Here is a 57,671-nt window from a genome sequence, read left to right as displayed (position 1 = left end):
AAGTTTTCTGACAAATTTGAAGCGATTTCTGTGAGGGTGCCCACAATAAATGTCACCGCCATGGATTTAACGGTTACTGTTACAACAAACGTGAAAGTTAATGACGTAAATCAAGCATTATTAAATGCGTCTCGTTGTACATTAAAGGGTATAGTGACTTATACCGAAGCACCATTAGTGTCGATTGACTTCAATCATGATCCCCATAGCGCGATTGTTGACGGTACTCAAACCCGCGTAAGTGGTCAGCATTTAATTAAAATGTTGGTGTGGTGCGATAACGAATGGGGATTTGCTAATCGTATGTTAGATACTGCGTTAGCAATGGCGGCAACAGATAACTCTGCTGCAACGCCGCAAAAATAAGTAGTAAGAATTATTGGGTTTGGCAGTGACGCCGAGCCGTGAAATTTATGAACTTTTATTTTAAATAATGTTGAGAGGGCAAAACATGTCTGTAATCAAGATGACTGATCTGGATCTAGCTGGTAAGCGTGTATTTATTCGTGCTGACCTAAACGTGCCAGTAAAAGACGGTAAAGTAACTTCAGATGCACGTATCCTTGCATCTCTACCTACTATTCAGCGTTGCCTAGAAGCTGGCGCTAAAGTAATGGTTACTTCTCACCTAGGTCGTCCAACGGAAGGCGAATACGCAGAAGAATTCTCTCTACAGCCTGTAGTTAACTACTTAAATGACGCACTAGATTGTGACGTTAAACTAGCAAAAGACTACCTAAATGGTCTTGAGCTAAACGCAGGCGAGCTTGTTGTTCTTGAGAACGTACGTTTCAACAAGGGCGAGAAGAAGAACGAAGACGAACTATCTAAGCAATACGCTGCACTTTGTGACGTATTTGTAATGGATGCATTTGGTACGGCTCACCGTGCACAAGCATCTACTTACGGTGTAGGTATGTTTGCTCCTGTAGCATGTGCAGGTCCACTACTTGCTGGCGAACTAGAAGCGCTAGGTAAAGCAATGGATAAGCCAGCACGTCCAATGGTTGCTATCGTTGGTGGTTCTAAAGTATCTACTAAACTAACAGTTCTTGAGTCACTATCTAAGATTGCTGACCAAATCGTTGTTGGTGGTGGTATTGCTAACACATTCATCGCAGCTGAAGGCAACGATGTAGGTAAGTCTCTATACGAAGCTGACCTTATCCCTACAGCTAAAGAGCTAATGGCAAGTACTGACATTCCAGTAGCAACTGACGTTGTATGTGCTAAAGAGTTCTCTGACTCAGCTGAAGCAACAATCAAAGCTGCAACAGACATCGCTGCTGACGACATGGTTCTTGACCTAGGTCCTGATTCAGCTCAAGCACTTGCTGACATCATCATGAACGCAAAAACTATTCTTTGGAATGGTCCAGTTGGCGTATTTGAAATCGAGCAATTTGGTAAAGGTACTGAAGTTGTTGCGAACGCAATCGCAGCATCTGCTGGTTTCTCTGTTGCAGGCGGCGGTGACACACTAGCAGCTATCGACAAGTACGGCATCAAAGATAAAGTATCTTACATCTCTACTGGTGGCGGTGCTTTCCTTGAGTTCGTTGAAGGTAAGAAATTACCAGCAGTTGAAATGCTAGAAGCTCGCGCTAAAGCATAATTTATTTGGCGTGGAAACTAAGTATATTTATAATATTGTCTTAGTTTCCACGTTTAAATGTTTGTGATAGACGTTATATTTCAGTAAAATAGAAGCTTATCGCAAACGTTTGCACAAGAATTTTTCCACAGACAACAAAGTAAATATAGGACTATTGTTATGTCTAAGATCTTCGATTTTGTAAAACCTGGTGTTATTTCTGGCGACGACCTACAGAAAGTTTTTGCTGTAGCAAAAGAAAATAACTTCGCTCTACCTGCTGTTAACTGTATCGGTACTGATTCAGTTAACGCTGTTCTTGAAGCTGCTGCTAAAGCTAAAGCACCAGTTATCGTTCAGTTCTCTAACGGCGGTGCTGCATTCTTCGGCGGTAAAGGTCTTAAGCTTGAAGGTCAAGGCCCTCAAATTCTTGGCGCTATCGCTGGTGCAAAATACGTTCACGCAGTAGCTGAAGCTTACGGTGTTCCAGTTATTCTTCATACTGACCACGCAGCTAAGAAACTACTTCCTTGGATCGACGGTCTACTAGACGCTGGTGAAGAGTTCTTCGCACAAACTGGTAAGCCTCTATTCTCTTCTCACATGATCGACCTTTCTGAAGAGTCGCTAGAAGAGAACATCGAAATCTCTGGTCAATACCTTGCGCGTATGGCTAAGATGAACATGACACTAGAAATCGAACTAGGTTGTACTGGTGGTGAAGAAGACGGCGTTGATAACTCTGATATGGACGCATCTGAGCTTTACACTTCTCCTGAAGATGTTGCATACGCATACGAGAAACTAAACGCTATCAGCCCACGTTTCACTATCGCTGCATCTTTCGGTAACGTACACGGTGTTTACCAAGCGGGTAACGTTGTACTTACTCCAACTATCCTACGTGATTCTCAAGCATACTGTTCAGAGAAGTTTGGCCTACCAGCTAACTCTCTAAACTTCGTATTCCACGGTGGTTCTGGTTCTTCTGAAGCTGAAATCCAAGAGTCTATCGGTTACGGTGTTATTAAAATGAACATCGATACTGATACACAGTGGGCTGCATGGGACGGTATCCGTCGCTACGAAGCTGAAAACCACGATTACCTACAAGGTCAAATCGGCAACCCAACGGGTGAGTCAGCGCCTAACAAGAAATACTACGATCCACGCGTTTGGTTACGTGCAGGTCAAGTATCAATGGTTGAGCGTCTAGAGAAAGCATTCTCTGACCTAAATGCAGTTGACGTTCTTTAATAGAATATCTGCTACATAAAATGTGAAAAAGCTCACTTCGGTGGGCTTTTTTTTTGTATCAGATTAAGCAGTTAGCATGACTTTATCCTAATATATAAATTATATTTTTTTATGATTGTTCGATTTTTTTTACTAGCCATTTGGTAATTAAAAGATTAATAATGCAGTGTTTCTTTGATGTTATAGTTCGCTGTACTGATTATTATACCTATCACAGTGATAGTGAGCGGTGGTTACGTAACATCAAAATTGTTGCTAAGGTGTTATTTTTTACGGTTTACTGTATGATTTACTCATTAAGCGGCACTTTAATATTATTGTTATATTTTTTAGAGAGATACCTTCATGACAGAGAGCGTTACTGACAAGGTTGTTGAGCATATATCTGATAACTCATTGACTAACGGTGTATTACACGCCGGAAACTGGATCACTAAAAACCAAGATCTATTAGTTCAATATGCAGTGAATATCGTGTCTGCAATACTGATTCTATTTATCGGTAATATCATTGTTAAGATGATTGCGGGTACAGTAGCAAAAGTACTGCGTAAAAAAGACATGGACAACGCGGTTGTTGAGTTTGTTCATGGTTTAGTGCGTTACCTATTATTTGTTATCGTATTAATTGCAGCACTGGGTCGTATTGGTGTTCAAACTGCTTCTGTGGTTGCTGTTATTGGTGCGGCAGGTTTGGCAGTTGGTCTTGCACTACAGGGCTCATTATCAAACTTCGCAGCTGGTGTATTGATCGTTGCTTTCCGTCCATTCAAGTCTGGTGACTATGTGGAAGCTGGCGGTGTTGCTGGTTCTGTTGAATCTATTCAGATTTTCTCAACTGAGTTACGTACTCCAGACAACAAGATGGTTGTAGTACCTAACGCTGCTGTTATTGGTAACCCAATCACTAACTACTCTCGTCATGACACTCGTCGTATCGATTTAACGATTGGTGTTTCTTACAACGCTGATCTTCAAAAAACCAAAGAAGTATTAAACCGTGTTGTGATGGCAAATGAGTTAGTACTTAAAGATCCTGCACCAACGATTGGTGTGGTGGCATTAGCTGATTCATCAGTAAACTTCGTGGTTCGCCCATGGGTTAAGACTGCTGATTACTGGGGTGTATACTTCGAACTTAACCAAGCAATTAAAGAAGAGCTTGATAAAGAAGGTATCGAAATCCCATTCCCACAAATGGATGTTCACCTAAATAAAGTTGAGGCGTAATTCGCCTGACTGTTAGTTGTGATCGAAAAAAGAAGCCTGATGGCTTCTTTTTTTATCTATACACTGTGGCTGATCGCAATAATAGCGTGTCTAAAACGATAACCTTGCTGAATCAATACTGCAGTTTAATTAAAAACGGTGTTCATTAAGTTGGGGATTTGTTAGCATTACACCATCATTACTGATGAAAATACTGTATTTATCACTGTGCTAGTGAATAAATCACCATGTTATGCGACTCAGAAAAAGGATCAACAATGAAAAATACATGTTTAGCAATAGTACTTGGTGTTAGTGCGTTTGCTTCAGCGTCTGCAATGGCGGCTGATATTCCATTTCCTCATTTAGAGACAACCGGTCGTGGTGAAGTTGTAGTACAGCCTGATATGGCGGTATTTTCGGTTAATGTAGTTGAAACCAAAAAAACGGCGGTTGATGCTAAGTTAGCAGTTGATCAGGCGGTGACTAAGTTTATTGAGCGTTTAAAAGCTGCTGGTGTGAACAAAAAAGACATTAATAGCGCCAATATTGCCTTGTCAGCACAATATAATTACCCTAAAGATCACAAGCCTGAGTTAGTTGGTTTTAGAGCTAATCGTAATGTTGAGGTGACAGTGCATCAACTGACTAAGCTAAATAGCTATTTAGATGACGCTCTTGGTGATGGTATTAACCAAATTAATAATATTGATTTAAAAGTTGCGAATACGGAAAAGTATCAACAACAAGCACGCCAAAAAGCGATCGAGAATGCGAAGCAAGTTGCCGCCTCACTCGCGCAAGGGTTTGGTAATAAAATCGATGGCGTATGGCAAATTGATTACAATACCAATAACCAGCCAATGCCATACCGCCGTAGTAATGATGCTGTTATGTATAGCAGTATGAGTAAAGGCGCGGTTGATCAAAGCTACACTGACAACAGTATTGTTATTAAAGACAGTGTTAATGTGATCTTTAAATTATCCGAAAAATAATCGCCCCATAAATAGTTATCATCTCGATTAAATAGCCATAAAAAAGGAGAGCATATCGCTCTCCTTGTTGTTATTAGCGGTTATTAAAAGAGGGGATTAGTGCAAAATACGCGCGCGAATAGTGCCATCAATGAGTTTTAGTTGCTGTAAGGCTTCTTTTGAGCGTTCGGTTTCGATATCAATAACTACATAACCCACCTCGGCACCAGTTTGTAAGAACTGAGCCGCGATATTAATACCTTCTGAAGCAAAGATAGTGGTGATTTGATTTAGTATGCCGGGACGGTTGTGGTGAATGTGCAGCAAGCGAGAACAGCCTTGATGCTCAGGCAGTGATACTTCTGGAAAGCCAACCGCCGATAGGGTTGAGCCGTTATCAGAATATTTGACTAATTTACCTGCGACCTCAATCCCAATATTTTCTTGAGCTTCATGGGTTGAACCACCAATGTGTGGCGTTAAAATCACATTATCAAACTGCATTAGCGGTGATTCAAACGGGTCATTGTTGGTTTTAGGCTCAACAGGGAAGACATCAATTGCAGCACCTACAATGTGTTTGCTTTCTAGTGCACTGCAGAGCGCATCAATATCAACCACTGTGCCACGAGCGGCATTAATGAAAATTGCCCCCGGCTTCATGCGCGCAAATTCTTCGACGCCCATTAAATTTGCCGTACCTTTAGTTTCAGGTACATGCAAGCTAACCACATCCGATTTATTGAGTAATTCAGATAATGAACTCACTTGAACCGCATTGCCTAGCGAAAGCTTGGTTTCAATGTCATAGAAACACACTCGCATACCAAGGTTTTCAGCCAAAATCCCCAACTGGGTACCAATATGACCATAACCAATAATGCCTAATGTTTTACCACGCGCTTCAAATGATTGATCTGCCGATTTTAACCATTCGCCACGATGGGCTTTGGCGTTTTTCTCGGGAATGCCGCGTAATAATAATAGAATTTCACCCAGAACCAGTTCAGCAACACTACGAGTATTGGAAAAAGGGGCGTTGAAAACAGGAATACCGCGTCGTATTGCTTCATTGAGATCAACTTGATTGGTGCCAATACAGAAACACCCTACAGCGGTGAGTTTTTTAGCAGCCGCAAAGACCTCGGGGGTTAACTGGGTACGAGAACGAATGCCGATAAAATGGACATCTTTTACCGCTTCTAATAGTTCTTCACCTGCTAAAGAGCCTTTATGGTATTCAATATTGGTGTAACCAGCTTGCTGTAAAACTTCAAGTGTTGACGGATGGAGACCTTCTAACAGAAGGATTTTTATTTTTTCTTTATTGAGTGACACAGTTGCCATAGGTTCTTATCCTTAAAAACGTAGCGACTAATGATGCTAACACTGCGGTTGTTAAACGAGGGTTATTACATATCAGTAGCTAAATGGTTAAACGTTTGCTACATGCTGTTTAATAAAGTATCAAAAATTAACCATTAAGGGTAAGAATATTACAAAAAAGCCAATAAAAAACGGCAGCTAATGATTCGCGAGCGATCAACAGCTGCCGTTTTGTAGTCAAATAACGAATTAATCATTATTTTTCGATGATTTTAGTTCCTTCAGGTGTACCAACAAGTACAACGTCAGCGCCACGATGAGCAAATAAACCCACAGTTACCACACCTGGTAGCGCATTAATGCTGTCTTCCATTGCTTTAGGATCAGTGATCGCCATGTTATAAACATCAAGAATGATATTACCGTTATCTGTTATCACACCTTCGCGGTATACCGGATCACCACCGAGTTTAACTAATTCACGACCAATAAAAGAGCGTGCCATTGGAATGACTTCAACTGGTAATGGGAATTGACCTAGTACATCAACTTGTTTGGTGTTATCAACAATACAGATAAATTTCTCAGCAATCGCCGCGACGATTTTTTCACGAGTTAATGCCGCACCGCCGCCTTTGATCATGTCAAATTGGGCATTGATTTCATCTGCACCATCAACATAAATATCTAGGCTAGCAACGTCGTTAGCATCAAAAACTTTAATTCCAATTTGCTCTAGGCGCTCAGTTGAGGCAACAGAGCTTGAAACTGCGCCTTTGATCTCTTCTTTACGGGTTGCCAAGGCATCGATGAAGTGATTAACAGTTGAACCAGTACCTACACCAACAATACTGTTTTTTGTTACGTACTCAAGTGCTGCCCAACCGGCTGCTTTTTTCATTTCATCTTGTGTCATGCCGTTCTCCTCGTAATGACCTCAATTATGCGAAAGGTGATTATAGCTAACCGAAGTGATTTCGTCAGTCGGATTCTATGGTTAAACAATGCAAACTTAAAACTAAAAATATAACTTTTTGAATAACATACAATTATATTTAGTTTTTTAATCAAAAAAAGCCAATCGTTTGCGTTGGGTGTGTTATGACTCTGTAAACTGATAGTTAGGGGTGATGATCAATGGTAATGGCACATCCCAGTGTTGATTGGGAAGCTGAGCAATATATTGGCAATCATGACCAATACCGATGGGGTAAGGGCCGCGGCGGTGCAGGTGCCACTGGCTTAAAGTACGATCATAATAACCACCGCCCATGCCAAGGCGCTGTCCGAGACCATCAAAAGCCACCAATGGAGTGCAAATCACATCAAGTTGTGCAACCGGCTTAACGCGTCGAATATCCAACTTAGGTTCGCTGATACCGTAGCGATTGGTGATCATTGGTGTGTCGGTATCATAGTGTAAAAACAGTAAATGACCTTTAGTAAACGGATGCAATACCGGTAAATACACCGATTTTCCTTGCTGCCATAGCCATTTGATAAACGGCTGCGGATCAATTTCACCGTCATTAGCGATGTAAACCGCAATGTGCTGGCTATGTTGAATACGATCTAAGGTTTGTAAGCGTAAGGATAATTGTTGTGCTGCGTGGTGTTGTTGTTGAGGCGATAGTTGTTGTCTAGCATGACGAATTTGTTGTCGTAGCTGAGAACGTAATTGCTGGCTGGTAACTGAAAGGGAAATCGTCACGTAATTATCCAATCCATGAACAGTGAGTGTTACTGGATTGTAGAGCGCTAATACGCAGAAAGGAAGTCAAACTAAGGTAAGGGATGCCCCAAGGTGCCGTTGCGAAATAAGGCCCTTGAACCAGATGTTCAAGGTGGACTGGCAACATTAACCGCAGGCTTCTCAGTCAGGCTGAGCATGCACAATAGCTAATAAAAAAGCCAATCCTGGGTATTTGCTTATCGGCTCGGGGACGTTCATTCACTGACGCACACCCCAGGGTCAATTCATTATCAACGCTTTGGCTGATATTGCAATACTTTATCTAAATTTTCTTCTAGTGAATTGATTTTATTGGATATTAATTCAGCATTGCGATTATGTTGTTGGCGTTCTGAATGCAACTCGTTACTGATATTGAGACCAGTAAAGATTAATAATTGTTCTACGGATACGTTAGTACGCGCAGACATATCTTTCAAGCGTTGGTCAAAATCTGTCGCCGCGGCACGTAATGCATCTTCTTGGCCCGTTGGACAATTAACTTTTAATTTTCGGCCCAATACTTGAATTTCTACAGCCTGAGTACTCATAAACCTTCGATTTGCTCCGTGCCAGAATGGGTATTCATTCCGCTTGCGACGTGGTCAATATAGAAAAACCCTATACAAGATGCAAGCGACTATGTCTTGGTTTTGGTTCATTATCTTCTGACTAAACAGATATTAATCAGACTCGGTTCGAAGTTGATTAAGGATTGAACGTTATCACCAGTGTTATCATTTGCCGAACTAGGCTTAAGTGTTAGCATAACACAGTGCTACCATTCGCTCATTGCTATTTATTATACTCGCTAAACCATAACGGTGAGTATTGTTTGGTACAATTTCAGTGAGTGTAACCTTAATCATGAGCATTATTGTTAAGTAATGGTCACAATAATTTATCTTAATATCGCGTCAACTAAAAGGTGATAAGCCATGAGTGAAATAACCCTACCGACATACTCTGCTGTTGAAGCGGCTTTAAAAGAGCAAGGCTTAGCCGCGATGCCTGCTGAATTACATGGTTTACTCAGTGGCATGATTTGTGGTGGTCTTGCTGTTGATGATGAAAGCTGGGCAGGTCCAGTATGTGATTATGCCAACGAAGGCGAGCCACTGACCGATGGCGCTAAAATGATGGTGCGTACTTTATTTACTACCACTGCTGAAGAATTGATTAGCGGTGGGTTTGAGTTCTCACTGTTGATGCCAGATGATGATGAGCCGCTATCTGAGCGTGCCGAGGCATTAACTGAGTGGGTAAATAGTTTTATTTCTGGTTTAGGGCTAATGGATTTACAAAAAAATCAATTGTCTGAAGAAATCACTGAAGCATTGGCTGATTTACAAGAGATCTCACAACTTGGTATTGATGAAGATGAAGATCTTGAAGAGCAAGCGGCATTGTTTGAGCAAGTACTTGAACATGTACGTATGTGCGTGTTGAGTTGCCATTCTGAACTAGGTCAACGACTAGTGAATGACGACGATGCGCAAGAGCAACCAACAGTTCACTAACAATTACTATTGCGAAAGGGACAAAATGTGAAGCAATATGATGTAGTTATTGCCGGCGGCGCAATGGTGGGTGCATGTTTAGCGATTGCACTTGATGAATTAACCCAGCATCAATTACATATCGCGGTAGTTGAGGCGGTAGCAACCGATGATCAGCAACACCCGGGCTATGATGCGCGCAGTATTGCACTATCGCATGGTTCGAGCCGCTTGTTAGACTCGATTCTACTGTGGCCTGCATTGGCAAAGGTTGCGACGGCAATCAAGCACATTCATGTGTCTGATCGTGGTCATGCTGGTATGGTTGAGTTATCCGCTCAGCAACTGGCCGTTGATGCTTTAGGTTATGTGATTGAATTGGCTGCTGCTGGTGAAATTTTTCATCACCAGTTAGTAACGCGTCCACAAATTGATCTGTTTTGTCCCGCAAAAGTTGAGCATATAGAACGTACTCAATCAGAGGCGTTAGTGCGGTTAAGCAATGGTAAACGGTTACGGACTAAATTAGTGGTAGCTGCTGATGGTGCGCTATCCCATTGTTGTGATTTGCTTCATATCGGTCGCAATGAACATGATTTTGAGCAAGTGGCGATCATTGCTAACGTTACTACCTCAGAGCCACATCAAGGCCAAGCATTTGAACGGTTTACTCACCATGGGCCGGTAGCATTATTGCCGATGTCTCAAGGGCGAAGTTCATTGGTATGGTGTGTTGAGCCGCAGCAACAAGCACGGATTATGGCATTATCTGATGCACAATTTTTAGCAGAATTACAAACTGTGTTTGGGTGGCGATTAGGCGCGTTGACTATGGTGGGTGAGCGTCATTGTTACCCATTAATATTACGCCAAGCGCAACGGCTAGTTTCACATCGAACTGCGGTGATTGGTAATGCTGCTCAAACCCTTCATCCTATTGCTGGCCAAGGTTTTAATCTTGGGCTTCGCGATGTGATGACGTTAGCTGAAGAAATAGCAGCAGGCGTTGCACGTGGGGCTGATATTGGTTTACCAACCGTATTGGGCCGTTATCGTGAGCGTCGGTTACCGGACCGACAAGCAACTGTTGCCATGACCGCTGGCTTGGTGGGCTTATTTGCCAATGATAATCCTGCGCTCATTGCTGGGCGTAATCTGGGCTTAATGACTATGAGCCTTTCTAATACACTTCAAGCACCGCTGTTACGCCGTGCGATGGGACAGGTAAAACGATAGCTATGATGCAAAATGTTGATATCGCCATTATCGGTGGTGGCATGGTCGGTTTAACGTTGGCTGCAGCGTTAGCCGATACTGAATTACGAGTGGCTGTGATTGAAGGTAAATTGCCTGATCCTGAGTTAGCTGCGTTACCTGACGTGCGAGTGTCAGCCTTAAGCCGTGCTAGCGAGCGAATATTACGTGGGGTTGGGGCTTGGAATGGTATCTGCGACCGTCGAATGAGTCCTTACAGTAAAATGGAGGTCTGGGAACAAGACAGTTTTGCACATATTGATTTTGATGCAGAGCGTTTAGCCCAACCTAATTTAGGCTATATTGTTGAAAACCGAGTGATTCAGTTAGCGTTACTGGATCAGGTCAGTAAGCAAGCCAATGTGAGCTTATTTGCACCTGATAAATGCCAGAATATCGCCTTTGGTGAAACAGAAGCTTGGATCACATTAGAATCAGGCAAAAACCTCACCGCTAAGTTAGTGGTTGGTGCTGATGGTGCTAATTCATGGTTGCGTCAACATGTTGATATTCCACTGACCCATTGGGATTACGGTCATAGTGCGTTGGTGGCTAATATTCGTTGTGATGAGCCTCACTTGCAGACCGCGCGGCAAATATTCCGTCCTGATGGTCCATTAGCTTTTCTACCATTAGCACAACAAGATCTGTGCTCAATTGTATGGTCATTGCCGCCAGAACAAGCACTGCAACTTTGTGATGTCAGTGACGAGCAATTTAATCAACACTTAACTGCTGCGTTTGATCATCGTTTAGGCTTATGTCGTGTGGAAGGTCAACGCCAAGCCTTTCCACTTAAAATGCGTTACGCTCAAGATTTTGTACGCGAACGGGTGGCACTAGTCGGTGATGCAGCTCATACGATCCACCCATTGGCCGGCCAAGGGGTTAACCTTGGTTTATTGGATGCAGCAGCATTAGCGCAAGAAATTATTGCTTTATGGCAAGCAGATAAAGACATTGGTAAGCAAGCCAACTTGCGCCATTATGAGCGCTGGCGTAAAGCTGAAGCGGCTAAAATGATCACCGCTATGCAAGGTTTTAAGACTCTGTTTGATGGTGCTAATCCAGCCAAAAAACTGGTGCGCGATCTCGGCATGTTATTTGCCAATAAAGCGCCAGGTGTCAAAGATGAGTTTATGCGTCGCGCCTTAGGATTAAGTGGTGAATTGCCTGAATTAGCGCGTTATAAATAAAATCGATTTAGAATGCTTATTGAGTCATAAGTTATTAAACCGTAGCATTTTTTGTTGCGGTTTTTTTGTGTCTAAATGAAGCAAAAAAAATTATTTCACCTACAGTAAAATATAGAGTGATAGTTACCGATTTATAGTGAATTTAAAAAGGATATATGAATGAGCTATGTGCCCTCAGAATTAAAATTTACCCATACTCATGAATGGTTACGTGATGAGGGTGATGGTGTTTATACCGTTGGTATTAGCGATCATGCTCAAACATTATTGGGTGATATGGTGTTTATTGATTTGCCTGATACAGGAGCCGCTGTTGATGCTGGTGAAGAATGCGCTGTGATTGAATCAGTAAAAGCAGCATCAGATATTTATGCGCCGTGTACTGGAACAATTATCGCTATTAATGAAGAACTTGATGCGGCACCTGAGTGGGTAAATAGTGATCCTTACGGTGATGGATGGTTATTTCAAATTCGTATTGATGCAGACCAAGATACCGATGAATGGCTGGATGCTGAAGATTATCTCGATACGATTGCTGATGATGAATAGTGACGACAATTAAAGCCCACTCAATCAAGTGGGCTTTAGGCTGTTTACTGGGCTAATAATTTGGTGTTAATAACTATTGCCGTTGTCGACTACGTTCAGAGTCAATGTCATCTTTAGTAAATTTCACGTAGACGCTTAATTTCGAGGTTAACTTCGTTAACCGTATCATAATGATGCTGTTGCGCCTTAACTGGCACTAACAATATTCCCTTTTCAAAATGATAGCCCCCACGACCATCAATATAAATTCTTCCATTAAATATACGACTAACATGCTTGGCAATTAATTTAGGCAAGTAGCGTTTGAACATCCGCATAATACAGTTTAACTCCGACCGTCCTGGCGATTAACGGCATTAGTATACTAGAAATCAAATGACGTTTTTGTGACATTATCAGCGTAAATTTAACGATATTGTTAAATTGATAACGTATTCAACAGCTATAAACGTAATCTGTAGATTAATATCCTAAATTGCTGGTATTTTATAAATCATTAACCTTGTAGAAAGTTAGCTGTTTTCTGTGACGATAAAGACAAGATTGCCGATTTTTGACTGTGATTGTTTATATGTGGTGTTTTTTTAAACGTAAGGTGGTGCTGGTGGCATTCGTTATGGTGATAGCTTTGAAGGCTATTTCGATACTTTATGCTGCTGAATATTTTTTGAAGATTTAGTGGCAGTGCGATCTTCATTAGATGCTAAAAAATAATTTAGATCGTCATTTATGATCCTAGATCAAGGTATGGTTTTTGGCATATGCCAATAATGAGATAAATAAACCGAGATGATGATCATTATGGCACGTCCCAAAATTGTCAGAAAAATTGCCTGTCGTCCTGCTTATAGTTGCTTTAAACCCAACGGAGTACCAATGAAGCAATTACCACGATTAACCTTAGCGAGTGATGAACTTGAGGCATTAAGGCTAGTGGATATGCAAGGATTACAGCAACTGCAAGCGGCACAACAACTCGGTGTATCACGCCAAACCTTAGGAAATATTATTGCTCGTGGGCGCCATAAAGTTGCTCAAGCATTAGTGATGGGAATGGTATTAGAGTTAGCACCAGACAGCATACAGACTACCGAGGATTAATTTATGTTAATAGCAATTGCATTGACGCCACGAAATCAAATAGCAGGCCATTTTGGTAAAGCAGCCACGTTTGCTATCTATGATCAGCAAGGTCAACTGGTTGAGCGGATTGAAAACAGTGGTAGTCGTGAGTTGGGGTGCAAACATAAAAAAATATTGCAGCGCCAACTGGCAGCATTGAACGTAACTGAAATTGTATTGGGCAATATTGGCACCCGTTCTTTAGCGCGATTATTACAAGCTGGGTTTAGTGTCAGTCGTGTTGCACCACGAACAACATTAGTTGATTTTTTAGCCGGCGGCGTGATCAAAGAAGCGTTACTGACGGCTGATCAAGGGCGCGCTTGTAAACGTGAAAAAGGTGGTTGTGGCTGTGGTTGTGGCACTAAAAAAACAGCACCAGCAGTGGCTAAAGTCGGTATGTTTAGCCCGGTTGCGAATGGCCTTGGTAAAATTGGTGGTTTAAAACTATGACCACGTTTTTATTAACTTTAGGGATCTTTTGGGCCGTTATTGCAGCAATGGCAATTGGATGGTTTGTAAAGCGTCAAACAATCAGTGGCAGCTGTGGCGGTTTAGCCAATGTTGGTGTTAATAAAGAGTGTAATTGTGATGAGCCTTGCGATGAACACAAACTTTATCAAATCCAAGAACCGAGTAGCCACGCGCATTAATAGCATTAATATCACTGAGTAATCATTGGCAGGGCATTGTTGCTCTGCCAGGATAATTAACGGCTAGATCGAAGTTGTTTAACATGAGTGATCACCGTATTGGCAACGATATGGCGTAGCCATTGGTTGCGGGGGTGATTACTGTTGCGATGGAGCCATAATAATCGAATATCAAAATCAGCTATCGCAACAGGCGGTGGGCATTGCGTTAACTGGTCATTAAAAATATCCAGTTGTGCCATCAAGCGCGATACCACACAAACTAAATCGCGACCGCTTAACAAATGCCGAATAGTGAGAAAGTTATGCGATCCGACTGCCACTTGACGTTGAAATCCTTGCTGGTGTAATTGAGTATCAACTTGGGTGGTGAGCTTACCATCAGGGCTTACCAGCGCATGAGGATGAAGGCGATATTGTTCGAGACTGACTTGGTCATTAAGACCTGTTGCCTGTTGATCATAAAGGCAAACATGATCTTCGGTATATAAATACTGATGTTCAATATCCTTGCCCATATCTGTCATTGAACCAATAACCACATCAATGCGATGCTGATTAAAATCAGTGTGATAACTATGACGATCGACATTAAAAAAACTTAGTTGGCATTGTGGCGCTTGGTGGTGAATTGCATCATACAGTGCTGGGGCAAATAATAATTCGGCGTAATCGGTTAAGCCTATCCTAAAAGTGCCACAGAAATCAGCGGGTACAAACACACTTGGTCGCAGTAGTTCGTTAGTAATCAATGCTAAAATGGTATCGACGGTTGAGGCATGCTCTAACGCGGTTTGGGTTGGTAACATTTGGTGGCCATGACGCTCAAACAAAGGGTCATTTAATAAACTACGTAGTCGCGATAAGTTATGGCTCATTGCCGACTGACCAATGGCAAGTTTATTGGCCGCTTTAGTCACGCTGCGGGTTTCCATTAATGCAGAAAAAGCAATTAATAAATTTAGATCAACCCCGCGCCAATTAATATCGTGATGATAATTTGTCATCAACAGTTCCTTTATGTTCAATCAAGCGGCATTGTGATTAATGCCGCTGATGTTATCGCTGATGATTAATTAGAGCTGATCTCGGCAGATATCAGCGAGCATGGGATCGCATAAGATCAATAAATCATCGGTGGCGATCTCAATCCCAGCCATGCGATCACCACTACTGATATTCACTTTTTCTATTGCCGCAATCGCATTATCAAACACGATCACCAATGGCCGCTTTAAGCCGAGCGGAGCAACCGTACCGATAACTAAACCGGTGACTTTTTCAACTTCGGTCGCATCCGCGCAAGTCATGCGCTGGCAACCTAATAATGCGCGTACTTTTTTAGGATCGACCGCTTGTGGACCCGGTACACATGCCAGTACATGAAACCCCGACATGTCTTTGAGCAAGATGGATTTAACCATATGCTGTGGATCAACCCCGCGTTCAGCTGCCGCCTCGGCAATGGTTTTAGCCGGCTTGGTGTGCGGCAGTAAACGGTAATCAACCCCTTCGCTAATCAATAGCTGAGTGACGGACGTATTAATTGAATTATTCTGCATTGACATCGTACGGTAGGTCGAGTTTGTGCCATAGCGCATCTGGCGCAGTTGCGAAACGGAATTGACTATCAGCATCAAGATCATTAGGTAATACCACCAGTGCCAATGCATGATTGTCACTGTAGTGATAACCACAGATCACGGTGCCACCTTTACGCCAATTTTCACCGACACTACGCTCTAATCCATCACCTGGTTGTGGGCATTGTGTTGCTGCGCCAGCAACGATATACATCGCACGTTTATTAATACCACGGTATTTAGCCCGCGCGACGGTTTCTTGGCCGGTATAGCAACCTTTTTTAAAGCTAATACCATCGACCGCTTGTAAGTTTACTGCTTGAGGAATGAATTCAAGTTCGGTGGCACTATCAATACGTGGCATCGCCGCTTGAATGTCATATAAGTTCCACAGTTCGGTGGTTGTTAAAGTTGCTGTTGGTGCCAAGGTGGTAATTACACTGTCAGCTTGTTCTGCGGTGGTGATAATTAACCAACGCGCGTTATCAACTTTTACTGCCGTAGCTGTGTCGTTATAACGTACATCAGCATCGCCACTGAAATGATGATCAATGGTTGCTTGAGCCTGCGCCCCTGCGAGCCCTAAAATAACCGCCGTAGTTTGAGTGATCTCTGTTTTAGAAAAGACCGCATATTTTTTTAGTTCAGGCAGTTGGGTTGCCATCACACTTTGACGTTGTAGTAAGCCGTAACCATTTTGGTAATGGAAAACGCGCAGGATAGTACGTAATTTTCCTTTGGCATCACAGTGACCAGCAAAGGTTGATTTATCGGCTGTTAATGACACTACATCACAGGTTAATTGACCTTGTAAGTAGGATTTACTGTCTGGGCCAACAAGTGTCACCATGCCCCAATCGCTAAGGTTGATCATTGCTAAATCAGGTAAAGAATCGGTGCTAGTTAATGCTAGTGGGGTGAAAGAGTGCTGAGTTGACCAAGTGTTCATAATGGTATCCACAAATGCTGTAATGATGATGCTATGTTATACCAACTGAACAAAATAATTAACCGTGGTAACACGATGGGTTAATTGACTGTTTTTACTGGTCGTCATTATGGTGGGCTAGGTCTCATCTTGAATGATTGCTTGTGTTGGCGCATGGTCGTTATTGAGTACGACTGGTACTATATTTATCATGGAAATACGCCAAGTATTCAATTATCAGTGAGCCAATAGGCAAGCACATAGAGGTTATGTATGTTAGTTGCAGAAGAGAGAGCCCGCGTTAAATGGGCATGTCGTCGTGGCATGTTAGAGTTAGACGTGTTGGTGATGCCATTTTTTGAAGAATGTTTTGATGATCTATCAGAGCAGCAGCAACGTGATTTTATTTCTCTATTAACCTGTGATGATCCTGATTTATTTAAATGGATGATGCAACATGGCCGTAGTGACAATCCTGCTCATGCGATGATGGTCGATAAGATTGTTGCCCACAACAACAGCAAGCTACGTTGATCTAACGCTTCACTTATCCCCGTGCCTGCACACTGCACTGAGTCGATGTTACTTTGGTGCAGTGCTATTAATGTTTGTTGTTCCACCGGTTTTTTGGCCGCTGAGTTATTTTTTTGCCGAAATGTTAGTGTTTGAATGGCAAAGGATATATCACCATTATTTGCGTCAGCAAGGCCCATTACGGCTGTATAGTGATGGCCATCTGCGGTGGTGTGATCAAGCAGGTAAAATTGTAGCGGTGAAAGTGGTCAGCCGTTGGCTAGTGATATTGTCGATAGCACATCAGCGTAATCAATGGCTGATTATCTGCTGTGACAGTTGTGATACTGCAAGTTATCGGCTCTTAAAAATGTCGCTACATTTAGGACTATTAAAGCCTGCAGCCGCAGACAATAACGATGATGCTAACGAGCATTAGTATCATCGTATGGTTGAGTTATTACTTATTTAAGTGCGGTTAGTAATTACTTGGCACTAAAACAGTGGCGGTTGCTTGCTGGTCAAGTTCAGGATAATCAAGGGTATAGTGTAATCCTCGACTTTCTTTTCGTTCCATTGCACAACGTACTATCAGCTCTGCAACTTGTAATAAATTACGCAGTTCCAAAAGATTATTTGAAACACGGAAATGACAGTAATACTCATCAATTTCGTGTTTAAGCAATTCAATGCGATTCATTGCCCGCTCTAAACGTTTAGTTGAACGTACAATACCAACGTAATCCCACATAAATAATCGTAATTCATGCCAGTTATGTTGAATCACCACTTCTTCATCAGAATTAGTTACTTTACTGTCATCCCAAAATGGCAATTGTTGTGGCTGTAAGATGGTCTTAAATTGGTGCTCAATATCTTGTGACGCTGACCATGCATAGACTACGCACTCAAGTAATGAATTAGATGCCATGCGATTGGCTCCATGAAGGCCGGTGTAGCTGACTTCACCAATAGCATATAACCCTTCAATATCGGTTTTACCTGATTTATCTACCACCACGCCGCCACAGGTATAATGTGCAGCAGGAACAATTGGAATCATATCTTGGGTGATATCAATCCCGTAACCTTGCAGTTTTTCAGCAATGGTTGGAAAGTGGCTTTTAACAAAATCGGCTGGCTTATGGCTAATATCAAGATACATACAATCAGCACCTAAGCGCTTCATTTCGTAATCGATCGCACGTGCAACCACATCACGAGGAGCCAGTTCTGCGCGCTCATCAAAATCGAGCATAAAACGGCTGCCGTCAGGACGACGTAAATACGCACCTTCTCCGCGTAGAGCTTCACTTAATAAAAACGTTTGTGCTTTGGGGTGGAATAGACAAGTAGGATGAAATTGATTAAATTCAAGGTTAGCAACACGACAACCTGCACGCCATGCCATCGCAATACCATCGCCCGATGACACATCAGGGTTGGAGGTGTATTGATAGACTTTTGATGCACCTCCAGTGGCTAATACCACAAATTTGGCTGCAAGAGTTTCAACACATTCTTTGTCGCGGTTCCAGACATAAGCCCCTAAAGCACGATTGGTGTCAGCTTGCGGATTGATTTTTTTCTCGGTGATTAAATCAAGCGCATTATGGCGTTCAAGAATGGTGATATTAGGATGATTACGGGCTTGTTCTTGAAGTGAGGTTTGCATCGCCATGCCAGTGGCATCTGCAGCATGAAGAATGCGACGATGACTATGGCCACCTTCTAAGGTCAGATGGTAGCGAGGGTCGTCGTCAGTATAGGATTCTTCACGATCAAAAGGTACACCGCCATCAATTAACCATTGCACGCATTGCTTGGCGTTTTCAGCGATAAACTGCACCACATTCTGGTCACAAAGATGAGCTCCAGCAATTAACGTATCTTCAACATGGGATGCAATACTGTCAGACTCATCAAAAACGGCGGCAATGCCTCCCTGAGCATAATAAGTTGCGCCTTCACTAAGGGGACCTTTACATAAAATAGTCACTTTTCCTAGGTGGGCTAAATGCAGTGCCAGTGATAACCCTGCAGCGCCACTACCAATGACTAAAATGTCGCTATCGTGTTGATGAGGCTGGTTCATAATGATTGCATGTCCATGTGATAATCTTATTTCATGCTATCAAATTTGTTATAAAAAGACATATTTGTTTGGGATTGGTAAACTAAATATTATTAATATACGGTGCATTAGCTATGTTATTGTTAACTGTTAGTGCACTAACCGCTTCATACCATTGTGATTATTTTGCTTTTTTCAGTCACAGATCCTCGTCAGTATGATTATTTCAGGTAAAATGACAGCAGTTATTCTTTCTATCTTGATTTCGTTATCAGTCATAAACAAGCATTAACGAAAGGGTAAATTATTTTATTGGCGGTGGAACTTTGCCATTATCCATCGGTCTTATGTAGTGCTCATGCTTATAAATATTTCATAAATCAGTGTTTTATTTACGGTGAGACTAACGCTTATATTGGCAGGATAATCTAAATAAACCGTTGTGTATCAATACCGAATCGATACCATTATTGGTCTATGTCGTCGTGAGATGAATGCAATATTACTAAACAGTTAGACATGGGAGTAAACGCTCGAATGAGCGAGCAGCAAACTGATCAGGTACTAATTGAGCGAGTACAGCGGGGAGATAAGCAAGCATTCAACCTTTTGGTTATTAAATACCAGAATAAAGTTTGTAACCTTGTTTCACGTTATGTTAGCAATTCTGGTGATGTGCCAGATGTCGCTCAAGAAGCGTTTATTAAAGCTTATCGCGCCTTACCAACATTTCGTGGTGAAAGTGCTTTTTATACATGGCTTTACCGTATCGCTGTTAATACAGCAAAAAATTATTTAGTTGCTCAGGGGCGTCGTCCGCCAGCATCCGATGTTGATGCTGAAGATGCGGAATATTATGAAAATGGAAATGCGCTTAAAGAAATATCGAACCCTGAGAACCAAATGTTGTCTGAAGAACTGAAGCGAGTTGTTTTTAGTACGATTGAATCACTACCTGATGATCTTAAAACAGCGATCTCATTGCGTGAACTGGATGGTCTAAGCTATGAAGAAATCGCTGAAATAATGGGATGTCCTGTAGGTACAGTTCGCTCACGTATATTCCGTGCACGAGAGACAGTTGAAAAACGTATTCGTCCTCTTATGCAACAATAATAATGTTGCACCAAACGGTGGAAAAAATGGCTGATAAAGAAAAAATTTCGGCATTGCTTGATGGCGAAGACTTGGATCAGAGTATTATCAATGCGCTGACCGTTGACAAAAATAGCGAGCAAAGCTGGCATGATTTCAACCTCATTGGTGATGTCATGCGTGGTGATGTGCCGCAATGCAAACAATGGAATATTGCAGAAAATGTCGCGTTAGCGCTAGAAGCTGAACCAGCCCATACCGGGGCTGTGGTTACTAATGTTGAGGCTGTTGTTGAGCCGATTATTATTCAAGAACAACCGACCCCATTTAAAGCGAAGCGGACATTACCCGCTTGGCTATCCCAGTTTGGTCAGGTTGCGATGGCAGCATGTGTATCATTAGCGGTGATTGTTGGTGTTCAACAATATGATGGTAATGGTAGCAACCTTACGACAACAGTTAGTAACAATGATGTGCCGGTATTACAAACGATTCCATTTACAGGTAAAGCTGAACCTGTGAGCTTAAATACTAATATGGTAGATAATAATCAGACGCCGTCTGAATCACAGTTAATGGAACAACGACGTCGAATAAATTCGATGTTACAAGATTATGAATTGCAACTTCGGTTTAACGCCGAAGACGGCAGTATCGATAATTCACGATTACATACTAATAATTCTGTGGCGGATTAATGAAAAAAATTCTGGTCGGTGCACTTGCATTGGTCAGCCTATTATTGCCACTCCAAGCCTCTGCTGAAGCGGTTAAACCTTCAACAGAGGCTTTGTTGCATCAAATGGGCCAAGCCAGTCGAGATCTTAGTTATGAGATGTCTTACATTTGGGTAAAGAAAAATAGCATTGATACCTTGCGTTATCGACATGCACTAGAGAATGGTCAAAGTTATGCGCATTTGTTGTTCCTCAGTGGTCCGCCACAAGAGGTGATTCAACGTGGTGATGAAGTCAGTTATTTTGAGCCTGGACTTGATCCTTTTACGATTAAAAGTAATAAGATGGTCGCGCCAATATTGCCATTAATGAAGGCTAATATAGATAATCTGGCTCATTTTTACGATTTCATTGCCATGGGTCGAGCACGTGAAGCGGGTGTCGCCTGTGATGTTGTTCGTATCGCACCTAAAGATGGCAATCGTTATTCTTACTTATTGTGGATAGATCAAGCGACTCACTTGGTGATGCGCGCTGATTTACTCGATCGCGATGGTGATTTATTAGAGCAATTTCGCGTGGTTTCTTTTGCGGTGAATCCTAAAGTTGCTGAAATGCTGAGTAAGCTTGATCAAGTTAAATTGCCAGCCGTGGTACAATTACCGCAACAACCGCAGAAAAAACTGCAATGGAGTGTTAATTGGTTACCAAATGGCTTTACATTAATTGCAGGTAATCGTCATCGACTGTTACTGACAGAGCGCGCCGTTGAAAGTCGCATGTACAGTGACGGTTTGTTTAGTTTTTCTGTTTATGTTTCAGATGCTGATAATTTTGTCGGTCGTGGGCAATTGGTTCGTCAAGGACGGCGGACATTAATCACTCGCGTCGATGGCAATAAAGAAATTACAGTGGTGGGTGATATTCCACCACAAACAGCACGACAAATTGCAGAAAGCGTAACCTTTGATAAAATTAAACCAGAGGTTACCCCTACGAGTAAATAATCATGATGAGAACATTAGCGACAGTGGTCGCTGTTGATAGTGGCCATATAACGGTAAGTTGTCAGCAACAAACCAGTTGTGGTCATTGTGCTTCACGCGATAGCTGCGGTACGGGAATTGTCAGTAAAGCAATGCCGGGGCGTTCTCATCTGATTACTATCGACACCAATGAAAAAATAACACTTGGACAAGTGGTTGAAATTGGTTTGTCGGAGCGTAGTATGCTCAGTTCAGCGTTGTTGGTTTATATGCTGCCATTACTATTTTTAGTCGGTGGTAGCCTACTTGGTCAGTATCTATTTGTTGATCTAGCGTCCAGTAATCAGCTCGGTGTTATTGTATCAGCCGCGGTTGCTACTACTGTCGGATTACTGATTGCGAGGCATTATGCTAAGCGATTAGATGGGGATGCAGCCTATAAACCAAGCCTTATTCGAGTGCTAGGGTTACCAATTTCAGCAGATAAGCTGATAAATGCCGCATCGAAAGATAGCGAGTAGCGTTTAAATTCGGTAGAATCCGTCAACTTGATCTTAAGATCCCATTCATTTTAATCACGAGCAGTCACGCCATTCATGAAGCACATTCGTAACTTTTCGATTATCGCACATATCGACCATGGTAAGTCGACCTTATCCGACCGTCTAATTCAAGTCTGTGGCGGCCTTTCTGATCGAGAAATGGCTGCGCAGGTTTTAGATTCAATGGATCTTGAACGCGAACGCGGTATCACCATTAAAGCCCAGAGCGTGACGCTCGATTACACGGCTAAAGATGGTGTAACTTATCAATTAAACTTTATCGACACCCCAGGACACGTTGACTTCTCGTATGAAGTATCGCGTTCACTTGCAGCCTGTGAAGGTGCATTGCTGGTGGTTGATGCGGGCCAGGGCGTAGAAGCTCAGACTTTAGCAAACTGTTACACCGCCATGGAAATGGACTTAGAAGTAGTGCCGATTTTAAATAAAATCGACCTGCCTGCAGCCGATCCTGAGCGTGTAGCTGAAGAAATTGAAGACATCGTTGGTATTGATGCTATTGATGCTGTGCGTTGTTCAGCAAAAACGGGTGTTGGTGTTGACGAAGTTTTAGAAAAAATCGTTGAAGCGATTCCAGCACCTGAAGGTGATCCGGATGCGCCACTACAAGCACTGATTATCGACTCATGGTTTGATAACTACTTAGGTGTTGTTTCTTTAGTTCGTATCAAGAATGGTAAACTAAAGAAAAATGACAAGATCAAAGTAATGACCACCGGTCAGATTTGGGGTGTGGACCGTATTGGTATTTTCACACCGAAGCAAATTGACACCACTGAGCTAAATACTGGCGAAGTTGGTTGGGTTGTTTGTGGTATTAAAGATATTTTAGGCGCACCAGTTGGTGATACTTTAACGTTAGCGAAAGGCGGTTGTGAAGCTGCATTACCTGGCTTTAAAAAAGTAAAACCGCAGGTTTATGCAGGTTTGTTCCCAGTGTCATCTGATGATTACGAGAACTTCCGAGATGCATTAGGTAAATTAAGCCTAAACGACGCGTCATTGTTTTATGAGCCAGAAAGCTCGTCTGCACTTGGTTTCGGTTTCCGCTGTGGTTTCTTGGGTATGCTCCATATGGAGATTATTCAAGAACGTCTAGAGCGTGAATATGATCTGAACTTAATTACTACTGCGCCAACGGTAGTCTATGAAGTGAAGAAAAATGACGGTACGATACTTTATGTAGATAGTCCTGCTAAATTACCGGCTGTAAACGATATTGATGTTGTCGGTGAGCCAATTGCGCGTTGTAATATTTTGGTACCAAGCGAATACTTAGGTAACGTAATTACTCTATGTATTGAAAAGCGTGGTATGCAGGTTGATATGGTTTATCACGGTAATCAAGTCGCACTGACGTATGATATTCCGATGTCAGAAGTGGTACTGGATTTCTTTGACCGTTTGAAATCAACCTCGCGTGGCTATGCATCGCTAGATTATAATTTCCAACGTTACCAAGAATCAGACATGGTACGCGTGGATATTCTGCTTAATGGTGAGCGTGTTGACGCCTTAGCAATCATTACTCACAAAGAAAACTCACAGACTCGTGGTCGTGATGTTGTTGAGAAAATGAAAGAATTTATTCCTCGTCAAATGTTTGATATTGCAATTCAAGCAGCTATTGGCGGTCATATCATTGCACGTTCAACCGTGAAGCAATTACGTAAAAACGTAATCGCGAAATGTTATGGTGGCGATATTAGCCGTAAGAAGAAGCTATTACAGAAACAAAAAGACGGTAAGAAACGTATGAAGCAGATTGGTAATGTTGAATTACCACAAGAAGCTTTCTTAGCGATTCTTCATGTGGGCAAAGATAAGTAGTAAGCTTTCTTTGTTTATAACAGTCTAGATATGATTAGAAAGTGCTTATTTAATCTGTTAAATAGCACTTTCTTTTACTTAGGCGTTTTAATTAGAGTCAATCAGCTAACGATTACGATTAGTTGTATTAAACCTAAGGAATAACATGGCAAATACATTTTCAATAATATTGGTCTTAGCGACAATTTTTACCGGTATTATTTGGGCTCTAGATAAGTTTTTATGGGCACCAAAACGACAATTAAAAATTGCAGCTGCAGCAGAAAATGCTGGTGGCCAAGTTGATGCAGAGGTACTTGCACGTGTTGCTCCTCAACCGAGTTGGGTTGAATCAGCAAGTTCAATGTTCCCTGTAATTGCATTGATCATGATATTCCGTTCATTTATTTATGAACCATTTCAAATTCCGTCAAAATCAATGCTACCAACCCTGTATGTTGGTGATTTCATTCTCGTTCAAAAGTTTGCCTATGGACTTCGAGATCCTGTTTTTGACCATAAATTTTTAAACACTGGTGAGCCTAAACGTGGTGATGTGATTGTATTCCGTTACCCGCCAAATCCAAAAATTGATTACATTAAACGTGTAGTAGGTTTACCTGGTGATATGATTCGTTACAGCGCTGACAAAAAATTATGCATTCAGCCTCAAGGCACTTCTGTTTGTAAGCCTGTTAAATTAACTGATATGAAAGACAGCGACTTTACTCAAGGTATGGCGCGTCTAATTGAGTTTAATGAACATCTTGGTGATGTGAATCATCATATTTTGATCAACCCATTGCGACGTGATAACCGTATGGCTTACGTACCTCGCCCAGGGATCGGTGAGTGGGTTGTTCCAAAAGGTGAGTATTTTGTTATGGGTGACAACCGTGACAATAGTGCTGATAGTCGTTACTGGGGGTTTGTACCAGAAGCGAATTTAGTCGGCAAGGCGGTAGCTATTTGGATGAGCTTTGATTTCGATCGCAAGCCTGATAGTTTACTTCCATCTTGGATCCCTACCGGCGTACGTTTTGATCGTATCGGTAGCATTAAATAATCGAGAGAAAATGACAACTCCAGCGAATAGGCTTCAGCGCAAGCTGGGCTACCAATTTAACAATTGTGAGTTGATGACATTAGCACTGACACACCGCAGTGCTAATGGCACCCACAATGAGCGCCTAGAATTTCTAGGCGATTCTATTTTAAGTTTTGTTGTTGCTGATGACTTATATCACCGTTTTCCTACTGTGGATGAAGGTGATATGAGCCGAATGCGTGCAACACTAGTCCGTGGTAAGACATTGGCAGAGCTAGGACGTGAGTTCGAGCTAGGCGACTACTTACTATTAGGTCCAGGTGAACTGAAAAGTGGCGGTTTCCGTCGTGATTCAATTCTGGCTGACTGTGTTGAAGCAATCATTGGCGCGGTTTATCTAGATAGTGATGTTGAGACTGTGCGTCAAGTCGTATTGGCTTGGTATAAATCACGTCTTGATACAATTGAACCTGGCATCAACCAAAAAGATCCTAAAACACGCTTGCAAGAGTGTCTTCAAGGTCGCCGTTTACCATTACCGTCGTATACTGTAATTAAGGTACAAGGTGAAGCTCATAACCAAGAATTCACCGTACAGTGTGATGTTTCAGGTATGGATGAACCTGTTATCGGTAAAGGCGGCAGTCGGCGCAAGGCAGAGCAGGCAGCAGCAGAAATTGCACTTAACCAGTTGGAATCATGACAGATAAACAACATTGTGGCTTTATTGCCATTGTTGGTCGACCGAATGTCGGTAAATCAACCTTGCTTAACCGTTTAGTGGGACAGAAGCTATCTATAACTTCTCGTAAACCACAAACCACGCGCCACCGCATTATGGGGGTAGACACACGTGACGGCTATCAAGCGGTTTATGTGGACACACCTGGATTGCACATTGAAGAAAAGCGTGTGATTAACCGTTTAATGAACCGCGCTGCAAGCAGTTCATTAACTGATGTCGAATTAGTGTTATTTCTTGTTGATGGCACTGTGTGGACTGCTGATGATGAGATGGTACTGAATAAGCTTATTAAAAGTGAGCTACCAACAGTATTGTTGATCAACAAAGTCGACAACATTAAAGAAAAGCATGAGTTATTTCCGCATTTGCAGGAACTAGCGAACAAAATGCCATTTGTTGATGTGGTGCCTATTTCTGCAAAGAAAGGTACTAACGTTGATACCATTGAAAAAATTGTTCGTGAACATTTACCTGAATGTGATTACTACTTCCCTGAAGAGTATGTAACGGATCGTTCACAACGCTTTATGGCGTCAGAAATTATTCGTGAAAAACTAATGCGCTTTACAGGTGAAGAATTACCGTATTCAGTGACAGTTGAAATCGAGCGTTTTGATTTTAACCCTGAAACCAACGGTTTTGATATCAACGGTTTGATTCTGGTTGAACGTAAAGGCCAGAAGAAAATGGTGATCGGTAAAGGCGGCGATAAAATCAAAGTCATTGGCCGTGAAGCCCGTTTAGATATGGAAGACCTATTTGAACGTAAAGTGTATTTAGAACTTTGGGTTAAAGTGAAATCAGGTTGGGCAGATGACGAACGTGCACTGCGCAGCTTAGGTTACATTGACGATCTATAAGGAACATAATGGAGGGCCTACAGCGTTGTTTCGTCCTTCATTATCGCCATTATAGTGAGACGAGCCTGATCCTTGATGTGTTTAGCGAGGATCATGGCCGTCTTACCCTACTTGCAAAAGGAGCGCGTCGTAAGCGTTCTAACCTCAAAGGAACCTTGCAGCCTTTCACGCCATTGTTTATGAAATGGAGTGGTAAAGGGAGCATGCCTGTTCTCACTCATGCTGAGCCGATCAGTATTGGGCTGCCGTTGCGCAGCTATATTTTATATTCCGCGATGTACGTTAATGAAGTGTTAGCGCGAGTATTAGAAAACCATACCCCTTATCCGGTGTTGTTTCTTGATTATTTGAATGTGTTGCGTGAGCTTGCACAAGCTAATAATCCAGAGCCCGCATTGCGTCGTTTTGAACTCGCCTTATTACATCATCTTGGTTACGGTATCGATTTTTTGCATTGTGCCGGCAGTGGGTTTGCGGTCGACGATCATATGACCTATAACTACCGCGAACAATTAGGATTTATTGCCTCAATAAAAATCAGCCAATTGACTTTTCGTGGTAATGAATTGAAAGCCATTGCTGCTCGATGTTTTGAAACCCCTGAACAACTTCGAGCTGCGAAACGCTTTACACGCATAGCCTTAAAGCCGTATCTTGGTTCAAAACCACTAAAAAGTCGGGAATTATTTATTCCTAGAGCAAGGAGCATCGGAAAATGAGTAACATTCTACTGGGTGTCAATATTGATCATATTGCAACATTACGTAATGCCCGTGGCACACGATACCCTGATCCTGTTCATGCTGCAGAAGTCGCAGAGCGTGCAGGTGCAGATGGTATTACGGTGCATTTACGTGAAGATCGTCGCCATATCAATGATCGTGACGTACGAATCTTACGCGAAACATTACAAACACGCATGAATCTAGAAATGGCCGTTACCGATGAAATGGTGGCGATTGCTTTAGAGACTCAACCTGAATATGTATGTTTAGTGCCAGAGAAGCGTGCTGAATTGACGACCGAAGGTGGCTTAGATGTTGCTGGGCAATGTGAAAAAATTACCGCAGCAACCACAGCATTAGCCGCTGTAGGGATTAAAGTGTCATTGTTTATTGATGCCGATAAACGCCAAATTGATGCAGCACTTGCAACTGGTGCACCATTTATTGAATTACATACTGGCCATTATGCCGATGCAACCACTGAAGAACAACAAGCTGCTGAGCTTGAAAAAATAGCAGTTGCTGCGACTTATGCGGCGAGTTTAGGCATTAAAGTTAATGCAGGCCACGGCTTAACCTACCATAATGTTAAAGCTATCGCCGCGTTACCTGAGCTGTATGAACTCAATATTGGTCATTCTATAATGGGACGAGCAATGTTTGATGGCCTTGAAAAAGCGGTTGCTGATATGCGTCTCTTGATGCAGGAAGCGCGTGGCTAATGGCAATTCTAGGTTTAGGGACTGATATTGTTGAAATCGAGCGGATTGAAAAAGTCCTTTCTCGTAGCGGTGATGGTTTTGCTGAACGGGTGTTATCAGCCTCTGAACTTGAACAATATTACCGGTTAAAGTTACGCGCCCGTTTTGTAGCAAAGCGCTTTGCTGTTAAAGAAGCAGCATCTAAAGCCTTGGGTACAGGTATTGCTTGCGGCGTTTCTTTTCAAGATTTTAGTGTCAGTAATGATGAACGTGGTAAGCCGATGGTGACTTTTTCAGGTCAAGCATTAGTGTTGTTAACAGCAATGGGAGGCCAACATGTGCACCTGACGATTGCTGATGAACGGCGTTATGCTGTCGCAACAGTTATTATTGAGCGTTAAGCTAAAGTTAATCGCGGTAATAAAAAAACGCTAGCTGATAAAGCTAGCGTTTTTTATAACTTTTATAACGATGGTGTGGTGCCACTATGTTGTATTAATCAGCAATAGATTAACGGCGGTATTGCTTTGAAGCTTTAACCACATTATCCATTTCATCGATCAACTCAAGCAATTCAGGCTCAATATCTTCCATGATGGCATTGGCTTTTAATTCGCTCTCAATAGTATGGCAGAGATATTTTAGCCGTGGTACGCCACTGTAAGCACAACTACCATGCAATTTATGGATTGATGGCCGCAGTTCAACAGCTTTTCCGTCCAGTGCTTCATTGACCAGTAATTCGACCTCTGGCATGTAATCAAGCAACATCTGTAACATATCTCGCGCCAGATCTTGTTTGCCTGCCGCTTGTTTTAGTGCCAGTGACCAATCAAAACTAATGCTATTATCGATAGCTTGTGGCGCAGCTAACGGGGGTTGATCCGCTTTACTAGCGACGGGAGCGATGAGCGGTGTGCCTGAATGGTGACTTGGCGTGATCCACTTCGCTAGAATCTGTTGCAAAATATGCTCTTCAATTGGCTTGGTGAGGTAATCATCCATACCTGCATCAATTAACCGCTCGCGCTCTCCAGCCATAGCATGAGCCGTAACCGCGATAATTGGCGTGGTATGGTTAAGCTGAGTTTTATGAATTTCTTGGCAAGCAGTCACGCCGTCCATTTCTGGCATTTGAATATCCATAAAGATCAGATCAAACGCTTTTTGATGGGCATACTCAACCGCTTTTTTACCACCCGTTGCGGTAATTACCGTTTCAACACGCTCACCCAGCAAGGCTGAAATTAGTTTTAAGTTAGCAGGGTTATCATCTACAGCCATCACCGTTAATGGTTGCACGGGTTCTTGTGGTGGCGCAAACACCGCTAATTCTGGTTCGTTATTTTCATCATTGTTATCACACAGCGCTTCAAATAATTTTCGTGATGCGATCGGTTTGCCAAGGCAGAGTTCGACTCCGGTATTGGTGAGTTTTTCAGACAGAGCTAGCTCGGTAGTGGGTAAGCACACCAGTACCTTGTCGGCGATTTGTTCGGCTTTGAAGACATGATCAAACAGTACTGCCGATGGTGGCTGCTCACTTGGCGATAAACACAATAATGCAAAGTCATGATGCTCAACGTCATCAGGCATGGTTGAGCGGTAAGTAACATGAACACCGGCGTTAATTAGTCGCTGCTGCACTACTGAAGCTGCCTGCATATTAGGTTCGATCAGTAATAACTTTTTACCTATTAGTGATGAAGTATCAATTAATTGTGATACTGGTAAATCGGTTTTATGCATACGAATGCTAAACCAGAAGGTTGAACCTTGATGGAGACGACTGGTTAAGCTGACTTGGCCACCCATTTGACTGACTAGTTTCTGAGTGATCACCAAGCCTAAACCTGTGCCGCCATAACGACGTGAGATGCTGGCATCAGCCTGACTAAAGGCTTGGAATAATTGTGCTTGTTGGCGCTCTGAAATACCAATACCGGTATCACGCACCATAAATTGCAGTTCAATATTATTGTCATGCTCAGATTTAAGCTCAACTGAGACATCAATATTGCCGGTTTCAGTAAATTTAACAGCATTACCAATTAAGTTGGTGACAACTTGTTGAATACGCAGTGGATCACCAATTAGGCCTGGTGGAATACGGGTATCGATTTTAAGGGTTAATTCTAAGCCTTTTTCATGCGCACTTGGTGCTAATAAGCGCATTACATCATCAAGGGCGTCAGTGAAATCAAATGGAATATTTTCCAATAATAATTTGCCGGCTTCCAGTTTTGAGAAATCCAAAATATCATTGATGATGGTAAGGAGGTTATTGGCTGAATTCTCAATCGTTAACAGATAATCTTGCTGATTGGTATTAAGCTTGGTTTTGAGCATTTGGCGAGTAAAGCCAATCACACCATTGAGAGGGGTACGTAATTCGTGCGACATATTAGCCAAGAATTCAGATTTGACCCGTGCTGCTTCTTGAGCGCGTTTTTTTGCGATATCTAACTCGACGTTTTGAATTTCAAGTTGCTCTAAGGTTTCGCGCAAATCAGACGTCGCCTGATCAATACTTTGCTGCATTTCAATATGGTATTCCGAGAGCGAGATTGCCATCGCATTGATACCGTTTTTAAGGGTATCAAGTTCACCCAATAATTGGCCTTCGATACGAATATCAAGATGTCCGCGGCGAATTCTATCAACCACACTGATCATATGAGAAATTGGGCGAGTAACATCCTGCATTAATCGATATGCAAACAGCGACGATAAACTTAAGCCAAGTAAGAGCACCATTAAGGCGGTAAACACTTCTTGATATTGTTGTAATCGTAATGAGCTTAAATCGAGCTCTATGGCAATATAGCCCAGAGGTTTCCCTAATGAGCTAACACCTGTATTGGTTCCAAATTGGCCTTCGGTCAAAATAGGGGTGCGTAAAATAAGGGTATTATCGTTGAGCTGGGTATCTAACAATCGCGGAATGGGCTTATCATCGGGATACATAAATGAGGCAAAATTGCGATGAAAGTTAGAGGTCGCAAATATTTTATTGTGATCGGTAAATACAGCAATGCTACGAATAATATCGGAATGCTTGCGATGGGTATAACCAATCAAACGTCGAATAGCCTCGCGATTTTTTTCGGTCATACCATATTCTGCCGAAATTGCTAACGGCTCAATGATACTTGTTCCGGTCGAAATCAATTGATGTTCGAGATCTTGATAGCGGTTCATGGTGAAAAAAGCGCTTAATAACAAGCCGATTATCAGTGTAGGTGCTAATGTCAGGGTAAAGACCCTGGCACGAAGTCCATATTTGGTCATGGTTCTCTTAATTACAAGCAAGCGATTCTGTGGGAGAATTAGTACCTATCTATATTCCTTGTTTAATTAAACATAGGACTATGCAACAAATACTCAATGTCTGAACGGTGAGCAAAACACTATGGCACGCTTTTTTAAGCCTCAAAAACGTAAAACTGACACCAAACATAAAGAAATTACTATTAATCGCTTAGATCACCATGGCGCTGGTATTGGTCATCTAAACGGTAAATCTGTCTTTGTCGATGGTTTACTTCCCACTGAAATCGCAGTGGTACAGTTAACGGAAGATAAAAAAATTACGCTCGTGCTAGAGTGATTAAACGCCTTTCAGACAGTAATGCCCGTATTAAACCCCATTGTGCGATCTATGACCAGTGTGGTGGCTGTAATTTGCAGCATTTATCGCATCAAGGCCAAGTGATTGCCAAACAACAAGTGCTGAGTGAGTTAATGGCAAAGTTTGCGGTCATTGATCAAGCAAACTGTATTCAACAACCACCGATTATCAGTCAAGCTTGGCATTATCGTCGTTGTGCACGGGTTGCGGTCCGTGTTGAAAATAATGGTCAGTTACAGTTTGGCTTTCGTAAAAAGCAAAGCAATGACATTGTTGATGTTAGCACGTGCCCAGTATTGGCCCAGCCATTGAATGAGCTGTTACCGCCTTTACGTGAGTTATTACAAAGCCTCAAAGGTCGCCGTTTTGTCGGTCATATTGAATTGACGCATGCAGATAATGGCTGCGTGGTGTTAATTCGCCATCTTGCCCCTTTTAACGCCGACGATAGTGCGTTAATTGAAGCCTTTGCAGTCCAACATAATATCATGCTGTTTTTAGCGCCAGAAACCGATGAACTAATCCACAGTTATGGTGACCAACCTTATTATGAGATTGAGGGACTTAAACTGACCTTTTCACCAAAAGACTTTATTCAGGTAAATGGTGATGTAAATCGCAATATGGTCGCTCAAGCTATCGAATGGCTCGATGTTCAACCTCAAGATAGGGTATTAGATTTATTCTGTGGCTTGGGTAACTTTAGCTTACCGATGGCTCAGGAGGCTAAAGCTGTTGTCGGTGTTGAAGGCATTGATGAAATGGTGTTACGTGCCACAGATAATGCTCAGGCAAATGCGCTACAAAATGCCACTTTTTATCAGGCTAATTTAGAACAAGATGTGACGAAGTTAGTGTGGGCACAAGAGCAATTTGATAAAATTTTATTAGATCCTGCGCGTGCTGGGGCTGCAGGAGTGATGGAACATGTAGTTAAGCTTGCACCAAATAAAGTGGTGTATGTTTCATGCAACCCAGCCACATTGGCGCGTGACAGCCAAGTGCTATTGCAACAAGGTTATCAATTAGAGCGTCTTGGTATGTTGGATATGTTCCCTCATACCGGGCATTTAGAATCAATGGCACTGTTTGTGAAGGTTCAAAAAAAGCAGAAAAAATAGCAACAGCAATTACATTTATTGCCATTAAATAGTAAACAGGATAGAAACATGGTCGCAGTACGTGGAGCACATCTAAAAGAAGACTCGGCATTTGAGCTCGCCTCATGGGTCGAAAGTTTACGTTTGGATGCAAAAACGTTTGGACGTTTAGAAGGAACTTACCTGCGTTGTCAGGAGCTCATTGTTGATCAGGAAAATGGTGCGCTATTGTTATGGCGTGGCCGTGAAATGGTTGAGATTCTGGTAACGCTAAGCATGGATACCGATACCTTAATATCGGCAATGCTATATCCATTAGTTGAAGCGGGTTGTTATAGCCATGAACAAGTAAAAGAAGACTACAACGCCAATATTTTGCACTTGGTGCAAGGTGTTGAGCAAATGTGTGCCATTAGCCAGCTTAAATCGACCGCAGAAGAAGCGGCGCAATCAGCACAAGTTGATAGTATTCGACGAATGTTACTCTCAATGGTTGATGATTTCCGCTGTGTGGTTATCAAGCTTGCCGAGCGTATCTGCAACTTACGTGAAGTTAAAAATGAACCTGATACTGTACGTCGCGTGGCGGCTCAAGAGTGTGCCAATATTTATGCACCGCTAGCCAATAGACTGGGTATTGGACAGTTGAAATGGGAAATTGAAGATTATGCTTTCCGTTATCAACATCCCGAAGTGTACAAACAAATAGCCAAACAGCTTTCAGAGCGCCGTATTGATCGTGAAGATTATATTACTCACTTTGTTGATGATTTATCTGATGCGATGCAAGCATCAAATATTCGTGCTGAAGTACAAGGCCGACCAAAACATATTTACAGTATTTGGCGCAAAATGCAGAAGAAGAGCTTAGAGTTTGATGAGCTTTTTGATGTGCGTGCGGTCCGTATTGTGGCGGAAGAGCTGCAAGACTGTTATGCCGCATTAGGAGTGGTACACACCAAATATCGTCATTTACCAAAAGAATTTGATGACTATGTTGCTAACCCTAAGCCTAACGGTTATCAATCTATCCATACGGTTGTGCTTGGTCCTGAAGGTAAAACCATTGAAATTCAGATTCGTACCAAGCAAATGCATGAAGAATCAGAGCTTGGTGTGGCTGCGCACTGGAAATACAAAGAAGGGCCAGCGGCCTCTGGTGGTGCTCAGTCTGCGTATGATGAAAAAATAAATTGGCTGCGTAAATTATTAGTATGGCAAGAAGAGATGTCAGATTCTGGTGAGATGCTAGATGAGCTTCGTAGCCAAGTGTTTGATGATCGTGTCTATGCCTTTACACCCAAAGGTGATGTAGTTGACTTGCCATCAAATGCGACGCCGCTAGATTTTGCTTACCATATTCACTCAGAAGTGGGACATCGCTGTATTGGTGCTAAAGTTGAAGGCCGAATTGTGCCGTTTACTTACCATTTGCAGATGGGTGATCAAGTTGAAATTATCACTCAAAAAGAACCTAATCCTTCTCGCGATTGGCTCAACCCGAATCAGGGCTTTGTGACCTCAAGTCGTGCTCGCGCAAAAGTAAATGCCTGGTTCCGTAAACAAGATCGCGATAAAAACATTATTGCAGGTAAAGAGATCCTTGAGGCTGAGCTTACGAAAATTAATGCGACCTTAAAAGATGCGCATGCTTATGCGAGTAAACGTTTTAATGTTAATTCGCCTGAAGAGTTATATGCGGGGATTGGCAGCGGTGATTTGCGTATTAACCAGATTATTAATCATATTAATGCGCTAATTAACAAACCAACCGCTGAAGAAGAAGATCAACAACTGCTAGATAAGTTGTCTGAGGCCAGTGATAAAGCCTCTCACAATAGCAAAAAACCACACCGTGATTCGGTGGTGGTCGAAGGGGTTGATAACCTAATGACCCATTTAGCGCGTTGCTGTCAGCCGATCCCTGGTGATGATATTCAAGGCTTTGTCACTCAAGGACGTGGTATTTCCGTTCACCGTCATGATTGTGAGCAACTAGAAGAACTGCGTCACCATGCACCAGAACGTATTATTGATACGGTTTGGGGCGGTGGTTTTGTTGGTAACTATACTATTACGGTGCGAGTAACAGCTTCTGAGCGTAATGGCTTACTTAAAGAACTCACCAACACCTTAATGAATGAAAAAGTTAAAGTTGCTGGCATGAAGAGCCGAGTGGATTATAAAAAGCAAATGTCGATCATGGACTTTGAACTTGAGTTAACCGATTTAGATGTACTAAGTCGCGTATTAAGTCGTATTGAGCAAGTAAAAGATGTTGCTCAAGCTAAACGTTTATACGGCTAACGATGATAGGCAACATCAACTACAGAAATAGGTAGCTTCGGCTACCTATTTTTTTATATAAGGAAGACAATAATGACTAACAACACTGCTGTTGATATCGATAGTTTATTAAAAATCATGGCCAAGTTGCGCGATCCCCAACAAGGTTGTCCGTGGGATCTCAAACAAGATTTTGATTCAATCGTTCCTTATACCATTGAAGAAGCCTATGAAGTGGTAGATGCGATTGAGCAAAAAAACTGGGGCGATGTTAAAGAAGAGCTTGGCGACTTATTATTTCAAGTGGTGTTTTATAGCCAATTAGCCCAAGAACAAGGCTTGTTTAATTTTAATGATGTGGTTGCCGGTATTAGTGACAAATTAACTCGTCGCCATCCACATGTTTTTGGTGAGGCTGAGTTTGCCGATGAAGCAGCAGTAAAACAAAACTGGGAAGCAGAAAAGGCCAAAGAACGCGCCGAAAAGGCACAAGATGAGAGTTTGCTTGCCAATATTCCATTGGCGTTACCGGCACTGACACGAGCCAATAAAATTCAGCAGCGTTGTGCTAGCCAAGGTTTTGATTGGGATACGTTAGGTCCGGTGGTTGAAAAAGTAAAAGAAGAGCTAGACGAAGTGATGGAAGAGGTGATTCAAACGCCTCAACAGCAACATAAGATCGCGGAAGAAATGGGAGATTTACTGTTTTCAGTGGTAAATTTAAGCCGTCATCTTGATGTAAAACCAGAACATGCACTTCAACAAGCAAATAAAAAATTTGAGCGACGTTTTCGCCAAGTTGAAAAAAATGTGCTAGAACAAGGTAAGTCTTTAGGCCAATGTTCACTAACTGAGCTAGATCTAGAGTGGAATAGAGTAAAGCAGTATGAACGCAAAAAATAACTATTCCCATTTAGAATTGTTATGCCATAAAAGTATATGAACTTAGCGGTAAAAAGTAGCGAAATGGGGTGAAAATGACGCGTAAATCACTTCCTTGATTTGAGACAAAAAAAATCTTAGGGGTGTGTGATAGTTTTCACGTTGTGGCGATAAATGGTGTCTGGTATACTAATTTCCCGTCCAGATACACTTTATCCTCTACACCAATCTTCCAGGTTTAACATGACAACGAATTATATTTTTGTTACGGGCGGAGTAGTATCCTCTCTAGGTAAAGGCATTGCTGCAGCATCTTTGGCAGCTATTCTAGAAGCACGTGGTCTTAATGTGACCATGATGAAATTAGACCCTTACATTAACGTTGATCCAGGCACAATGAGCCCTACTCAGCATGGTGAAGTATTCGTTACGGAAGACGGTGCAGAGACTGATCTTGATTTAGGTCACTACGAGCGCTTTATACGCACCAAAATGACTAAGCGTAATAACTTTACTGCTGGTCGCGTATACGCTGATGTTCTACGTAAAGAACGTCGTGGTGATTACCTAGGTGCAACGATTCAGGTTATTCCACATATCACTAACGAAATTAAAGATCGTGTGATAGCTGGTGCTGCGGGTCATGATATCGCGATTGTTGAAGTCGGCGGTACGGTAGGTGATATTGAATCACTACCATTTATGGAAGCTATTCGTCAACTTGCGGTACAACAAGGTCGTGAAAACACCATGTTTATGCACTTGACGCTAGTACCTTACCTTGCTGCTGCTGGTGAAGTGAAAACTAAGCCAACACAACACTCAGTAAAAGAATTACTTTCTATCGGTATTCAACCAGATATTTTGGTTTGCCGTAGTGATCGTGTTATTCCTGCCAACGAGCGCGCAAAGATTGCGTTGTTCTGTAACGTGCAAGAAAAAGCGGTTATCTCAATGAAAGATGTAGATTCAATCTACAAAATCCCACAGCTTATTAAGGCACAAGGCCTTGATGACTTAGTATGTAAGCGTTTTGGCATTACAGCGCCAGAAGCGGATCTTTCTGAGTGGGAACAAGTTATTTATGAAGAAGCTAACCCTACTGCTGAAGTAACTATCGGTATGGTTGGTAAGTACATTGAATTACCTGATGCTTATAAGTCAGTCAACGAAGCACTTAAACATGCTGGTTTGAAAAACCGTATTTCAGTACAAATTAAATACATCGATTCTCAAGATGTTGAGTCTAAAGGTACTGAGGTACTTGCAGGTCTAGACGCAATCTTAGTACCTGGTGGCTTTGGTCATCGTGGTATTGAAGGCAAGATTCTGACGGCTCAATATGCACGTGAAAACAAAATCCCTTATTTAGGTATTTGTTTAGGTATGCAAGTCGCGTTAATTGAATTTGCTCGTAACGTAGCAAACATGGCGGATGCACACTCAACAGAATTTAACGCTGAAACTAAACACCCAGTGGTTGGCTTGATCACTGAGTGGGTTGATGGCGATGGTAACGTAGAAGAGCGTACTGAAAAATCTGATCTTGGCGGTACAATGCGCCTTGGCTCTCAGTTATGTCATCTTCAAGATGGTTCAAAAGCACGTGAATTATACGCACAAGCGTCAATTCATGAGCGCCATCGTCACCGTTACGAAGTTAATAACAACTTGCTGCCTAAGTTAGAGAAAGCAGGTCTGAAAGTATCAGGTCTGTCTGCTGATAAGAAGCTAGTTGAAATTATTGAAATTCCGAACCACCCTTGGTTCGTTGCTGCACAGTTCCACCCAGAATTTACTTCAACACCTCGTGATGGACACCCATTATTTGAAGGTTTTGTAAAAGCTGCGGGTGTACATCACCGCGGTGAATCTGATAAGTAAGGATTACTGATAGCTGTAGCAGTTATCGCTGCAGCTATTTTATTTAGCTTTTAATTTGAAGATAAAGCAGAGGAAACACAATGTCTAAGATCGTTAAAGTTCTAGCTCGTGAAATCATTGACTCACGTGGCAACCCAACAATTGAAGCTGAAGTTCACCTAGAAGGTGGTTTCGTTGGTATGGCTGCTGCACCGTCTGGTGCTTCTACGGGTTCTCGTGAAGCTCTTGAGCTTCGTGATGGCGATAAATCTCGTTTCCTAGGTAAAGGTGTTCTTAAAGCTGTTGCTGCTGCAAACGGTCCAATCGCTGAAGTACTAATGGGTAAAGACGCGACTGATCAAGCTGCAATCGACCAACTAATGATCGACCTTGACGGCACTGAAAACAAATCAAACTTTGGTGCTAACGCAATCCTAGCTGTTTCTCTAGCTAACGCAAAAGCAGCTGCTGCATCTAAAGGCATGCCTTTATACGAGCACATTGCTGAGCTAAACGGTACTGCTGGTCAATTCTCTATGCCTCTACCTATGATGAACATCATCAACGGTGGTGAGCACGCAGATAACACTGTTGATATTCAAGAGTTCATGATTCAGCCAGTAGGTGCTAAGTCACTTCGTGAAGCTGTACGTATGGGTTCTGAAGTATTCCACAGCCTAGCTAAAGTTCTTAAGTCTAAAGGCATGAGCACAGCTGTTGGTGACGAAGGTGGTTTCGCACCAAACCTAGAGTCAAACGAAGCTGCTCTTAAAGCTATTCAAGAAGCTGTTGAAGCTGCAGGTTACGAGCTAGGTACTGATATTACTCTAGCTATGGACTGTGCTGCTTCTGAGTTCTACAACAAAGAACAAGGCATCTACGACCTTAAAGGTGAAGGTAAGCAATTTACTTCAGAAGAGTTTAACTACTTCCTGAAAGATCTTACTGAGAAGTTCCCAGCTATCGTTTCTATCGAAGATGGTCTAGACGAATCAGATTGGGCTGGCTTCAAGCACCAAACTGAACTACTAGGTGACAAGATTCAACTAGTAGGTGACGATCTATTCGTTACAAACACTAAGATCTTCGCTGAAGGTATTGAGAAAGGCATCACTAACTCAATCCTAATCAAGCTTAACCAAATCGGTTCTCTAACTGAAACTCTAGCTGCTATCAAGATGGCTAAAGACGCTGGTTACACTGCTGTTATCTCTCACCGTTCAGGCGAGACAGAAGACGCAACTATCGCTGATCTAGCGGTAGGTACAGCTGCAGGTCAAATCAAGACTGGTTCTATGAGCCGTTCTGACCGTGTTGCTAAGTACAACCAACTTATCCGTATCGAAGAAGCACTAGGTGAGCGTGCTGTTTTCAACGGTCTTAAAGAAGTTAAAGGCCAAGCTTAATTTTTAAGCCTATTATTGAGCTTGCTCAATTAGCCTAAATCAAACCGTCTCTTATGAGGCGGTTTTTTTTAAGTAAAAAATGACAATGCTACAAATATCGCTTAATAAATGATTTTTGGTTGATTTATCAGCAAAAATGACACGCAGCTAGCACTGGAACAACTCAATAGCCATAATAGTGGTCACAATAAGCTGATTATGGGATTATTACCTTGCCATAGCATCTATTCCAATAATTCACTGAGTGGTTGATTGGAATGTATATTGTTGGCATTAACATTTGCGCTGATTTTAAAGGGGAACCATGCGTCTGTTTATCATTATCTTGCTAGTGGTTTTAGCATGGCTGCAGTACGATTTTTGGGATGGTAAAAACGGTATGAATGAATATACCGCAGTAAAAGAAAGTGTTGCCCTTCAACAAGCGGCAAATACTGAATTACAACAACGAAACCAACAAATGTACGCAGAAATTAAAGATCTTCATAGTGGTAAAGAAGCAGTAGAAGAACGTGCGCGTAATGATTTAGGCTTAATCAAGCCCGGTGAAACCTTTGTTCGTATTTTAGGTGATAATAATTAATTGGTCGCGTTTTCTATTGTGAGTAATAAGTCTAATGATGACTGAAGAATTTATTGCCGTAGTACCCGCGGCTGGCGTCGGTAGTCGCATGGCGGCTGATCGTCCCAAGCAATACCTTCATATTGCAGGTAAAACGATTTTAGAACATACCGTGGATCGATTATTGAGCTTAACGGAAATTACGCGGGTCGTGATTGCTATTAGTGCTGATGATCCTTATTTTCAACTGTTACCGTTAGCCACAGATCCGCGCATTATTGTGGTTGATGGTGGTGCTGAACGTGCAGACTCAGTTTTTGCAGGCTTAGCTGCGATTGATAATGATAATGCATGGGTATTAGTGCATGATGCGGCGCGTCCTTGTGTGCGTCAAACTGACCTACGGGCATTGATCACCGCGGCGATCAGCAGTGACTGCGGTGCGATTTTAGCTGCGCCAGTGCGTGATACCATGAAGCGTGGACTCCATCACTCAACGCCGCCTCAGATTAGCCATACGGTCGATCGCGATAACTTATGGCATGCGCTGACACCACAAATGTTTCGTGTCGGGTTATTACGTCAATCGTTAACCTCGGCATTAGCGCAAGGCGCAACGATAACCGATGAAGCCTCAGCATTAGAGTTTTGTGGTCATACGCCACTGCTTGTTACCGGACGCAGCGATAATCTCAAAGTGACCCAGCCAGAAGATTTAGCCTTGGCTGAGTTTTATTTACAACTTTTATTAAAGGAACAACCTTAATGCGTATTGGTCATGGGTTTGATGTGCATAAATTTGGTGGCGCCGGTCCAGTTATTATTGGTGGTGTTGCAGTTCCTTATGAGCAAGGATTAATCGCCCATTCTGATGGTGATGTTGCTTTGCATGCTGTCTGTGATGCGCTATTAGGTGCGATTGGCGCTGGTGATATCGGCCGTCATTTTCCTGATACTGACGCTGAGTGGGCGGGGGCTGATAGTCGCTTCTTGCTGCGTGATGTTTATAGCAAAGTCAAAGCTGCAGGTTATTGTCTTGGTAATGTTGATGTGACGATTATTGCTCAAGCACCTAAGATGGCACCGCATATTGAAGCAATGTGCCAAGCTATCGCTGCAGATCTCGACACCGATATTACCAATGTTAATGTTAAAGCAACCACGTCTGAACGTTTAGGTTTTACTGGACGTAAAGAAGGTATTGCTTGTGAAGCCGTTGTTTTAATTAAAAAGGTATAACCCCACCATGTCGACAAATAACACCTCAGCTAACGTAATGGATTGTTTTAAGTGGTTACATGAACAACCAACTTGCCAAGGAAGCATTAAGGCAAACCCACAAGATTTTATCGTTAACGAGCAGCTAGGTTTTAGCTTTAGTGGCGCTGGTGAGCACTTGATGGTTAAAATTCGCAAAACTGGCGAGAACACTAAATACGTCGTTAATGAATTAGCCAAAGCGTGTGGTGTGAAATCACGTGATGTCAGTTGGGCTGGCCTTAAAGATCGCCATGCAGTAACCGAGCAGTGGATCAGTGTTCATTTGCCGGGTAAAGCCGATCCTGATCTAAGCCAGTTTGAAGCTGAGCATCCAGGGATTGAAGTGCTTGAGATGACTCGCCATGACAAAAAATTACGTCCTGGTGATCTACAAGGTAACTGGTTCCAATTACGCTTAACTGATTTAGATCAACCACAAGCATTAGCTGAGCGTTTAGATCTTGTTAAGCAACAAGGTGTGGCTAACTATTTTGGTGAGCAACGTTTTGGTCATGGTGGTAATAACGTCATTAAAGCACGTGCTTGGGGGAATAATGAGTTCCGCGTGCGTGATAAGAGTAAGCGTAGTTTTTACTTATCTGCTGCACGTTCATGGATGTTTAACCAAGTGTTGTCAGCCCGTATCGAACAAAACCTAGTCCGTGAAATTATGTTAGGTGATAGCCTACAAGCGGCGGGTGATGAGCGTACGTTTATTGCAGAAACAATGACACCTGAATTACAGCAGCAAGTTATGCAAGGTGAAGTGGTAATTACCGGTCCATTATTGGGCGATAATGCCTTACCGACAACAGCAGATGCACAAGCATTTGAACTGGCGATTGTGGAGCAAGAGCCAGCGTTAGTGGCACTCGTTCGTGATAATCGTATGCGTCATGATCGTCGCCCATTATTATTATTGCCGCAGAATATGCAATGGCAGTTTGATGATAACGGTGTGATCCTTTCTTTTGCTTTACCTGCTGGCAGTTTTGCGACTTCGGTTGTGCGTGAGTTGATCATGCCGCTAGAATCAGAAGGTATGAATGATGAGAATACTGATCAGCAATGATGATGGTATTTTTGCTGAGGGAATAAATACGTTAGCCCAAGTCTTAGCTGACTTGGGTGAGGTCATCGTTGTGGCGCCTGATCGTAATCGATCTGGCGCATCCAATTCATTAACGATTGATTATCCACTGCGTATTCGTCAGCAAAGTAATAATAAAGTTGCAGTGCAAGGCACACCGGTTGATTGTGTTCACTTTGCACTGACTGAATGGTTAGATGAGTTGCCTGATATTGTTGTGACTGGCATTAATCATGGTGCCAATCTTGGCGATGATGTGTTGTATTCTGGTACTGTTGCTGCTGCGACGGAGGGCTACTTTTTAGGTGTCCCTGCGATTGCAGTGTCATTAGTGGGCGATAAGCACTTTGATACTGCCGCTCAAGTGGTAAAAGTATTGATTGAAAAAATGATCAACCAGCCATTAGCTACTCAAAAAATAATTAATGTTAATGTTCCCGATGTGCCGTTTGAGCAATTAAAGGGGTGGAAAATAACCCGTTTAGGTGCTCGACATCGTGCTGTCAGTATGATCAAAAAAACTGATCCTCGAGGTAATCCCTTGTATTGGTTAGGTCCTCCTGGTGAAACACAAGATGCGGCAGCAGGAACCGATTTTTTTGCGATTGAACACGGAGAAGTATCGATTACTCCGTTGCAAGTCGACCTGACTGCGCATGATGCCATAGCTGGGTTAGAAAGCTGGATGCATGTTGTGGAGATCCGATAACTATGCGTTATCAGAGACAAGTTGATAATTTAATTGCACTATTAACTCAAAGAGGTATTACTGATCAACGGGTGTTGCGCGCGATTGCAGCGATACCACGTCATTTTTTTGTTGATGAAGCATTTTCTTATCAAGCATATGAGAATAATGCGCTGCCTATCGGTAGTGGGCAGACAATTTCACAACCCTATATTGTTGCTAAAATGACGTCGCTATTAGCACTGACACCGCAATCATCGGTGTTAGAAATTGGTACTGGTTCTGGTTATCAAGCATCAGTGTTAGCACAATTAGTTGATCATGTTTATTCTGTAGAGCGAATTAAAGGCCTGCAATGGCAAGCTAAACGACGCTTTAAGCAGTTAGAATTGTATAATATATCAACCAAACATGGTGATGGATGGCAGGGCTGGGAAAGTAAAGGCCCATTTGATGCTATTATTGTCACCGCCGCGCCAAGTGAGGTTCCCCAGAGCCTAAAAGATCAACTTGCCGATGGCGGTCGCTTGATATTGCCCGTAGGTTATTCTGAACAAGTGTTAAAATTGATTGTTCGCAGTGGCGATCAGTTTATTGAAACGGATATCGAACCAGTTAAATTTGTGCCGTTAGTGGCTGGAGATTTGGCATAAACCATGAGTATTGAACGTATGATAAAAAAAATAATTCAACCTTCTTTGCTAGCAGTAAGCTGTGTAGCTCTACTGTCGGCATGTAGTAGTCATACGCCTGCTCCTGTTTCAAATCTTGCGAAAGATTATTCACAATTACAGCGTGGTAGCTTTCACGGCCGTTATTATACCGTTCAGAAGGGTGATACGTTATATTTTATCTCTTACATGACCGATCGAGATGTAAAAGATATCGTCAAGTTAAACCGCTTACCTCGTCCTTATACTATTTATCCTGGGCAAAAGTTAGCGATTCCAGTTACAGACAGTCACGCAGCGATTGATTCACGTAATGGTAATGTGGTTGTAACCCCTCTGGTTGCGCCAGCGAAAACCCAAACGGTGACCCATACCGTAGCTAAACCTGTTGCTGTTAAACCTGCAGTGCAAAAAACAACCAATAAACCAGTTGCGAAGCCGAAAGCAAAAGAGTACTCTGGAAATTCAAAAGTTAACAAACCTGTAACAACTAAGCCGGTAGTTAAAGCGCCAACCAAGCCTGCTGCTAAACCAACAGTACATGTTTCAAGTTCAGGCTGGGCTTGGCCAGTAAAAGGCAAAATTATTGCAGGGTTCTCTAATGCAGATAATGGCAACAAAGGTATCGATATTACTGCCGCTCGCGGTACACCAATTCGAGCCACAGCCGCAGGTAAAGTGGTATACGCCGGCGATGCATTACGAGGATACGGTAACTTAGTGATCATCAAGCACAGTGAAGATTATCTCAGTGCCTATGCTCATAACGATAAAATATTAGTCAAAGAACAGCAGTCAGTTAAAGCTGGTCAGGAAATCGCTACTATGGGTAGTTCTGGTGCGTCTAGTGTTAGGTTGCACTTTGAGATTCGTTATAAAGGTAAGTCAGTTGATCCAATGCGCTTTCTTCCCAAGTAGCAAGCCATAATAAAAATAGAGAGAAACGTACAAATTAGAGATGACATCATGAAGTTGTAATGTCTTTAACTCGCCATCTGGGAGGCGCTATGAGTAGAAGCAGCACAGCCAAAAAACTTGAATCATTGACATTAGATGACAGCATTGAGCTTAATAGTTTAGTGGTGCCAACTGATAATAATTCTGATACGTCAACATCGAATGACGATGTTGATATCTCCAAATATGAGACCAACGCTAAAGCGCTTGATGCAACACAGCTTTATCTAGGTGAGATTGGATATTCTCCTTTGCTTACTGCTGAAGAAGAAGTGTTGTATGCCCGTCGTGCACTTCGTGGTGATGAAGTGTCACGAAAACGAATGATTGAAAGTAATCTTCGATTAGTGGTCAAAATATCACGTCGCTATAGTAATCGTGGTTTAGCGTTACTTGATCTGGTTGAAGAAGGTAATCTTGGGCTTATTCGTGCGGTTGAGAAATTTGACCCTGAACGCGGCTTTCGTTTTTCAACCTACGCAACGTGGTGGATCCGTCAAACCATTGAACGGGCGATCATGAATCAAACCCGTACCATTCGTTTACCTATTCACGTAGTGAAAGAGCTTAATGTCTATTTACGTACTGCACGTGAACTTGCGCAAAAGCTTGATCATGAGCCAACAGCTGAAGATATCGCATTGCAACTTGAAAAGTCTGTTGATGATGTAAACCGTATGCTGCGCCTTAATGAGCGTGTGAGTTCGGTTGATAATCCTATCGGAGGTGATTCTGATAAAGCGCTATTAGACATTATTCCTGATGAAAAAGGCGGTAGCCCTGAAACTTCGACTCAAGATGATGACATTAAAAATTCGATTGTTCATTGGTTACAAGATCTGAACCCGAAACAGCGTGAAGTATTAGCACGTCGATTTGGATTATTAGGCTATGAAGCATCAACATTAGAAGATGTTGGTCGAGAAATTGGCTTAACTCGTGAGCGTGTTCGCCAGATCCAAGTCGAAGGTCTACGTCGTTTACGCGACATGCTAACCCACCAAGGGTTAAGTATTGAGTCCTTATTTAACCAAGAAGTTTAACCAAGAAGTATCATTAATAATTGCTACGTTGAATATCAATGCGCACGGTCCTTTTCAATCTACTTTTACGTGAGCAAATATTACAGCCAATAAAAAGGACGCTTGAGCGTCCTTTTTTTATGTACTTCAAATGCAGTATCAGTATGTGTTGTTAGCGATTAGTGTACTAACGCTTTAAGGCGATACAGTTCATCCAATGCTTGGCGAGGGGTTAACTCATCAGGGTTAACATTTGCTAGTGCTTCTTCGACTTCACTTGGCTCTGGGATCAAGCTTAGCTGATGCTCCTCTCGTGGCGGTTGTCCTGCAACAATCGGCTGTTGAGCTTGTTGATGACCAAGTGCCTCTAACTGCTTAAGCTTAATTTTAGCACGTTTAATAACTGCTTTTGGCACACCAGCAAGACTTGCAACGGCTAGACCGTATGACTTACTAGCCGCACCATCTTGAACACTATGCATAAAGGCAATATTGTCGCCGTGTTCAACCGCATCAAGATGGACATTTGCCAATCCCGAGAGCAGTGATGGCAGTTCAGTTAATTCAAAGTAGTGGGTCGCAAACAATGTCATTGCGGCAATTTTATCTGCTAGCCATTCAGCACTTGCCCACGCTAGAGATAAACCATCATAGGTACTGGTACCACGGCCAATTTCATCCATTAGCACTAAGCTGTGCTTGGTTGCATTATGGAGAATATTGGCGGTTTCTGTCATTTCGACCATGAAGGTTGAACGTCCAGAAGCAAGATCATCTGACGCGCCAATACGGGTAAATATACGATCCAGTGGACCGATTGTTACCGCCTCAGCCGGTACAAATGAACCTACATGTGCCAATAATGCAATCAACGCAGTTTGACGCATATAGGTTGATTTACCGCCCATGTTAGGACCAGTAATGATCAGCATGCGACGATCTTGGTGCAAAGCGATTGGGTTAGCAATAAACGGTTCACTCAACACTTGCTCAACCACAGGATGACGACCAGCGGTAATATTAATGCCTGTGGTAGTGGTTAATTGTGGACGACAGTAGTTGAGGCTATCAGCACGCTCGGCTAGGTTAGTTAGAACATCTAATTCAGATAATGCACTTGCTGCTAGTTGTAACCGTTCTAAATGCGGCAGCAGCTGATCAAATAACTCATCCCAGAGTTTTTTCTCAAGCGCTAATGCTTTTGATTTTGAATTGAGTACTTTATCTTCGTGTTCTTTTAATTCAGGAATAATATAGCGTTCGGCATTTTTTAGGGTTTGACGACGAATATAGTGATCAGGTACTAAATGACTTTGACCACGACTGACTTGAATAAAGAAACCATGAACCTGATTAAAGCCAACTTTAAGGCTATCAATGTCATGACGTTCACGTTCACGATTTTCAAGATCGGTTAAGTATTGTTTAGCGCCATCAGCTAAATCTCGCCACTCATCGAGTTCAGCATTATATCCCGGTGCGAGTACGCCACCATCACGAATAATCACTGGTGGATTTTCAATAATAGCGTGTTCCAGTAATTGGCACAGATCATCCATTGGCGCAGCATTTTGGGCTAATTCAGCAATTCGATCTTGGGGAATTTCAGCTAATAATTGCGCCAATTCTGGCAAATATTGCATCGCGGTACGCATACGGGCTAAATCGCGCGGACGTGCTGAACGTAACGCTAGTCGTGCAAGAATACGTTCTAGATCGCCCATATGACGTAATACGATGGCGGTATCAACAAACATGCCGCTATCTTTAAAAGCTTCAATGGCATTTAAGCGACCATTAAGTTGATGTTGATCGCGAATTGGCTGGTGAAGCCAACGTTTAAGCAAACGGCTGCCCATTGGGGTTGCGGTGTGATCCAATACCGATGCTAGGGTGTTGTCAAAGCCACCGGCTAGGTTTTGGGTTAATTCTAAATTACGTCGTGTCGCTGCATCTAAAATAACCGCATGATCTTGCGTATCTAAAGTGATCGCTCGAATATGAGGTAGGGCAGTACGTTGAGTATCTTTGACATATTGCATCAAACACCCAGCAGCACATAAACCAAGGTTGGCTTTTTCAACCCCAAACCCGACTAAGTCTCGAGTACCAAATTGTAAGGTTAGTTGCTGGCGCGCAGTTTCAAGTTCAAATTCCCAAATAGGGCGACGACGTTTGCCTTTAAACGGTTCAACTAGATGTAAATAAGTAAAATCTTCAGGGTAGAGCAATTCCGCAGGACTAGTTCGTTGCAGTTCTGCCTGCATTTCTTCTTCAGTCGTAGGTTCAGTTAACATGAAACGACCAGAGGTAATATCAAGCGTTGCGTAGCCAAATTTATTATTGGCGGTATAGATTGCCGCAATTAAATTATCGCGACGTTCATTAAGCAGCGCCTCATCACTAACAGTACCAGGGGTGATGATACGTACAACTTTACGTTCAACAGGGCCTTTGCTGGCAGCGGGATCACCGATCTGTTCACAGATAGCAACAGATACCCCTTGTTGAACTAATTTAGCCAGATATCCTTCAGCGGCATGGTGAGGAATACCTGCCATCGGAATCGGTTCGCCGTTGGTCGCGCCACGCTTTGTCAGAGAGATATCAAGTAGTTGTGAAGCTCGCTTGGCATCATCAAAAAACATCTCATAGAAATCGCCCATGCGGTAAAACAATAAAATATCAGGGTTTTCAGCTTTGATCCGAAGGAACTGCTGCATCATAGGAGTATGTTTTTCTAAGCCTTTTATCGTCACGATATTGCCTACTCTTGCTGGTTCAACGTCGGCCACTTAAGGTAGCTCGACCAATTAAATAATGAAGCTTAAGGATACGTGAATCAGTGGATCGGGCAAAGTAACCATTAGAGTTTTTTTATCATCTTTGCAATGGACGTTAACAGGCGTAAAGTTAATGCAGAACGCTCAATATGTTTAATACCGTAATAGGTAACCCGCTTGGAGGCACCAATGATAAATATTGAACAATTAGCTGCTGAACTTGGTCAGGTATTAACGACCAAAAAATGGGTCGCAACTGCGGCAGAGTCATGTACTGGAGGTGGCGTTTCGTTTGCTATTACCGATATACCAGGAAGCTCAACCTGGTTTAATCGTGCTTTTATTACTTATAGCAATGAAGCTAAGCAACAAATGTTAAGTGTTACCGAGCAAGCACTGATTGAGTTTGGTGCTGTCAGTGAGGCGGTGGTATTTGAAATGGCATGTGGTGCTTTAGCCGCTTCTCGAGCAGATATAAGTGTTGCTATCAGTGGTATTGCTGGCCCTGATGGTGGTACTGAAGAAAAACCCGTTGGTACAGTATGGTTTGCTTGGGCTGATGCGACAGGATGGCAACAAACACGCTGTTGTTTATTTAATGGTTCACGCCAAGAGGTGAGACAACAAGCGATTGCTGAAGCGTTGTCTGGATTGATTGAACGGGTAAAGCAAGTAATAGCACAGTAACATCACTCTTAAAAAATTGTATTTAACAAAAAAATTAAACCAGAACTAGACACTGTATGAATAGACAGTATACTAAGTCTCATACCCAGATCAGTCACTTTATTTTAGCATCCGTTGGAGAGTCAAATGGACGACAACAAGCAGAAGGCTCTTGCCGCAGCGTTAGGCCAGATTGAGAAACAGTTCGGTAAAGGTTCAATCATGAAATTGGGCGATAACCGTACTATGGATATCGAAACCGTTTCAACGGGTTCATTATCACTTGATATTGCATTAGGTGCTGGTGGCTTACCAATGGGACGTATCGTAGAAATCTACGGTCCTGAATCATCAGGTAAAACAACCCTAACCTTAGAAACGATTGCAGCGGCTCAAAAAGCAGGTAAGACGTGTGCATTTATCGATGCAGAACACGCCCTCGATCCAATTTATGCTGAAAAACTAGGTGTTGATATTAATCAGCTTCTTGTTTCTCAACCTGATACTGGTGAGCAAGCATTAGAAATCGTTGATGCACTAGCACGCTCAGGTGCTGTTGACCTAATTGTTGTCGATTCGGTTGCTGCTTTAACACCAAAAGCTGAAATTGAAGGCGAAATGGGTGACTCTCATATGGGTCTGCAAGCGCGTATGCTGTCGCAAGCAATGCGTAAGTTAACCGGTAACCTTAAACAGTCTAACTGTATGTGTATCTTCATCAACCAAATCCGTATGAAAATTGGTGTGATGTTTGGTAACCCAGAAACCACTACTGGTGGTAACGCGTTGAAGTTCTATGCTTCTGTTCGTCTTGATATTCGTCGTACTGGCGCAATTAAAGATGGCGATGAAGTGGTAGGTAACGAAACCCGTATTAAGGTTGTTAAAAATAAAATTGCGGCACCATTTAAGCAAGCTGAAACACAAATTCTTTATGGTCAAGGTTTTAACCGTTTAGGTGAGCTGATTGATCTTGGTGTTAAACACAAGTTTGTCGACAAAGCTGGTGCTTGGTATAGCTACAATGGCGATAAAATTGGTCAAGGTAAGGCTAACTCTACTAAGTACCTTGCTGATCACCCAGAGCTAGCAGCAGAACTAGATAAAAAGTTACGTGATTTACTATTAAGCCCTGCAGTTGAATCAGAAGAAAAAGACAGTGAAACATCTGTTGCCGAAGACGATGATGCTTTTTAATTAAAGGCATTAGCCTTGTTGGCTCAAATAATACATACTTTAACCCAGCCCTTGCGCTGGGTTTTTTTATGGCACTTGTTTTGTAATAATTGCATTAATTAACCATTAACTTTAATTCGTCAACCGAGGTTGTTTTCTGCTTTAATATGCTAACTAAAGGTTTTCGCTTTGTATTTTTTATTCAATTGAGTTATCGATTTCATTAAGTAGGCATATTTATAATGAAAGAGCACGTGTCATGGATACGTTGGGTCGGGCAAATTATTCGACGATTTACCAAGTGGCTTTACACTCTGCGCCATATTTTTGTGGCTTTGTTTGTTTTAGGTAATAGCGGGCTTATTTTTCATACAATCTATGGCTTGCCGATTAACCTATTTACATTATTTAATGTTCGAAACTACGCCCAAATTAACGTCAGTTTTTTAACTAACGCACCTTACTTTATGTTAGGGGTGTTTATCGTTATGAGTTCGGTGGGACTTTTTTTTAGAGCGCGAATTTCATGGATGATCAGTTTTACATTAATGCTGATCAATATCTTTTATACCGCGCATATTCATCCTCAGCAAACCCACAATATTCATTACGGTATCGCGTCATTAATTCTATTATTTATGGTGCGCAAATATTTTTCTAAGAGCAGTGTTGCTGCCGGTAGTATTTTTGCGTTAATTAGTGTGATCACTTTATTATTAACTTCTACTTATGGTGCATTGTATTTTGGGGACGGATTTAATCCTAAAATCACCAGTTTATTGACCGCGTTTTACTATGCGATAGAAACCATGTCGACAGTTGGATATGGCGATATCGTACCGGTTACAGAGCCGGCTCGATTGTTTACTATTTCGGTCATTGTGTCCGGTATTACAGTGTTTGCCACATCGGCAACGTCAGTGTTAGGCCCTGTTGTTCATAGTGGTTTTGAACGACTTGTTAAAGGTAATAGCAAAAAAATGGATCGTACTAATCACTTTATTATTTGTGGCTTATCAAGCCTTGGCATTAATACCATTAAACAGCTCACAGAGCGCAAACAGCCAATTACAATTATTGTTTCACCTCGAATACAGCAAGTGGCAAAAGATCAATTAGAAGGCTTAGATGTGGTTGTTGGTGATTACAGCGATGGCGCTATTTTAACTCAAGCTGGGGTGATGAATGCCAAGGCAGTATTGGCATTGAGTGATGATGATGCTGATAACGCGTTTATTGTATTATCGGCGATTGAATTAGCCAGCTCTGCGCGCACAGTGGCATTGGTTAACGAAAGTAAAAATATTAATAAAGTGAAAAGCGTTAATCCTGACATTGTGATTTCACCGCAGCAGTTTGCGAGTGATATTCTAGCGCGGGTATTAAACGGTGAAAGTATCGATAGCGATTCAATTGTGGCGTCACTACTGCACTCTGTGCAAGGATTGTCAGATAACGAAATTAATAAATAATCGTTAATTTATCGCCATTAGCAGCGTGAGTTCATATGCAATATGAATGGTTTGCCGAGGGAGTGAGCTTGTCGGTAGCAAACTAACGGCGATTATTTGATACATTTTACCACATATCATTTCCCGTAATAGCTACCGTTGTTTTACAATAGCCCCCAAAAAATTTATCTTAGCTTTATTACTAGACGGTGACTGTTGATTGAGCCTTATGTTTAAAGGTCTAAACGGTCACCGAAGAAAATCGCCACAGGGTGTTTTTCTGTCCTTCTATTTCAAGCATTAATTCAGGATTTGCCAATGTACATGAGCACTGATGAGATTCGCCGCGCGTATCTTGCGTTTTTCGAGAGCAAAGGCCACCAGATCGTGGAAAGCTCATCTCTAGTTCCTGCGAATGACCCAACGTTGTTATTCACTAACGCAGGTATGAACCAATTTAAAGATACATTCCTTGGTCTTGAGAAGCGTAACTATACACGTGCGACAAGCGCTCAGCGTTGTGTTCGTGCGGGTGGTAAACATAACGACCTTGAAAATGTAGGTTTTACAGCGCGTCACCATACTTTCTTTGAAATGCTAGGTAACTTCAGCTTTGGCGATTACTTTAAGCATGATGCGATTGGTTATGCTTGGGAGTTTCTAACCAAAGAGCTTAAGCTGCCTGAAGATCGTTTAGTTGTTACTATCTATGAAAGTGATGACGAAGCATTTGAAATCTGGAATAAAGAAATTGGTATTCCAGCTGATCGTATCGTACGTATCGGTGATAACAAAGGCGCACCATTTGCTTCTGATAACTTCTGGCAAATGGGTGACACCGGTCCTTGTGGTCCTTGTACTGAAATTTTCTACGATCACGGCGATCACATCTGGGGTGGCCGTCCTGGCACGCCAGAAGAAGATGGTGACCGCTTCATTGAGATCTGGAATAACGTATTTATGCAGTTCAACCGTCAAGCTGACGGTACAATGGAACCGCTACCTAAGCCATCTGTTGATACGGGTATGGGTATTGAGCGTATTGCTGCAATTATGCAAGGCGTACACTCAAACTATGAAATCGATATCTTCCAAACCCTAATTAAAGAAGCTGCTGCTGTTATTGGTTATGACGATTTGTCTAATCAATCACTACGTGTTGTAGCTGACCATATTCGTTCGTGTGCATTCTTGATTGCTGATGGTGTTATGCCATCAAACGAAGGTCGTGGTTATGTATTACGTCGTATTATTCGTCGTGCAGTACGTCATGGTAACAAGTTAGGCGCACAAGGTGTGTTCTTCTACAAACTTGTGGGTCCATTAGCTGAAATCATGGGCTCTGCAGGTCTTGAGCTTAAAGCACAACAAGAGCTAGTAGAAAAAGTACTTAAGATTGAAGAAGACAACTTCAGCCGCACGCTTGAGCGTGGCCTAACAATTCTTAATGAAGCTCTGGATAACATCGACGGTAACGTACTTGATGGTGAAACAGTATTTAAGCTTTACGATACTTACGGTTTCCCTGCTGACTTAACTAACGATGTTGCGCGTGAGCGTGGTTTCTCAATCGATGAAGATGGTTTTGAAACGGCGATGGAAGCTCAACGTCAACGTGCACGTGATGCAGGTAACTTTGGTGTTGATTACAATGACGCGATCAAAGTTGATGCTGAAACGACGTTCTGTGGTTACAGCGCGACAGATGGTGAAGGTGCTGTTGTTGCACTATACCGTGACGGTAATGCTGTAGATACCATCAATGCTGGCGACAATGCATTAGTTGTATTATCAAATACACCATTTTATGCAGAGTCAGGCGGTCAATGCGGTGATAGCGGCTTATTAACGGCTGAAGGCGTAGTGTTTAACGTTGCAGATACGCAAAAGTTTGGTGCGGCAACTGGCCATAAAGGCCAATTAGTTGAAGGTTCACTAACTGTGGGCCAACAATTAACAGCAGCGGTTGATTCAGAGCGTCGTCAAGCGATTAGCTTAAACCACTCAGCAACGCACTTAATGCATGCTGCGCTACGCACTATTTTGGGTGATCATGTTGCTCAGAAAGGCTCATTAGTAAAAGCTGACGGCCTGCGTTTTGACTTCTCAAATCTAGAAGCAGTTAAGCCTGAGCAGTTACGTGCTGTTGAAGATATGGTAAACGAGCAAATTCGTGCTAACCATAACATTGATACTAACATCATGGACATTGAAGCAGCTAGAGCTAAAGGCGCAATGGCATTGTTTGGTGAGAAGTACGATGACCAAGTTCGTGTGCTAAGCATGGGTGATTTCTCGACTGAGCTTTGTGGTGGTGTTCACGCTAACCGTACTGGTGATATCGGTCTATTTAAGATTGTTTCTGAAAGTGGTATCGCTGCCGGTATTCGTCGTATCGAAGCTGTAACAGGTGCAGGTGCTATTGCAACTATGCATGATGAAGATATGATGCTAGCGAAAACAGCACGTCTAGTGAAATCTGACGTCGCTTCTGTGGTTAGCAAAGTCGATGCGTTAGTGTCTCATAGCAAACAGCTAGAAAAAGAAATTCAACAATTAAAAGACAAGCTAGCTGCGCAAGAAGGCGCAAGTTTGATCAATAAAGCCCAACAAATTAATGGCGTTAAGGTATTAATTGCTCAACTTGATGGTGCTGATAACAAAGCATTACGCGGCATGGTTGATGAATTAAAAAATCAACTAGGCAGTGGTGTGGTGCTATTAGGTAACGTTAGCGAAGGTAAAGTTGGCCTAATTGCTGGTGTTACTAAAGATTTAATTGGCAAAGTAAAAGCAGGTGAACTAGTTAACTTGGTGGCATTACAAGTTGGTGGTAAAGGCGGCGGCCGTCCTGATATGGCACAAGCGGGTGGTACTGACGCAGCAGCATTGCCTGCCGCATTAGACACTGTTGCACCATGGCTTGCTGAAAAACTGTAATTACTGGAGATCTAATGTGGCACTATTAGTGCAAAAATTTGGTGGCACATCGGTCGGCAGTATTGAGCGAATAGAAGCGGTTGCTGAGCGAGTGATAAAAGCTCGCCAGTGTGGCCACCAAGTTGTAGTTGTATTGTCTGCTATGGCCGGTGAAACGAATCGTTTATTAGGCTTAGCTAAGCAGATTGATGCGATACCGACACCTCGAGAGCTGGATGTTTTACTTGCAGCAGGGGAACAGGTATCAATTGCTTTATTAGCTATGGCGTTGAATAAACGCGGCTATAGCGCAGTCTCATTGACGGCAGATCAAGTTGTTATCCATACTGATAATAATTTTAATAATGCCACTATCCATGAGGTTGAAACTCAACATATGACCACATTACTAGGCCAAGACAACATTGTTGTCGTGGCCGGTTTCCAAGGACGTGACATTGATGGTAATGTCACAACCTTAGGCCGTGGTGGGTCTGATACGACTGCGGTTGCTATTGCGAGTGCGCTTAAAGCGGATGAATGCCAGATCTTTACTGATGTTGATGGCGTATACTCAACTGATCCAAGAATTGTACCAAGTGCGATGCGTTTAGATGTGATTCATTTTGATTATATGACTTGCATGGCGCGCTTAGGGGCAAAAGTGCTACAATTACAATCTGTAGAGTATGCATGCCAACATCGCGTTCCATTACGTGTTCTTTCTTCATTTGAAGAAGGAGAGGGGACGTTAGTCAATTTTGATGTGATGAGTAATCAAAACATAATTGGCGTTGCACTTCAAAGGCAGCAGGTTTTAGTTAATATCACACTACCAGCCACTGTTCTAAATGAGCAGTTGGGGTTATATGGTTTGACAGCTTGGAATTTATCAACTAATTCTAGTGATGATATATCACAAATCGTTATTTCTAATGATGATTTAGCGCGTTTAAGACTAGTGTTTGATAGCAAAATGCGCCATATTGGTATGGTCTCTATACTTTCTTTGATAGGAAAGGATATTCAGCAACATTTGGAGTGTATTCAAATGGTACTGCGAGAGGCTGGCATTACAGTGCATACATATCAGGGCGATAAGAAGTGCTTATCTTTATTGATTAATGAAGATGACCATCTTGCAGCTGTTGATTTAATCCATGAAAAATTTGTGGTTGATGGCCAGTGTTTAGGTAATCTATCGCATCTTGCTGTTTCTTGAGCCACGGCTATTTATGAAATTGTGATTTTATTGGATAAAAAACGTTAAATTCTTATAAGACTGAGATTACTCAAGGAGCACTCGAATGCTAATTTTAACACGTCGTGTAGGTGAAACTCTAATGATCGGTGACGAAGTAACCGTTACTGTTCTTGGTGTTAAGGGAAATCAGGTACGTATTGGTGTAAACGCACCTAAAGAAGTATCTGTTCACCGTGAAGAAATTTATATGCGAATTCAAGCTGAAAAAGAATCTGGTACTCCGAGTACTGGTAACTACTAATTCGAAGAGGGCTAGGATATTTATCCTGGCCTTTTTTGTGTCTGTAGCAAAGTAATACCGATTTAGTAAGAATTAGATGTAGTTGGTATTAGTGAGTTTTAAGCGTTGTTATTAAGCCTAAGAAATGAATACTTCATTAGTTACGTTGCATTAATTATCGCATTGCTTACTAAGTGTGCATTCGTGCGGCAAGTGTTGGTTTTTATCAATAAAGTGTTTGACTTATTTTGGTCTAACAGTAATATGTGCCTCCACAAGACGGTGAGGTGGCCGAGAGGCTGAAGGCGCTCCCCTGCTAAGGGAGTATACGGTTTATCCCGTATCGAGGGTTCGAATCCCTCCTTCACCGCCATTATTTTTTAATGGATATTGTGAACGCTTTCTTATTGATTTAATTATCTTAATTTGGGATAATGCAACGGTAGTAAAGCACAGTGCGCGCGTAGCTCAGCTGGATAGAGTACCTGGCTACGAACCAGGCGGTCGGAGGTTCGAATCCTCCCGCGCGCACCATTATTTAAGCAATGAGTCATGTTGGTGTTTAGCTACTAATATAACTTATTACTTGCACCGAATTGTGTGGTGAGGTGGCCGAGAGGCTGAAGGCGCTCCCCTGCTAAGGGAGTATACGGTTTATCCCGTATCGAGGGTTCGAATCCCTCCTTCACCGCCATTCTTTATTGATGGCAACGATGTTGATATCAATATGGTGTTTTCTTTAGCAAGAAACACCCAGTGCGCGCGTAGCTCAGCTGGATAGAGTACCTGGCTACGAACCAGGCGGTCGGAGGTTCGAATCCTCCCGCGCGCACCATTATTTAAGCAATGAGTTGATTATAGTTATTAACTTGTTACTTACACCAATTTGTGTGGTGAGGTGGCCGAGAGGCTGAAGGCGCTCCCCTGCTAAGGGAGTATACGGTTTATCCCGTATCGAGGGTTCGAATCCCTCCTTCACCGCCATTCTTTTGCAAGTTGTTAAAAATTACCGAGAGGTAAGGTTTGACGATTGCATTATTCCTTTTATAGCTAAAAGGAATTGTTTCTGAAAAGATATTGTCTTAAAAGAAACACA

Annotated in this window: 54 protein-coding genes, 5 tRNA genes, 1 other RNA gene and 1 pseudogene (1 of these 61 running past the window's edge); 49 read left to right on the top strand and 12 right to left on the bottom strand. The window is 42.3% G+C overall.

The genetic code is table 11. From position 1 onward, the window contains the following. The 5 genes from epd to BTN98_RS10190 all read left to right on the top strand — a co-directional run. On the top strand, positions 1–366 hold the final stretch of the coding sequence (epd, locus tag BTN98_RS10210) for an erythrose-4-phosphate dehydrogenase (RefSeq protein ID WP_060999870.1). 687 nt of this gene lie to the left of the window's left edge; the window shows 366 of its 1,053 coding nt (coding positions 688–1,053); the start codon falls outside the window, past its left edge; its stop codon occupies positions 364–366. 85 nt (positions 367–451) lie between these two features. Further along, entirely contained in the window at positions 452–1,615 is a 1,164-nt protein-coding gene (locus tag BTN98_RS10205) for a phosphoglycerate kinase (RefSeq protein ID WP_060999867.1), read from the top strand. A 159-nt stretch (positions 1,616–1,774) separates the two neighbouring features. Continuing rightward, positions 1,775–2,851 carry a class II fructose-bisphosphate aldolase gene (gene fbaA / locus BTN98_RS10200; protein WP_060999865.1) on the top strand — a complete coding sequence of 359 codons (1,077 nt, stop codon included), beginning with the start codon at positions 1,775–1,777 and terminating at the stop codon, positions 2,849–2,851. 345 nt (positions 2,852–3,196) lie between these two features. Continuing rightward, positions 3,197–4,081, top strand: a complete 885-nt coding sequence (gene mscS, locus BTN98_RS10195; protein ID WP_060999862.1) for a small-conductance mechanosensitive channel MscS — start codon at positions 3,197–3,199, stop codon at positions 4,079–4,081. Between the two features lie 257 nt (positions 4,082–4,338). Next, a complete protein-coding gene (locus BTN98_RS10190) occupies positions 4,339–5,058 on the top strand; it encodes an oxidative stress defense protein (protein WP_060999860.1) in 720 nt (239 codons plus the stop codon). Between the two features lie 96 nt (positions 5,059–5,154). Here the strand turns inward: BTN98_RS10190 and serA are convergent, their stop codons facing one another. The 5 genes from serA to BTN98_RS10165 all read right to left on the bottom strand — a co-directional run bounded on the left by serA (position 5,155) and on the right by BTN98_RS10165 (position 8,646). Continuing rightward, the gene (serA, locus tag BTN98_RS10185; protein WP_060999859.1) at positions 5,155–6,384 is read right to left on the bottom strand and encodes a phosphoglycerate dehydrogenase; all 1,230 of its coding nucleotides are present in this window, start codon (positions 6,382–6,384) and stop codon (positions 5,155–5,157) included. A 235-nt stretch (positions 6,385–6,619) separates the two neighbouring features. After that, positions 6,620–7,279 (bottom strand): ribose-5-phosphate isomerase RpiA, encoded by a 660-nt coding sequence (gene rpiA, locus BTN98_RS10180; RefSeq protein ID WP_060999857.1) that lies wholly within the window; start codon positions 7,277–7,279, stop codon positions 6,620–6,622. A 183-nt stretch (positions 7,280–7,462) separates the two neighbouring features. After that, a complete protein-coding gene (locus BTN98_RS10175; RefSeq protein WP_060999856.1) occupies positions 7,463–8,074 on the bottom strand; it encodes a 5-formyltetrahydrofolate cyclo-ligase in 612 nt (203 codons plus the stop codon). Between the two features lie 81 nt (positions 8,075–8,155). Then, a non-coding RNA gene (gene ssrS / locus BTN98_RS10170) (6S RNA) lies at positions 8,156–8,339 on the bottom strand. A 7-nt stretch (positions 8,340–8,346) separates the two neighbouring features. After that, positions 8,347–8,646 carry a cell division protein ZapA gene (locus BTN98_RS10165; RefSeq protein ID WP_060999853.1) on the bottom strand — a complete coding sequence of 100 codons (300 nt, stop codon included), beginning with the start codon at positions 8,644–8,646 and terminating at the stop codon, positions 8,347–8,349. 387 nt (positions 8,647–9,033) lie between these two features. Between BTN98_RS10165 and BTN98_RS10160 the strand changes: the two genes are divergently transcribed. From BTN98_RS10160 to gcvH, 4 genes are all read left to right on the top strand, one after another. Continuing rightward, positions 9,034–9,615 carry a YecA/YgfB family protein gene (locus BTN98_RS10160; RefSeq protein ID WP_060999851.1) on the top strand — a complete coding sequence of 194 codons (582 nt, stop codon included), beginning with the start codon at positions 9,034–9,036 and terminating at the stop codon, positions 9,613–9,615. A 27-nt stretch (positions 9,616–9,642) separates the two neighbouring features. Then, on the top strand, positions 9,643–10,830 hold the full coding sequence (gene ubiH / locus BTN98_RS10155) for a 2-octaprenyl-6-methoxyphenyl hydroxylase (RefSeq protein WP_082732199.1): 1,188 nt from the start codon (positions 9,643–9,645) through the stop codon (positions 10,828–10,830). 2 nt (positions 10,831–10,832) lie between these two features. Continuing rightward, the gene (locus BTN98_RS10150) at positions 10,833–12,044 is read left to right on the top strand and encodes an FAD-dependent 2-octaprenylphenol hydroxylase (protein ID WP_060999850.1); all 1,212 of its coding nucleotides are present in this window, start codon (positions 10,833–10,835) and stop codon (positions 12,042–12,044) included. A 159-nt stretch (positions 12,045–12,203) separates the two neighbouring features. Beyond that, a complete protein-coding gene (gene gcvH / locus BTN98_RS10145) occupies positions 12,204–12,596 on the top strand; it encodes a glycine cleavage system protein GcvH (protein WP_060999848.1) in 393 nt (130 codons plus the stop codon). Between the two features lie 113 nt (positions 12,597–12,709). Here the strand turns inward: gcvH and BTN98_RS10140 are convergent, their stop codons facing one another. After that, positions 12,710–12,913: a DUF1107 domain-containing protein gene (locus tag BTN98_RS10140; RefSeq protein WP_060999846.1), complete on the bottom strand. Its 204-nt coding sequence runs from the start codon at positions 12,911–12,913 to the stop codon at positions 12,710–12,712. Between the two features lie 484 nt (positions 12,914–13,397). Here BTN98_RS10140 and BTN98_RS10135 point away from each other — a divergent pair, with 484 nt between their 5' ends. Genes BTN98_RS10135 through nqrM form a run of 3 tightly spaced genes read left to right on the top strand, consistent with a single transcriptional unit; the run spans position 13,398 to position 14,371 of the window. Beyond that, positions 13,398–13,697, top strand: a complete 300-nt coding sequence (locus BTN98_RS10135; protein WP_060999887.1) for a DUF134 domain-containing protein — start codon at positions 13,398–13,400, stop codon at positions 13,695–13,697. A 3-nt stretch (positions 13,698–13,700) separates the two neighbouring features. After that, positions 13,701–14,171 (top strand): NifB/NifX family molybdenum-iron cluster-binding protein, encoded by a 471-nt coding sequence (locus BTN98_RS10130; protein ID WP_060999844.1) that lies wholly within the window; start codon positions 13,701–13,703, stop codon positions 14,169–14,171. After that, positions 14,168–14,371: a (Na+)-NQR maturation NqrM gene (gene nqrM, locus BTN98_RS10125; protein WP_060999842.1), complete on the top strand. Its 204-nt coding sequence runs from the start codon at positions 14,168–14,170 to the stop codon at positions 14,369–14,371. The genes BTN98_RS10130 and nqrM overlap by 4 nt, the downstream gene beginning before the upstream one ends. 56 nt (positions 14,372–14,427) lie before the next feature. Here nqrM and BTN98_RS10120 read toward each other — a convergent pair whose 3' ends face one another. The 3 genes from BTN98_RS10120 to ygfZ all read right to left on the bottom strand — a co-directional run bounded on the left by BTN98_RS10120 (position 14,428) and on the right by ygfZ (position 16,903). Further along, entirely contained in the window at positions 14,428–15,378 is a 951-nt protein-coding gene (locus tag BTN98_RS10120) for a LysR family transcriptional regulator (protein ID WP_060999840.1), read from the bottom strand. A gap of 69 nt (positions 15,379–15,447) precedes the next feature. Next, positions 15,448–15,933: an aminoacyl-tRNA deacylase gene (locus BTN98_RS10115; RefSeq protein ID WP_174545292.1), complete on the bottom strand. Its 486-nt coding sequence runs from the start codon at positions 15,931–15,933 to the stop codon at positions 15,448–15,450. Next, entirely contained in the window at positions 15,923–16,903 is a 981-nt protein-coding gene (gene ygfZ, locus BTN98_RS10110; protein WP_060999838.1) for a tRNA-modifying protein YgfZ, read from the bottom strand. Before ygfZ ends, BTN98_RS10115 begins: the two co-directional genes overlap by 11 nt. Positions 16,904–17,155: 252 nt before the next feature. Between ygfZ and BTN98_RS10105 the strand changes: the two genes are divergently transcribed. Both BTN98_RS10105 and BTN98_RS10100 read left to right on the top strand, forming a co-directional pair. Next, complete coding sequence (locus BTN98_RS10105) at positions 17,156–17,416, top strand: FAD assembly factor SdhE (RefSeq protein ID WP_060999836.1); 261 nt, start codon at positions 17,156–17,158, stop codon at positions 17,414–17,416. After that, positions 17,385–17,834: a protein YgfX gene (locus tag BTN98_RS10100; protein WP_331711141.1), complete on the top strand. Its 450-nt coding sequence runs from the start codon at positions 17,385–17,387 to the stop codon at positions 17,832–17,834. The genes BTN98_RS10105 and BTN98_RS10100 overlap by 32 nt, the downstream gene beginning before the upstream one ends. Before the next feature lie 39 nt (positions 17,835–17,873). On the opposite strand, the gene nadB is transcribed toward BTN98_RS10100, so the two are convergent. Continuing rightward, positions 17,874–19,490, bottom strand: coding sequence for an L-aspartate oxidase (nadB, locus tag BTN98_RS10095; protein ID WP_060999833.1), 1,617 nt, complete (start codon positions 19,488–19,490; stop codon positions 17,874–17,876). 516 nt (positions 19,491–20,006) lie between these two features. On the opposite strand from nadB, the gene rpoE reads away from it, so the two are divergent. From rpoE to acpS, 11 genes are all read left to right on the top strand, one after another. Next, positions 20,007–20,585, top strand: a complete 579-nt coding sequence (gene rpoE, locus BTN98_RS10090; RefSeq protein WP_060999831.1) for an RNA polymerase sigma factor RpoE — start codon at positions 20,007–20,009, stop codon at positions 20,583–20,585. A gap of 26 nt (positions 20,586–20,611) precedes the next feature. Continuing rightward, entirely contained in the window at positions 20,612–21,262 is a 651-nt protein-coding gene (locus BTN98_RS10085; protein WP_060999828.1) for an RseA family anti-sigma factor, read from the top strand. Next, positions 21,262–22,248 carry a sigma-E factor regulatory protein RseB gene (rseB, locus tag BTN98_RS10080; RefSeq protein WP_060999826.1) on the top strand — a complete coding sequence of 329 codons (987 nt, stop codon included), beginning with the start codon at positions 21,262–21,264 and terminating at the stop codon, positions 22,246–22,248. Before BTN98_RS10085 ends, rseB begins: the two co-directional genes overlap by 1 nt. A gap of 2 nt (positions 22,249–22,250) precedes the next feature. Then, positions 22,251–22,748 (top strand): SoxR reducing system RseC family protein, encoded by a 498-nt coding sequence (locus BTN98_RS10075; protein WP_060999825.1) that lies wholly within the window; start codon positions 22,251–22,253, stop codon positions 22,746–22,748. 75 nt (positions 22,749–22,823) lie between these two features. After that, positions 22,824–24,620 carry a translation elongation factor 4 gene (gene lepA / locus BTN98_RS10070; protein ID WP_060999823.1) on the top strand — a complete coding sequence of 599 codons (1,797 nt, stop codon included), beginning with the start codon at positions 22,824–22,826 and terminating at the stop codon, positions 24,618–24,620. Positions 24,621–24,765: 145 nt separating this feature from the next. Further along, positions 24,766–25,665 carry a signal peptidase I gene (lepB, locus tag BTN98_RS10065; RefSeq protein WP_060999821.1) on the top strand — a complete coding sequence of 300 codons (900 nt, stop codon included), beginning with the start codon at positions 24,766–24,768 and terminating at the stop codon, positions 25,663–25,665. Positions 25,666–25,675: 10 nt separating this feature from the next. Then, positions 25,676–26,350 (top strand): ribonuclease III, encoded by a 675-nt coding sequence (rnc, locus tag BTN98_RS10060; protein WP_060999819.1) that lies wholly within the window; start codon positions 25,676–25,678, stop codon positions 26,348–26,350. After that, on the top strand, positions 26,347–27,252 hold the full coding sequence (gene era, locus BTN98_RS10055; RefSeq protein ID WP_060999817.1) for a GTPase Era: 906 nt from the start codon (positions 26,347–26,349) through the stop codon (positions 27,250–27,252). Before rnc ends, era begins: the two co-directional genes overlap by 4 nt. Positions 27,253–27,257: 5 nt before the next feature. Beyond that, a complete protein-coding gene (recO, locus tag BTN98_RS10050; RefSeq protein WP_174545293.1) occupies positions 27,258–27,971 on the top strand; it encodes a DNA repair protein RecO in 714 nt (237 codons plus the stop codon). Next, positions 27,968–28,699, top strand: a complete 732-nt coding sequence (gene pdxJ, locus BTN98_RS10045) for a pyridoxine 5'-phosphate synthase (protein ID WP_060999814.1) — start codon at positions 27,968–27,970, stop codon at positions 28,697–28,699. The genes recO and pdxJ overlap by 4 nt, the downstream gene beginning before the upstream one ends. Next, positions 28,699–29,079, top strand: a complete 381-nt coding sequence (acpS, locus tag BTN98_RS10040) for a holo-ACP synthase (protein WP_060999812.1) — start codon at positions 28,699–28,701, stop codon at positions 29,077–29,079. The genes pdxJ and acpS overlap by 1 nt, the downstream gene beginning before the upstream one ends. A gap of 109 nt (positions 29,080–29,188) precedes the next feature. Here acpS and barA read toward each other — a convergent pair whose 3' ends face one another. Further along, positions 29,189–31,969 carry a two-component sensor histidine kinase BarA gene (barA, locus tag BTN98_RS10035; RefSeq protein WP_060999811.1) on the bottom strand — a complete coding sequence of 927 codons (2,781 nt, stop codon included), beginning with the start codon at positions 31,967–31,969 and terminating at the stop codon, positions 29,189–29,191. A gap of 121 nt (positions 31,970–32,090) precedes the next feature. Here barA and rlmD point away from each other — a divergent pair. The 13 genes and pseudogenes from rlmD (at position 32,091) to rpoS (ending at position 46,117) form a co-directional block, all read left to right on the top strand. After that, positions 32,091–33,430: pseudogene (rlmD, locus tag BTN98_RS10030) on the top strand (23S rRNA (uracil(1939)-C(5))-methyltransferase RlmD). Between the two features lie 48 nt (positions 33,431–33,478). Next, complete coding sequence (gene relA / locus BTN98_RS10025; protein ID WP_060999806.1) at positions 33,479–35,716, top strand: GTP diphosphokinase; 2,238 nt, start codon at positions 33,479–33,481, stop codon at positions 35,714–35,716. Between the two features lie 72 nt (positions 35,717–35,788). Continuing rightward, a complete protein-coding gene (gene mazG, locus BTN98_RS10020; RefSeq protein ID WP_060999804.1) occupies positions 35,789–36,598 on the top strand; it encodes a nucleoside triphosphate pyrophosphohydrolase in 810 nt (269 codons plus the stop codon). Positions 36,599–36,820: 222 nt separating this feature from the next. Continuing rightward, positions 36,821–38,461, top strand: coding sequence for a CTP synthase (locus tag BTN98_RS10015; protein ID WP_060999802.1), 1,641 nt, complete (start codon positions 36,821–36,823; stop codon positions 38,459–38,461). A gap of 80 nt (positions 38,462–38,541) precedes the next feature. Beyond that, positions 38,542–39,846 carry a phosphopyruvate hydratase gene (eno, locus tag BTN98_RS10010; protein ID WP_060999801.1) on the top strand — a complete coding sequence of 435 codons (1,305 nt, stop codon included), beginning with the start codon at positions 38,542–38,544 and terminating at the stop codon, positions 39,844–39,846. Positions 39,847–40,150: 304 nt separating this feature from the next. Continuing rightward, on the top strand, positions 40,151–40,429 hold the full coding sequence (gene ftsB, locus BTN98_RS10005; RefSeq protein ID WP_060999799.1) for a cell division protein FtsB: 279 nt from the start codon (positions 40,151–40,153) through the stop codon (positions 40,427–40,429). A 37-nt stretch (positions 40,430–40,466) separates the two neighbouring features. Beyond that, a complete protein-coding gene (gene ispD / locus BTN98_RS10000; protein WP_060999883.1) occupies positions 40,467–41,174 on the top strand; it encodes a 2-C-methyl-D-erythritol 4-phosphate cytidylyltransferase in 708 nt (235 codons plus the stop codon). After that, positions 41,174–41,647, top strand: a complete 474-nt coding sequence (ispF, locus tag BTN98_RS09995) for a 2-C-methyl-D-erythritol 2,4-cyclodiphosphate synthase (protein WP_060999796.1) — start codon at positions 41,174–41,176, stop codon at positions 41,645–41,647. The genes ispD and ispF overlap by 1 nt, the downstream gene beginning before the upstream one ends. Before the next feature lie 37 nt (positions 41,648–41,684). Next, a complete protein-coding gene (truD, locus tag BTN98_RS09990) occupies positions 41,685–42,740 on the top strand; it encodes a tRNA pseudouridine(13) synthase TruD (RefSeq protein WP_060999881.1) in 1,056 nt (351 codons plus the stop codon). Beyond that, a complete protein-coding gene (surE, locus tag BTN98_RS09985; protein WP_060999794.1) occupies positions 42,718–43,467 on the top strand; it encodes a 5'/3'-nucleotidase SurE in 750 nt (249 codons plus the stop codon). Before truD ends, surE begins: the two co-directional genes overlap by 23 nt. Positions 43,468–43,469: 2 nt before the next feature. After that, positions 43,470–44,099 carry a protein-L-isoaspartate(D-aspartate) O-methyltransferase gene (locus BTN98_RS09980; protein WP_060999792.1) on the top strand — a complete coding sequence of 210 codons (630 nt, stop codon included), beginning with the start codon at positions 43,470–43,472 and terminating at the stop codon, positions 44,097–44,099. A 3-nt stretch (positions 44,100–44,102) separates the two neighbouring features. Next, positions 44,103–45,035, top strand: a complete 933-nt coding sequence (locus BTN98_RS09975; protein WP_065190110.1) for a peptidoglycan DD-metalloendopeptidase family protein — start codon at positions 44,103–44,105, stop codon at positions 45,033–45,035. Positions 45,036–45,124: 89 nt separating this feature from the next. After that, complete coding sequence (gene rpoS, locus BTN98_RS09970; protein ID WP_060999790.1) at positions 45,125–46,117, top strand: RNA polymerase sigma factor RpoS; 993 nt, start codon at positions 45,125–45,127, stop codon at positions 46,115–46,117. Positions 46,118–46,275: 158 nt separating this feature from the next. On the opposite strand, the gene mutS is transcribed toward rpoS, so the two are convergent. Continuing rightward, on the bottom strand, positions 46,276–48,855 hold the full coding sequence (gene mutS / locus BTN98_RS09965) for a DNA mismatch repair protein MutS (protein WP_060999789.1): 2,580 nt from the start codon (positions 48,853–48,855) through the stop codon (positions 46,276–46,278). A gap of 213 nt (positions 48,856–49,068) precedes the next feature. Between mutS and pncC the strand changes: the two genes are divergently transcribed. The 11 genes from pncC (at position 49,069) to BTN98_RS09910 (ending at position 57,559) form a co-directional block, all read left to right on the top strand. After that, entirely contained in the window at positions 49,069–49,566 is a 498-nt protein-coding gene (gene pncC / locus BTN98_RS09960; protein WP_060999786.1) for a nicotinamide-nucleotide amidase, read from the top strand. Positions 49,567–49,692: 126 nt separating this feature from the next. Further along, positions 49,693–50,742, top strand: coding sequence for a recombinase RecA (recA, locus tag BTN98_RS09955; protein ID WP_060999784.1), 1,050 nt, complete (start codon positions 49,693–49,695; stop codon positions 50,740–50,742). A gap of 221 nt (positions 50,743–50,963) precedes the next feature. After that, a complete protein-coding gene (gene kch / locus BTN98_RS09950; protein ID WP_060999782.1) occupies positions 50,964–52,193 on the top strand; it encodes a voltage-gated potassium channel protein in 1,230 nt (409 codons plus the stop codon). Positions 52,194–52,490: 297 nt separating this feature from the next. Next, on the top strand, positions 52,491–55,112 hold the full coding sequence (alaS, locus tag BTN98_RS09945) for an alanine--tRNA ligase (RefSeq protein ID WP_060999780.1): 2,622 nt from the start codon (positions 52,491–52,493) through the stop codon (positions 55,110–55,112). A 16-nt stretch (positions 55,113–55,128) separates the two neighbouring features. Further along, on the top strand, positions 55,129–56,313 hold the full coding sequence (locus BTN98_RS09940; RefSeq protein ID WP_060999779.1) for an aspartate kinase: 1,185 nt from the start codon (positions 55,129–55,131) through the stop codon (positions 56,311–56,313). Positions 56,314–56,398: 85 nt separating this feature from the next. Continuing rightward, positions 56,399–56,596: a carbon storage regulator CsrA gene (gene csrA, locus BTN98_RS09935; RefSeq protein ID WP_060999777.1), complete on the top strand. Its 198-nt coding sequence runs from the start codon at positions 56,399–56,401 to the stop codon at positions 56,594–56,596. Positions 56,597–56,856: 260 nt separating this feature from the next. Next, positions 56,857–56,948: transfer RNA gene (locus tag BTN98_RS09930), tRNA-Ser, on the top strand. Between the two features lie 84 nt (positions 56,949–57,032). Further along, positions 57,033–57,109 (top strand) — tRNA-Arg (locus BTN98_RS09925). Positions 57,110–57,177: 68 nt separating this feature from the next. Beyond that, positions 57,178–57,269, top strand: a tRNA-Ser gene (locus tag BTN98_RS09920). A gap of 64 nt (positions 57,270–57,333) precedes the next feature. Then, a tRNA-Arg gene (locus tag BTN98_RS09915) sits at positions 57,334–57,410 on the top strand. A gap of 57 nt (positions 57,411–57,467) precedes the next feature. After that, positions 57,468–57,559 (top strand) — tRNA-Ser (locus BTN98_RS09910). The last annotated feature ends 112 nt before the right edge of the window (positions 57,560–57,671 follow it).

It is taken from the genome of Photobacterium aquimaris (genome assembly GCF_002954455.1).
In the GTDB taxonomy this organism is placed as follows: domain Bacteria; phylum Pseudomonadota; class Gammaproteobacteria; order Enterobacterales; family Vibrionaceae; genus Photobacterium; species Photobacterium aquimaris.
This window is presented reverse-complemented; position numbering and strand designations above follow the sequence as displayed.

Excerpts from the sequence above, each read along its gene's own strand:
- BTN98_RS10205 (WP_060999867.1), top strand. The coding sequence starts at position 452 with ATGTCTGTAATCAAGATGACTGATCTGGATCTAGCTGGTAAGCGTGTA.
- fbaA (WP_060999865.1), top strand. The coding sequence starts at position 1,775 with ATGTCTAAGATCTTCGATTTTGTAAAACCTGGTGTTATTTCTGGCGAC.
- mscS (WP_060999862.1), top strand. The coding sequence starts at position 3,197 with ATGACAGAGAGCGTTACTGACAAGGTTGTTGAGCATATATCTGATAAC.
- BTN98_RS10190 (WP_060999860.1), top strand. The coding sequence starts at position 4,339 with ATGAAAAATACATGTTTAGCAATAGTACTTGGTGTTAGTGCGTTTGCT.
- serA (WP_060999859.1), bottom strand. The coding sequence starts at position 6,384 with ATGGCAACTGTGTCACTCAATAAAGAAAAAATAAAAATCCTTCTGTTA.
- rpiA (WP_060999857.1), bottom strand. The coding sequence starts at position 7,279 with ATGACACAAGATGAAATGAAAAAAGCAGCCGGTTGGGCAGCACTTGAG.
- BTN98_RS10165 (WP_060999853.1), bottom strand. The coding sequence starts at position 8,646 with ATGAGTACTCAGGCTGTAGAAATTCAAGTATTGGGCCGAAAATTAAAA.
- BTN98_RS10160 (WP_060999851.1), top strand. The coding sequence starts at position 9,034 with ATGAGTGAAATAACCCTACCGACATACTCTGCTGTTGAAGCGGCTTTA.
- BTN98_RS10150 (WP_060999850.1), top strand. The coding sequence starts at position 10,833 with ATGATGCAAAATGTTGATATCGCCATTATCGGTGGTGGCATGGTCGGT.
- gcvH (WP_060999848.1), top strand. The coding sequence starts at position 12,204 with ATGAGCTATGTGCCCTCAGAATTAAAATTTACCCATACTCATGAATGG.
- BTN98_RS10140 (WP_060999846.1), bottom strand. The coding sequence starts at position 12,913 with ATGCGGATGTTCAAACGCTACTTGCCTAAATTAATTGCCAAGCATGTT.
- BTN98_RS10135 (WP_060999887.1), top strand. The coding sequence starts at position 13,398 with ATGGCACGTCCCAAAATTGTCAGAAAAATTGCCTGTCGTCCTGCTTAT.
- BTN98_RS10130 (WP_060999844.1), top strand. The coding sequence starts at position 13,701 with ATGTTAATAGCAATTGCATTGACGCCACGAAATCAAATAGCAGGCCAT.
- nqrM (WP_060999842.1), top strand. The coding sequence starts at position 14,168 with ATGACCACGTTTTTATTAACTTTAGGGATCTTTTGGGCCGTTATTGCA.
- BTN98_RS10120 (WP_060999840.1), bottom strand. The coding sequence starts at position 15,378 with ATGACAAATTATCATCACGATATTAATTGGCGCGGGGTTGATCTAAAT.
- BTN98_RS10115 (WP_174545292.1), bottom strand. The coding sequence starts at position 15,933 with ATGCAGAATAATTCAATTAATACGTCCGTCACTCAGCTATTGATTAGC.
- ygfZ (WP_060999838.1), bottom strand. The coding sequence starts at position 16,903 with ATGAACACTTGGTCAACTCAGCACTCTTTCACCCCACTAGCATTAACT.
- BTN98_RS10105 (WP_060999836.1), top strand. The coding sequence starts at position 17,156 with ATGTTAGTTGCAGAAGAGAGAGCCCGCGTTAAATGGGCATGTCGTCGT.
- nadB (WP_060999833.1), bottom strand. The coding sequence starts at position 19,490 with ATGAACCAGCCTCATCAACACGATAGCGACATTTTAGTCATTGGTAGT.
- rpoE (WP_060999831.1), top strand. The coding sequence starts at position 20,007 with ATGAGCGAGCAGCAAACTGATCAGGTACTAATTGAGCGAGTACAGCGG.
- BTN98_RS10085 (WP_060999828.1), top strand. The coding sequence starts at position 20,612 with ATGGCTGATAAAGAAAAAATTTCGGCATTGCTTGATGGCGAAGACTTG.
- rseB (WP_060999826.1), top strand. The coding sequence starts at position 21,262 with ATGAAAAAAATTCTGGTCGGTGCACTTGCATTGGTCAGCCTATTATTG.
- BTN98_RS10075 (WP_060999825.1), top strand. The coding sequence starts at position 22,251 with ATGATGAGAACATTAGCGACAGTGGTCGCTGTTGATAGTGGCCATATA.
- lepA (WP_060999823.1), top strand. The coding sequence starts at position 22,824 with ATGAAGCACATTCGTAACTTTTCGATTATCGCACATATCGACCATGGT.
- lepB (WP_060999821.1), top strand. The coding sequence starts at position 24,766 with ATGGCAAATACATTTTCAATAATATTGGTCTTAGCGACAATTTTTACC.
- rnc (WP_060999819.1), top strand. The coding sequence starts at position 25,676 with ATGACAACTCCAGCGAATAGGCTTCAGCGCAAGCTGGGCTACCAATTT.
- era (WP_060999817.1), top strand. The coding sequence starts at position 26,347 with ATGACAGATAAACAACATTGTGGCTTTATTGCCATTGTTGGTCGACCG.
- pdxJ (WP_060999814.1), top strand. The coding sequence starts at position 27,968 with ATGAGTAACATTCTACTGGGTGTCAATATTGATCATATTGCAACATTA.
- acpS (WP_060999812.1), top strand. The coding sequence starts at position 28,699 with ATGGCAATTCTAGGTTTAGGGACTGATATTGTTGAAATCGAGCGGATT.
- barA (WP_060999811.1), bottom strand. The coding sequence starts at position 31,969 with ATGACCAAATATGGACTTCGTGCCAGGGTCTTTACCCTGACATTAGCA.
- relA (WP_060999806.1), top strand. The coding sequence starts at position 33,479 with ATGGTCGCAGTACGTGGAGCACATCTAAAAGAAGACTCGGCATTTGAG.
- mazG (WP_060999804.1), top strand. The coding sequence starts at position 35,789 with ATGACTAACAACACTGCTGTTGATATCGATAGTTTATTAAAAATCATG.
- BTN98_RS10015 (WP_060999802.1), top strand. The coding sequence starts at position 36,821 with ATGACAACGAATTATATTTTTGTTACGGGCGGAGTAGTATCCTCTCTA.
- eno (WP_060999801.1), top strand. The coding sequence starts at position 38,542 with ATGTCTAAGATCGTTAAAGTTCTAGCTCGTGAAATCATTGACTCACGT.
- ftsB (WP_060999799.1), top strand. The coding sequence starts at position 40,151 with ATGCGTCTGTTTATCATTATCTTGCTAGTGGTTTTAGCATGGCTGCAG.
- ispD (WP_060999883.1), top strand. The coding sequence starts at position 40,467 with ATGACTGAAGAATTTATTGCCGTAGTACCCGCGGCTGGCGTCGGTAGT.
- ispF (WP_060999796.1), top strand. The coding sequence starts at position 41,174 with ATGCGTATTGGTCATGGGTTTGATGTGCATAAATTTGGTGGCGCCGGT.
- truD (WP_060999881.1), top strand. The coding sequence starts at position 41,685 with ATGGATTGTTTTAAGTGGTTACATGAACAACCAACTTGCCAAGGAAGC.
- surE (WP_060999794.1), top strand. The coding sequence starts at position 42,718 with ATGAGAATACTGATCAGCAATGATGATGGTATTTTTGCTGAGGGAATA.
- BTN98_RS09980 (WP_060999792.1), top strand. The coding sequence starts at position 43,470 with ATGCGTTATCAGAGACAAGTTGATAATTTAATTGCACTATTAACTCAA.
- BTN98_RS09975 (WP_065190110.1), top strand. The coding sequence starts at position 44,103 with ATGAGTATTGAACGTATGATAAAAAAAATAATTCAACCTTCTTTGCTA.
- rpoS (WP_060999790.1), top strand. The coding sequence starts at position 45,125 with ATGAGTAGAAGCAGCACAGCCAAAAAACTTGAATCATTGACATTAGAT.
- pncC (WP_060999786.1), top strand. The coding sequence starts at position 49,069 with ATGATAAATATTGAACAATTAGCTGCTGAACTTGGTCAGGTATTAACG.
- recA (WP_060999784.1), top strand. The coding sequence starts at position 49,693 with ATGGACGACAACAAGCAGAAGGCTCTTGCCGCAGCGTTAGGCCAGATT.
- kch (WP_060999782.1), top strand. The coding sequence starts at position 50,964 with ATGAAAGAGCACGTGTCATGGATACGTTGGGTCGGGCAAATTATTCGA.
- alaS (WP_060999780.1), top strand. The coding sequence starts at position 52,491 with ATGTACATGAGCACTGATGAGATTCGCCGCGCGTATCTTGCGTTTTTC.
- csrA (WP_060999777.1), top strand. The coding sequence starts at position 56,399 with ATGCTAATTTTAACACGTCGTGTAGGTGAAACTCTAATGATCGGTGAC.